This is a genomic window from Micromonospora arida, assembly GCF_003857035.1.
GTDB lineage: Bacteria > Actinomycetota > Actinomycetes > Mycobacteriales > Micromonosporaceae > Micromonospora > Micromonospora arida.
This window is the reverse complement of record NZ_QGSY01000223.1, coordinates 1-47,257: the sequence shown is the minus strand read 5'-3', so window position 1 is coordinate 47,257 and position 47,257 is coordinate 1. Positions and strand designations below refer to the sequence as shown.

The 47,257-nt window shown below is 72.4% G+C and carries 45 protein-coding genes, 3 pseudogenes and 1 riboswitch; of the genes and pseudogenes, 15 read left to right on the top strand and 33 right to left on the bottom strand.

Annotation, left to right across the window (positions count from 1 at the left end; translation table 11 throughout):
• The first annotated feature begins 301 nt into the window (after window positions 1–301).
• Window positions 302–391: riboswitch (ZMP/ZTP riboswitch) on the top strand.
• Window positions 392–410: 19 nt separating this feature from the next.
• Window positions 411–1,847, top strand: a complete 1,437-nt coding sequence (locus DLJ58_RS21970) for a glycine hydroxymethyltransferase (protein WP_124858885.1) — start codon at window positions 411–413, stop codon at window positions 1,845–1,847.
• Window positions 1,848–1,973: 126 nt separating this feature from the next.
• Here the strand turns inward: DLJ58_RS21970 and DLJ58_RS21965 are convergent, their stop codons facing one another.
• The 6 genes and pseudogenes from DLJ58_RS21965 to DLJ58_RS21940 form a co-directional block, all read right to left on the bottom strand.
• Window positions 1,974–2,234: a hypothetical protein gene (locus DLJ58_RS21965; RefSeq protein WP_091397680.1), complete on the bottom strand. Its 261-nt coding sequence runs from the start codon at window positions 2,232–2,234 to the stop codon at window positions 1,974–1,976.
• Window positions 2,235–2,301: 67 nt separating this feature from the next.
• A complete protein-coding gene (locus tag DLJ58_RS21960; RefSeq protein WP_124858884.1) occupies window positions 2,302–3,645 on the bottom strand; it encodes an aminotransferase-like domain-containing protein in 1,344 nt (447 codons plus the stop codon).
• A gap of 3 nt (window positions 3,646–3,648) precedes the next feature.
• Entirely contained in the window at window positions 3,649–4,752 is a 1,104-nt protein-coding gene (locus DLJ58_RS21955) for an alpha-hydroxy acid oxidase (protein WP_124858883.1), read from the bottom strand.
• Between the two features lie 118 nt (window positions 4,753–4,870).
• A pseudogene (locus DLJ58_RS21950) lies at window positions 4,871–5,785 on the bottom strand (alpha/beta hydrolase); the annotation flags it as partial.
• A gap of 7 nt (window positions 5,786–5,792) precedes the next feature.
• A complete protein-coding gene (locus DLJ58_RS21945) occupies window positions 5,793–7,004 on the bottom strand; it encodes a cytochrome P450 (protein WP_124858881.1) in 1,212 nt (403 codons plus the stop codon).
• A 67-nt stretch (window positions 7,005–7,071) separates the two neighbouring features.
• Entirely contained in the window at window positions 7,072–8,349 is a 1,278-nt protein-coding gene (locus tag DLJ58_RS21940) for an SGNH/GDSL hydrolase family protein (RefSeq protein WP_124858888.1), read from the bottom strand.
• Between the two features lie 313 nt (window positions 8,350–8,662).
• On the opposite strand from DLJ58_RS21940, the gene DLJ58_RS21935 reads away from it, so the two are divergent.
• Entirely contained in the window at window positions 8,663–10,222 is a 1,560-nt protein-coding gene (locus DLJ58_RS21935; protein ID WP_124858880.1) for an AMP-binding protein, read from the top strand.
• Window positions 10,219–11,436: an MFS transporter gene (locus tag DLJ58_RS21930; RefSeq protein ID WP_124858879.1), complete on the top strand. Its 1,218-nt coding sequence runs from the start codon at window positions 10,219–10,221 to the stop codon at window positions 11,434–11,436. Before DLJ58_RS21935 ends, DLJ58_RS21930 begins: the two co-directional genes overlap by 4 nt.
• 49 nt (window positions 11,437–11,485) lie before the next feature.
• On the opposite strand, the gene DLJ58_RS21925 is transcribed toward DLJ58_RS21930, so the two are convergent.
• Window positions 11,486–12,061 (bottom strand): hypothetical protein, encoded by a 576-nt coding sequence (locus DLJ58_RS21925; protein WP_124858878.1) that lies wholly within the window; start codon window positions 12,059–12,061, stop codon window positions 11,486–11,488.
• A 211-nt stretch (window positions 12,062–12,272) separates the two neighbouring features.
• Here DLJ58_RS21925 and DLJ58_RS21920 point away from each other — a divergent pair, with 211 nt between their 5' ends.
• Window positions 12,273–12,956 (top strand): SGNH/GDSL hydrolase family protein, encoded by a 684-nt coding sequence (locus tag DLJ58_RS21920; RefSeq protein WP_124858877.1) that lies wholly within the window; start codon window positions 12,273–12,275, stop codon window positions 12,954–12,956.
• 80 nt (window positions 12,957–13,036) lie between these two features.
• On the opposite strand, the gene DLJ58_RS21915 is transcribed toward DLJ58_RS21920, so the two are convergent.
• From DLJ58_RS21915 to DLJ58_RS21860, 12 genes are all read right to left on the bottom strand, one after another.
• Window positions 13,037–14,395, bottom strand: a complete 1,359-nt coding sequence (locus tag DLJ58_RS21915; RefSeq protein WP_167493727.1) for a hypothetical protein — start codon at window positions 14,393–14,395, stop codon at window positions 13,037–13,039.
• Entirely contained in the window at window positions 14,392–15,360 is a 969-nt protein-coding gene (locus DLJ58_RS21910; protein WP_124858876.1) for an alpha-ketoacid dehydrogenase subunit beta, read from the bottom strand. Before DLJ58_RS21910 ends, DLJ58_RS21915 begins: the two co-directional genes overlap by 4 nt.
• Before the next feature lies 1 nt (window position 15,361).
• Complete coding sequence (locus tag DLJ58_RS21905; protein ID WP_124858875.1) at window positions 15,362–16,336, bottom strand: thiamine pyrophosphate-dependent dehydrogenase E1 component subunit alpha; 975 nt, start codon at window positions 16,334–16,336, stop codon at window positions 15,362–15,364.
• Window positions 16,333–17,124 (bottom strand): DUF3050 domain-containing protein, encoded by a 792-nt coding sequence (locus tag DLJ58_RS21900; RefSeq protein ID WP_124858874.1) that lies wholly within the window; start codon window positions 17,122–17,124, stop codon window positions 16,333–16,335. The genes DLJ58_RS21905 and DLJ58_RS21900 overlap by 4 nt, the downstream gene beginning before the upstream one ends.
• A gap of 1 nt (window position 17,125) precedes the next feature.
• On the bottom strand, window positions 17,126–18,055 hold the full coding sequence (locus DLJ58_RS21895; protein WP_124858873.1) for a phytanoyl-CoA dioxygenase family protein: 930 nt from the start codon (window positions 18,053–18,055) through the stop codon (window positions 17,126–17,128).
• A complete protein-coding gene (gene hppD, locus DLJ58_RS21890) occupies window positions 18,052–19,143 on the bottom strand; it encodes a 4-hydroxyphenylpyruvate dioxygenase (protein ID WP_124858872.1) in 1,092 nt (363 codons plus the stop codon). The genes DLJ58_RS21895 and hppD overlap by 4 nt, the downstream gene beginning before the upstream one ends.
• Window positions 19,144–19,218: 75 nt before the next feature.
• Entirely contained in the window at window positions 19,219–20,457 is a 1,239-nt protein-coding gene (locus tag DLJ58_RS21885) for a beta-ketoacyl-[acyl-carrier-protein] synthase family protein (protein WP_124858871.1), read from the bottom strand.
• Window positions 20,454–22,070, bottom strand: a complete 1,617-nt coding sequence (locus tag DLJ58_RS21880; protein ID WP_124858870.1) for a class I adenylate-forming enzyme family protein — start codon at window positions 22,068–22,070, stop codon at window positions 20,454–20,456. The genes DLJ58_RS21885 and DLJ58_RS21880 overlap by 4 nt, the downstream gene beginning before the upstream one ends.
• Window positions 22,067–22,624 carry a beta-ketoacyl synthase chain length factor gene (locus tag DLJ58_RS21875; protein ID WP_386994831.1) on the bottom strand — a complete coding sequence of 186 codons (558 nt, stop codon included), beginning with the start codon at window positions 22,622–22,624 and terminating at the stop codon, window positions 22,067–22,069. Before DLJ58_RS21875 ends, DLJ58_RS21880 begins: the two co-directional genes overlap by 4 nt.
• Window positions 22,625–22,653: 29 nt before the next feature.
• Entirely contained in the window at window positions 22,654–23,760 is a 1,107-nt protein-coding gene (locus tag DLJ58_RS21870) for a beta-ketoacyl-[acyl-carrier-protein] synthase family protein (protein WP_124858868.1), read from the bottom strand.
• Window positions 23,753–23,998, bottom strand: a complete 246-nt coding sequence (locus DLJ58_RS21865) for an acyl carrier protein (RefSeq protein ID WP_112587240.1) — start codon at window positions 23,996–23,998, stop codon at window positions 23,753–23,755. The genes DLJ58_RS21870 and DLJ58_RS21865 overlap by 8 nt, the downstream gene beginning before the upstream one ends.
• The gene (locus tag DLJ58_RS21860) at window positions 23,998–24,264 is read right to left on the bottom strand and encodes an acyl carrier protein (protein WP_091397621.1); all 267 of its coding nucleotides are present in this window, start codon (window positions 24,262–24,264) and stop codon (window positions 23,998–24,000) included. Before DLJ58_RS21860 ends, DLJ58_RS21865 begins: the two co-directional genes overlap by 1 nt.
• A 15-nt stretch (window positions 24,265–24,279) precedes the next feature.
• Here DLJ58_RS21860 and DLJ58_RS21855 point away from each other — a divergent pair, with 15 nt between their 5' ends.
• Window positions 24,280–24,966 (top strand): 4'-phosphopantetheinyl transferase family protein, encoded by a 687-nt coding sequence (locus DLJ58_RS21855; RefSeq protein ID WP_244219076.1) that lies wholly within the window; start codon window positions 24,280–24,282, stop codon window positions 24,964–24,966.
• On the opposite strand, the gene DLJ58_RS21850 is transcribed toward DLJ58_RS21855, so the two are convergent.
• From DLJ58_RS21850 to DLJ58_RS21800, 11 genes are all read right to left on the bottom strand, one after another.
• On the bottom strand, window positions 24,894–26,282 hold the full coding sequence (locus tag DLJ58_RS21850) for a class I adenylate-forming enzyme family protein (protein ID WP_425271332.1): 1,389 nt from the start codon (window positions 26,280–26,282) through the stop codon (window positions 24,894–24,896). The genes DLJ58_RS21855 and DLJ58_RS21850 overlap by 73 nt on opposite strands.
• 374 nt (window positions 26,283–26,656) lie before the next feature.
• Window positions 26,657–27,484, bottom strand: coding sequence for a M55 family metallopeptidase (locus DLJ58_RS21845; RefSeq protein ID WP_124858866.1), 828 nt, complete (start codon window positions 27,482–27,484; stop codon window positions 26,657–26,659).
• A gap of 153 nt (window positions 27,485–27,637) precedes the next feature.
• A complete protein-coding gene (locus DLJ58_RS21840; protein ID WP_124858865.1) occupies window positions 27,638–27,955 on the bottom strand; it encodes an antibiotic biosynthesis monooxygenase family protein in 318 nt (105 codons plus the stop codon).
• Window positions 27,952–29,208, bottom strand: a complete 1,257-nt coding sequence (locus DLJ58_RS21835) for a beta-ketoacyl synthase N-terminal-like domain-containing protein (RefSeq protein ID WP_124858864.1) — start codon at window positions 29,206–29,208, stop codon at window positions 27,952–27,954. The genes DLJ58_RS21840 and DLJ58_RS21835 overlap by 4 nt, the downstream gene beginning before the upstream one ends.
• Before the next feature lie 76 nt (window positions 29,209–29,284).
• Window positions 29,285–30,559: a beta-ketoacyl-[acyl-carrier-protein] synthase family protein gene (locus tag DLJ58_RS21830; protein WP_124858863.1), complete on the bottom strand. Its 1,275-nt coding sequence runs from the start codon at window positions 30,557–30,559 to the stop codon at window positions 29,285–29,287.
• 55 nt (window positions 30,560–30,614) lie between these two features.
• A complete protein-coding gene (locus DLJ58_RS21825; RefSeq protein ID WP_112587250.1) occupies window positions 30,615–31,019 on the bottom strand; it encodes a cupin domain-containing protein in 405 nt (134 codons plus the stop codon).
• Window positions 31,012–31,767 carry an SRPBCC family protein gene (locus tag DLJ58_RS21820; protein WP_124858862.1) on the bottom strand — a complete coding sequence of 252 codons (756 nt, stop codon included), beginning with the start codon at window positions 31,765–31,767 and terminating at the stop codon, window positions 31,012–31,014. Before DLJ58_RS21820 ends, DLJ58_RS21825 begins: the two co-directional genes overlap by 8 nt.
• A complete protein-coding gene (locus tag DLJ58_RS21815; protein WP_124858861.1) occupies window positions 31,764–33,194 on the bottom strand; it encodes an acetyl-CoA carboxylase biotin carboxylase subunit in 1,431 nt (476 codons plus the stop codon). The genes DLJ58_RS21820 and DLJ58_RS21815 overlap by 4 nt, the downstream gene beginning before the upstream one ends.
• 19 nt (window positions 33,195–33,213) lie before the next feature.
• Complete coding sequence (locus DLJ58_RS21810; protein ID WP_124858860.1) at window positions 33,214–33,744, bottom strand: acetyl-CoA carboxylase biotin carboxyl carrier protein; 531 nt, start codon at window positions 33,742–33,744, stop codon at window positions 33,214–33,216.
• Window positions 33,741–35,489 (bottom strand): acetyl-CoA carboxylase carboxyltransferase subunit alpha, encoded by a 1,749-nt coding sequence (locus DLJ58_RS21805; RefSeq protein WP_124858859.1) that lies wholly within the window; start codon window positions 35,487–35,489, stop codon window positions 33,741–33,743. The genes DLJ58_RS21810 and DLJ58_RS21805 overlap by 4 nt, the downstream gene beginning before the upstream one ends.
• A complete protein-coding gene (locus DLJ58_RS21800) occupies window positions 35,486–35,824 on the bottom strand; it encodes a TcmI family type II polyketide cyclase (protein ID WP_091408771.1) in 339 nt (112 codons plus the stop codon). Before DLJ58_RS21800 ends, DLJ58_RS21805 begins: the two co-directional genes overlap by 4 nt.
• A gap of 424 nt (window positions 35,825–36,248) precedes the next feature.
• Here DLJ58_RS21800 and DLJ58_RS21795 point away from each other — a divergent pair, with 424 nt between their 5' ends.
• The 6 genes and pseudogenes from DLJ58_RS21795 (at window position 36,249) to DLJ58_RS34655 (ending at window position 41,241) form a co-directional block, all read left to right on the top strand.
• Entirely contained in the window at window positions 36,249–37,046 is a 798-nt protein-coding gene (locus DLJ58_RS21795) for an AfsR/SARP family transcriptional regulator (RefSeq protein WP_124858858.1), read from the top strand.
• Window positions 37,047–37,176: 130 nt separating this feature from the next.
• Window positions 37,177–37,509, top strand: a pseudogene (locus DLJ58_RS21790) (TcmI family type II polyketide cyclase); the annotation flags it as partial.
• 109 nt (window positions 37,510–37,618) lie between these two features.
• Complete coding sequence (locus DLJ58_RS21785; protein WP_124858857.1) at window positions 37,619–38,968, top strand: FAD-dependent oxidoreductase; 1,350 nt, start codon at window positions 37,619–37,621, stop codon at window positions 38,966–38,968.
• Between the two features lie 308 nt (window positions 38,969–39,276).
• Complete coding sequence (locus DLJ58_RS35175) at window positions 39,277–40,380, top strand: hypothetical protein (RefSeq protein ID WP_244219075.1); 1,104 nt, start codon at window positions 39,277–39,279, stop codon at window positions 40,378–40,380.
• A gap of 88 nt (window positions 40,381–40,468) precedes the next feature.
• Window positions 40,469–40,888, top strand: a pseudogene (locus DLJ58_RS35060) (SDR family NAD(P)-dependent oxidoreductase); the annotation flags it as partial.
• 35 nt (window positions 40,889–40,923) lie between these two features.
• The gene (locus DLJ58_RS34655) at window positions 40,924–41,241 is read left to right on the top strand and encodes an SDR family oxidoreductase (RefSeq protein ID WP_244219074.1); all 318 of its coding nucleotides are present in this window, start codon (window positions 40,924–40,926) and stop codon (window positions 41,239–41,241) included.
• 308 nt (window positions 41,242–41,549) lie between these two features.
• Here the strand turns inward: DLJ58_RS34655 and DLJ58_RS21770 are convergent, their stop codons facing one another.
• The gene (locus DLJ58_RS21770) at window positions 41,550–42,266 is read right to left on the bottom strand and encodes an isocitrate lyase/PEP mutase family protein (protein WP_124858855.1); all 717 of its coding nucleotides are present in this window, start codon (window positions 42,264–42,266) and stop codon (window positions 41,550–41,552) included.
• Window positions 42,267–42,303: 37 nt separating this feature from the next.
• Window positions 42,304–42,444 carry a hypothetical protein gene (locus DLJ58_RS34290; RefSeq protein WP_208741255.1) on the bottom strand — a complete coding sequence of 47 codons (141 nt, stop codon included), beginning with the start codon at window positions 42,442–42,444 and terminating at the stop codon, window positions 42,304–42,306.
• A 77-nt stretch (window positions 42,445–42,521) separates the two neighbouring features.
• Between DLJ58_RS34290 and DLJ58_RS21760 the strand changes: the two genes are divergently transcribed.
• Complete coding sequence (locus DLJ58_RS21760; RefSeq protein ID WP_124858854.1) at window positions 42,522–43,112, top strand: TetR/AcrR family transcriptional regulator; 591 nt, start codon at window positions 42,522–42,524, stop codon at window positions 43,110–43,112.
• A 22-nt stretch (window positions 43,113–43,134) separates the two neighbouring features.
• Here DLJ58_RS21760 and DLJ58_RS21755 read toward each other — a convergent pair whose 3' ends face one another.
• Entirely contained in the window at window positions 43,135–43,437 is a 303-nt protein-coding gene (locus DLJ58_RS21755) for a GNAT family N-acetyltransferase (protein WP_124858853.1), read from the bottom strand.
• 132 nt (window positions 43,438–43,569) lie between these two features.
• Here DLJ58_RS21755 and DLJ58_RS21750 point away from each other — a divergent pair, with 132 nt between their 5' ends.
• The 3 genes from DLJ58_RS21750 to DLJ58_RS21740 all read left to right on the top strand — a co-directional run.
• Complete coding sequence (locus tag DLJ58_RS21750) at window positions 43,570–44,265, top strand: DUF1223 domain-containing protein (RefSeq protein WP_124858852.1); 696 nt, start codon at window positions 43,570–43,572, stop codon at window positions 44,263–44,265.
• 40 nt (window positions 44,266–44,305) lie between these two features.
• Window positions 44,306–44,704, top strand: coding sequence for an MmcQ/YjbR family DNA-binding protein (locus DLJ58_RS21745; RefSeq protein ID WP_208741253.1), 399 nt, complete (start codon window positions 44,306–44,308; stop codon window positions 44,702–44,704).
• A 157-nt stretch (window positions 44,705–44,861) separates the two neighbouring features.
• On the top strand, window positions 44,862–47,257 hold a 2,396-nt coding region (locus tag DLJ58_RS21740; protein ID WP_124858850.1), incomplete at its 3' end, for a glycosyl hydrolase.

The following is a 47,257-nucleotide window of genomic DNA, read 5'->3' as shown; positions in this document are numbered from 1 at the left end:
GTTCGTCGGCAGCGTCAGATGTGTATAAGAGGCAGGGGCCAGGGGGTTAGCAGCCTGGTTCGGCTATCCGGCGGTGCTGCTCGGACTTGAGCCGGTCCGGAATGATCTTGCCGGCCGCGGTCTGCACCTTGTTGATCGGTGGGTGTGGTCATGTTCTCGACTCCTTCTGTGCGAACCCTGGCCGCACCCGTGACGGCGCGGTGGTCACCTACCGTGTGCCCCGCGACGCATCGCCCAATCACGTCGGCGGGGTCGCCTCCCGGAGGGCGGCCCGAACGGCCGGTTCCGGCCCGGTAGGATCCTCCCGGGCCGTTACTGGCGCGTGGGGATGGAGAACCATCGGGGAGCGGCCTCGTCACGTGGACGTTTGCCGAGCGCCTGGGCCTTCCCGCACGTCTGTTGGAGGTCGCATGTCCCGCAACGCCGAGTCCACCGCATTCCGGAGTGCCCTTGAGGTGATCCGGGCTGTCGAGCCGCGGGTCGCCGACGCCATCGGCGCCGAGCTGACCGACCAGCGGGAGTCGCTCAAGCTGATCGCCAGTGAGAACTACGCCTCCCCGGCGACCCTGCTGGCCATGGGTAACTGGTTCAGTGACAAGTACGCCGAGGGCACCGTCGGCCGCCGCTTCTACGCCGGCTGCCAGAACGTCGACACCGTCGAGGCGCTCGCCGCCGAGCACGCCCGGGAGCTGTTCGGCGCCGCGCACGCGTACGCGCAGCCGCACTCGGGCATCGACGCCAACCTGGTCGCCTTCTGGGCGGTGCTGGCCGACCGGGTGGAGTCCCCCGCCCTGAAGAAGGCCCAGGTCCGCCAGGTCAACGACCTCACCGAGGCCGACTGGTTCGCGCTGCGCCGCGAGCTGGGCAACCAGCGGATGCTCGGCATGTCGCTGGACGCAGGCGGCCACCTCACCCACGGTTTCCGGCCGAACATCTCCGGCAAGATGTTCGACCAGCGCAGCTACGGCACCGACCCGGCGACCGGCCTGATCGACTACGACCGGGTGGCCGAGGCCGCCCGCGAGTTCAAGCCGCTGATCCTGGTGGGCGGCTACTCCGCGTACCCACGGAAGGTGAACTTCCGGATCCTGCGCGAGATCGCCGACTCGGTCGGCGCGACCTTCATGGTCGACATGGCGCACTTCGCGGGCCTGGTGGCCGGCAAGGTGTTCACCGGCGACTTCGACCCGGTGCCGCACGCGCACATCGTCACGACCACCACGCACAAGTCGCTGCGCGGCCCGCGCGGCGGCATGGTGCTCTGCCAGCCGGAGCTCGCCGACCAGGTGGACCGGGGCTGCCCGATGGTGCTCGGCGGGCCGCTGCCGCACGTGATGGCCGCCAAGGCGGTCGCGCTCGCCGAGGCCCGCCGGCCCGACTTCGCCGACTACGCCCAGCGGATCGTGGACAACTCGCAGGCCCTCGCCGAAGGGCTGTTGCGTCGGGGCGCGAAGCTCGTCACCGGTGGCACCGACAACCACCTGGTGCTGATCGACGTGTCCGGCTACGGGCTCACCGGCCGGCAGGCCGAGCAGGCCCTCCTCGACTCGGGCATCGTGACCAACCGCAACTCGGTCCCGCAGGACCCGAACGGCGCCTGGTACACCTCCGGCATCCGGATCGGCACCCCGGCGCTCACCACGCGGGGCCTGGGCACCGCCGAGATGGACCAGACCGCCGAGCTGATCCACACCGTGCTGACCCAGACCACCGCCGGTGCCAACGCCGACGGCACCCCGTCGAAGGCGAAGTACACGCTGGACGCCGGCCTGGCCGACAAGATCGCCCGCCAGGCCACCGACCTGCTGGCCACGTACCCCCTCTACCCCGGCATCGACCTGAGCTGACCCGACCGACCCGCGTCGATCATGGTGTTGTGGTGCCCGAATGAGGGCGGGTAGCGAACTTCGCCCACCACCACAACTCCATGATCGACGCGGACGGAGGGCGGAGCCCGTGGCGGACGGGGGGGGTTAGGCCATCGGACGCTTGAGGTGGTATCGGTGGACTTCGGTGCTGCCCTGGACGTTGTTGACGTCCTCGGCGGCGGAGACCAACTCCCACCCCTCCCGGCCGGCGCGGTTGAGGTGCGCGATGGCGGTGTCGCCGTAGGCGGTGATGTCCTTGCGTGACCCGTCCGGCGCGTACCAGACGAACGAGACGTGAAAATTGCGGCCCTGTCCCTGATAGCGACGGACGAGCAGGGCGTACTCCCAGGCAACCATGCGGCTTATTATGACCGTCCAACCAGGACGGCGGTACGCGGGTCGTCGCGCATTGCCATCCGATGAACGCGGTGTGTCAACCCGCCAGGCGAGTCACCTCGTCGGTGATCAGCGCCGCGAGGCGATCCAGCCCGACGTCGATCTGCTCCGGTGTGACCGCGCTGACCGACAACCGCAACGCGCGCACCGGCTCGGTGTCGTCGTAGAAGTGCGCCATCGGCGTCCACAGCACCCCGTAGTCGCGCCCCGAGCGGTCCAGCAGCGCGTCATCGACCGGGAACGGCACGGTCACCACCACGAAGAACCCACCAGCCGGCACCGTCCAACGCACCGCGGGCCGGTCCGGCTGATCGGGCTGGTCCGGCAGAGCCGGGAAGCGCCGGGCGAGGCCGGCCACCAGGTGGCGCAGATTCCGGGTGTACGCGGACCGCTCCCGGGTGTTCGCGGCCACCAGGCTGCATCCGTGCTCCAGCAGCCGGCCCCCGATCACCGCCTGCGCGATGGGCGACGTGTTCACAGTGACCATGCTCTTGATCATGGCGAGTTGGTCGGCGAGCGGGCCGACCCGACCGCCCGGGCCGGCGACCCGCTGGTCGGCGATGACGTACCCGACCCGCGCGCCGGGGAGCACGGTCTTGGCGAACGAGCCGAGGTAGACGACCCGCCGGCCGGTGTCCAACGCCTTCAGGGTGGGCGGGCGCGGCCCGTCGTCGCTGTGGAACAGACCGTACGGGTTGTCCTCCAGCAGCAGCAGGTCCTCCTGCGCGGCCAGGTCCAGCAACCGTTGCCGGTGTGCGGTGTCGATGCTGAGCCCGGAGGGGTTGGCGAAGTCCGGCATCAGGTAGCAGGCGCGCGGCCGCAGCCCCGCCGCCCGGGCCCGGTGAACCTGGGCGGCCAGGTCGGCCAGGTCGACCCCGGCCGACCCACCGGCGACCGGCCACACCGGCAGGTCCACCAGCCGGGCCGCCCCGGTCAGCCCGACGTAGGTCGGGGCGACCGCGAGCAGCACGTCCGCCGGCCCGGCCCGCAACGCCCGCAGCACCAGGAACATGGCCTCCTGGCAGCCGACGGTCACCACCACGTCCTCCGGGTCGACGGTGATTCCCTCGTCGGCCGCGAGGTTTCGGGCGATCAGGTGGTGCACGATGCCCTTGGTCCGGCCGTACTGGAGCAGCAGCCGCCGGGCCTGCTCAGGTCGGTGCCCCAGGTCGTCGACGAGGTGCCGGTGGAAGGTGTCCAGGTGGCGGTGCACCGCCGCGAGGTCGAAGAACTCCTCGTACGGCCGGCCGGCCGCGAGGGACACCGCCGCCGGGTAGCGCTCGGACACCTCGTTGAGGAAGTTCATCGAGGTCAGCGTCGGATCGCCCAGCGCGGGGTGCAGATCGGCGACGGTCAGGTCGACCGGTTCGGCGGCGCTCACCCCTCAGCCCACCCCGAGGGTGCGCAGCTCGCCGGCCGCCACCACGTCGGCGCAGCCGGCCAGGGTGAGCGCGTCGGTCAACTCGGCGACGAGCAGCCCCAACGCGTCCTTGGCGGCCGGTTCGCCACCGGCGGCCAGCGCCCAGAGCAGCGGCCGGCCGACCAGCACCCCGGCCGCACCCAACGCCAGCGCCCGCAGCACGTCGGTGCCGCACCGGATGCCGCTGTCCAGCAGCACCTGGCAGTCGCCCCCGACCGCGTCGACGACCTCCGGCAGCATGGTGACGCTCGCCGGTGAGCCGTCCAGTTGCCGCCCGCCGTGGTTGGAGACGACCACCGCGTCCGCGCCGACCCGTACCGCCTCGGTCGCGTCGCGCGGGTCCAACAGCCCCTTGACCACCAGCGGTAGGTCGACCTGCTCGCGCAGCCACGCCAGGTCCGCCCAGCGCAGCGCCGGCGCGAACGACGCGGCGGTGTGCGCGGCGATCGCGGACACCCCGGGGGCACCGGAGTGCGCCAGCGCGTCACGACCGTCGGGAAGGTTCGCGGCGACCACCTCGGCCGGCAGCCGGAACGCGTTGCGCAGGTCCCGGGGACGTCGGCCGAGCACCGGGACGTCCACTGTGACCACCAGCGCCCGGCAGCCGGCCGCGACGACCCGGTCCAGCAGGTCGCGGACGAGCGCCCGGTCGCGCAGCCAGTAGAGCTGGAACCAGACGTCCGCGCCCGCCCCGGTGACCTGTTCGATGGGGGTGCTGCCCAGCGTGCTGGCCAGGTACGGGATCCCCGCCGCGCCGGCCGCCGCCGCCAGACCCAGCTCTCCGTCCGGGTGCACCAACCGCTGGTACGCCATCGGCGCCACCCCGACCGGCATGGCGTACCGACGGCCGAGCAGGTGGGTGCCGAGGTCGACGGTGTCCACTCCGCGCAGCACCCGGGGCAGCACCGCGACCCGGTCCAGCGCGCGACGGTTCGCGGCGAGGGTCACCTCGGAGGCACTGCCGCCGGCCAGGTAGTCCCACACGTCCGGCGGCAGCACGGCCCGGGCCCGCTCGGCGTAGTCGGCCAGCGACACGGCCGGCGGGTCGGCCAGCGCCCGCTCACCCATCGCCGGCTCCGGGGCCCGTCGCGGTCGCCGGCTGATCCACCTCGCCCGCTCGGGCGACGTCGGCGGCCTCGCCCAGCCGGGCGGCGTCGGCGGCCTCGCCCGGCCCGGTCGGCAGCCCGAAGCGGTCGCGGAGGAAGGCCGCAGCGCTTTCCTGCGCGCGCCGACCGTCGGTGAAGGTGCCAGGCATGGCGAAGAACCCGTGGATCATGCCCGGGTAGTGCTCCAACCGGGTGGACACACCAGCGTCGCGCAGCCGCTCGGCGTACCGCTGCCCCTCGGCGCGCAGCGGGTCCAATTCGGCCGTGATCACCAGCGCCGGTGGCAGCCCGGACAGGTCGTCGGCGAGCAGCGGCGACGCGAGGGGATCCCGGGCGTGCGCCGGGTCGGCCAGGTAGTGCGCCCGGTACCAGGCGACCGAACGGCTGTTGAACAGCGCCGGGTCGTCACCACCGGCCGGTTGGCCGCTCTGGTCGGTGTTCGGGTAGACCAGCAGTTGCGCGGCGAGCGCAGGCCCGTCAGTGCGGCTGAGCAGGGTGACCGCGGCGGCGAGGTTCCCGCCGGCGCTGTCCCCACCCACCGCCATCCGGGTCGGGTCCACGCCCAGGTCGTCGGCGTGCCGGGCGATCCACGAGGTGGCGCCGTGGCAGTCGTGCACCGCCGCTGGGAAGGGGTGCTCCGGGGCGAGGCGGTAGCCGACGGTGATCACCTGACAGGGCACGGCGTTGGCCAGCCGCCGGCAGATGCCGTCGGCGGTGTCGATGCTGCCGAGCGTCCAGCCGCCGCCGAAGAAGTACAGCAGGGTGGGCAACGGACCCGACCCGGTCGGCCGGTACACCCGCAGCGGCAGTTCCCCGGCGGGGCCGGGGAGCCGCTCGTCGCGTACCTCGGTCACCGGCTCGACCGCGCCGCTGCCGGCGCGGATCGCGGCCAGATCCGCGGCGCGCGCCTCGGAGAGGGTCTGTGCGTACAGCGGCGGGGTGCCGGCCGCGGCCCGAGCCGCCCGGTACGCGGCCACCTCCGGGTGCACTGCCATGTCGCTCCTATCCACCGGTGCTGACCAGCAGCTTGTCGATCCCGCGCAGGAACAGGCTGCCGCTGTACGTCGGTGCCTCGGTGACCGTCAGCGCGGGGAACCTGGCGAACAGCCGGGGCAGCGCGAGGCGACCCTCCAACCGCGACACCGCCGCACCGAGGCAGAAGTGCAGACCCACCCCGAAGGCCAGCGACGGCGGGCCGGGACGGGTCGGGTCGAAGGTGTCCGGGGCCGGGAAGCGGGCCGGATCGCGGTTGGCCGCCCCGATCATGATCAGCACGTTGTCGTCGGTGGCGACCGGCACGCCGTGCAGCACGGTGTCGGCCGGCGCGGCGCGGGCCAGGAAGTGCACCGGGCTCGCCAACCGCAGCACCTCGTCGACGCAGCCCTGCGCCAGCGTGGCGTCGGTGGGCAGCGCCACGACCGTCTGCGGGTGGGCCAGCAGCAACGGCAGCCCGTTGCTGAACATGTAGACGGTGGTGACGAAGCTGGCGTTGAACAGCACGATCAGGTTGCTGACCAACTCCTCCTCGGTCAGCTCCACCTCCCCGGAGTCGAGCGCCTCGACCAACGCGCTGAGCAGGTCGTCTCCGGGCACCCGGCGGCGGTGCCCGAGCAGTTCCCGGTAGAAGGCCCGCAACTCCCGCGCGGCGGTGTTGGCCGCGGCCAACCGCTGCGGGGTCTTCCCCGCCACGTCCAGGAACTCGTCGATCCACTCCACCCGCTCGCGGTACCACGGCAACTCGGCGGCCGGGATGCCGATGAACTCGGCCATCACCAGGGCCGGGATCGGGTACGCGAAGTCGGCCACGAAGTCGACAACGCCCTCCCCGGCGTCCGCCATCCGGTCCAGCAGCTCGTCGACCACCCGCAGGATCACCGGTTCCAGCGCGCCGAGGCGGCGCGGCGTGAAGGTGCGGGAGAAGACGTGCCGCATCCGGGTGTGATCGGGCGGGTTGACGAACATCATCGAGGTCTGGAAGGTCCGCAGGATGTCCTGCTCCTCCCAGCCCGGCGGCGGCTGTTTCGTCCACTCCGGATCGCGCAGCAACCCGTCGACGAGGTCGTAGCCGACCGCGACGGCGGCCACCGTCCGGTGCTCGGCGCGCGCCGGCACCGCGCTGATCGGGCCGAGCCGGTGCAGGTCCGCGTACCACGGGTACGGGTCCTGTCTGCCCTCCTCGCTGTACAGGCCGGTGAGTATCTCGTCCACGTCCACGGCCAACTCCTCCCCAGGATGTCGGTGACCGTGGGCGGCGGGGATCACCCGCCGCCCCCGGCCCATGTCACAGGTCGAGCAGCCGCAGCGGCACGGCGTCTGCCAGTGCCTGGTTGCCGGCGTCGTTGGGGTGGATGTGGTCCCCCGAGTCGTACGCGGGCAGCAGCTGGCTGGGACGTGCCGGGTCGCGCAGCACCCGGTCGAAGTCGAGCAGCCCGTCGAACTCCCGACTGCCGCGCAGGTACGCGTTCACGGCCTGGCGGGTGGCCTCCTTCTGCGGCGTCCACACGCCCGGCGCGCCGTGCCCCTCGTACGGGGTCAGCGTGGCCACCAGGCTGGTCAGCCCGCGCTGCTGGAGCTGCTGGTTGATCTGCCGCAGCGTGCCGATGATCGCCTCGGGTGAGTCGTTCGACATCCAGATGTCGTTGATGCCCAGGTGGGTGACGACGGTACGCACCCCGGTCTGCGGGAACACGTCCTCGTTGAGCCGGGCCGCCGCGTTCGGGCCGAGCTGGTAGTAGCCCGGGTAGTTGCCGTCGCCCGGCTCGGTGCCCTCGTGGTTGAGCCGGTTGCCGGCCAGGCTCAGGTTGAGCACACCCGGGGTGCGCTTGTCCGGCCGGTCGGCGAGCAGCCGGTCGGAGAGCAGGTCCGGCCAGCGCCGGTTGGCGTTGACGGTGCTGCCGTTGCCGTCACCGATGGAGTCGCTGAGCACGACCAGCGCGCCGGGGCTGCCCTTGCGCTGCACGTCGACGCCGGAGAGGAAGAACCAGCAGCAGGTCGGACGGGTGGTGAACCCGGTGCCCTCGGCTGCCCCGGTCAGATCCCCGGCGCCGATGAAGTTGGCCTGCTGGGACTGCCCGTGGAACGTGGTCGGGCCGGTCGGCGTCGGGAAGTGCAGGGTGACCACCAGGTCGCTGTCGTCAGCGACCGGGAAGGTCAACGGGTCGCTGAGCAGTTCGGCGCCCCGGTTCATGGTCGCCGTGGTGGCACCGGTGAAGGTCAGCGGACGTACCGAGACCGCGTCGATGTCGGAGAGGTCGTCGGGCGTCGCGGTGTTCGGTCGGGCGACGGTGGCGCGGCCGACAGTGACCGCCTGCTCGCCGTAGAGGTTGCTCAGGCGGACCCGCAGCGCCGGGCCGCCCACGGAGACGTGCACGATCATCCGGACGCTCTGGTTGTTGAGGCCGGTGTTGGTCAACCCGACCGAGTTGCCCCGGGTGACCGCGGTGGCCCAACTGCCCGCCCACTCGGCGCGGTCGGGTCGGCTGGCGGCGGTGCCGGACGGACCGGCGCTGGCGACGACGGCGGGTGCGCCGGCGATCAACAGCGCGGCCGCAGCGGCGATGACAGGCCATCTCTTCGGGGTTGCCGTTGCCATGGAACCTCCATCGTGTGGCAGCCCAGGGCCGTCCGCTGACGGCGCCCGCCTGGACGATGGTCCAGAAACCTAGCCGCCGCCGCTGACGGGCGTCAATCAACCTGATCGACGCGATCAAATGTCCGGCGGGACGCTCGGACCGCCCGTCGGCACGGTTCCGACCAGCCGTCTCCCGCCTAGGCTTCCAGGCGGCGGCGGTGTGGTCGCCCAAGCGCGCCACCGTCGCGTCGTCACCGGGAGCTGCCCGGGGACCGCCGCTTTCTCGGATGGGGGCTGCCGGATGACTGACGGACCCGGGCACACCACGACCTACGTGCACAGGGTGTTGGACCTCTTCGCCGAATTCGGCGACCGGGAGGCGCTTGTCGGCGCCGATCGGCGACTGACCTACACCGAGGCCGCCGCGCGGGTCCGGGCGATGGCCGCGACGTTGACCCGGCAGGGCGTACGGCCCGGATCGGCGGTGCTGGTGACAGTCGCGAACGCGGTGGAGGGTCCACTGCTACAGCTCGCCCTGCATCTGCTCGGCTGCCGGACGATGTGGGTCGCCCCGGTGACCGCGCGCCGAGAGGTCGACGAGTTCATCCGGTTGGCCCGCCCGGACGCCCTGGTCTACGACGCCCGGGACCGGGCCAGTCTGGGCCCGGAGCTGGCCGCCGCGCTGCCCGGCACACCGGTCTGCTGTCTGGGCGCGGGCGGTGCCGGCCCCGACCTCACCGCCGACACCGACGCGGCGCAGCTGCCGGCGTCCGTGCCGGCACCCGAGTCGTTCCTGCAGACCAGCGGCACCACCGGCAGCCCGAAGCTGGTACACCACCGGGAGAGCTTCTACGCCCAGATCCTCGCCCTGGCCGCCGACTTCCGCGCCGCCGGGTTCCCGTTGCTGCGGCACCTGTCGCACTCTCCGATGTGGCTGGCCAGCGGGCAGATCACCACACTGTTCAACCTGTTCACCGGCGGGGTGCTGTTCCTCCGCGACGACTGGGACCCGGTGGCCTTCGTGGACACCGTGCAACGGGAGCGGATCAACTCGACCTTCGTCACCCCGCCGATGCTCTACGAGGTGCTGGACCACCCGGCGCTGGTCGGCGCGGACTTCTCCGCCATGTTCATGTTCAACGTGGGCGCCGGACCCGCCGCGCCCGCCCGGCTGCGCCAGGCCATCGCGCGGTTCGGTCCGGTACTGCGCATCGTGTACGGCCTCAGCGAGGCGGTCGTGATCACCGCGCTGCCCGGGCTGACCGACGATCCGGAGCACCCGGAGCGGTTGCGCTCCTGCGGGCGGCCCTACGGTGACGTCCGCATCGAGATCCGCGACGACGACGGCGCGGTGCTGCCGACCGGCCGCGACGGCGAGGTGTGGGTACGGACCCGACTGAGCTTCGCCGGCTACCACGGTCAGCCCGAGCTGACCGCCCAGACACTCGTCGACGGGTGGGTGCGGACCCGCGACATCGGCCACCTCGACGACGACGGCTACCTCTACCTCGTCGACCGGGCACACGACATGATCGTCACGCATCGCCGGAACTGGGCGATCTTCTGCCGCCCCATCGAGGACGTGCTGGTCGGGCACCCCCAGGTACGGGCCGCCGCCGTGATCGGCGTGCCGGACCAGACGGTCGGCGAGGTGCCGTACGCGTACGTGGTGCTCGGGCCGGGCGCGACGGTCACCGGGGCAGAACTGATCGACCTCGTGACCGCCGAACTCAACGAGATGTGGGCGCCGGCCGCTGTGGAGTTTCTCGACCGGCTGCCGGTGAACCGGTCGATGAAGGTGGACAAGCGGGCGCTGCGCGCGCGGTACGCGGCCCGTCGGGCGGCGGCGGTCGGGGCGTGAGCCCCCGCCGGCAACTGGTCGTCCTGGTCAGCGCGGACCTGATCTCCAACCTCGGCACCCGCATCTCGGTGGTGACCATTCCGTGGCTGGTGCTGGTCACCACCGGCAGCCCCACCAAGATGGGTCTGGTCGCGTTCGCCGAGACCCTGCCGTACCTGCTGTCCAGCGCGTTGGGCACGCCGTGGGCGGACCGGGTCGGCCTGCGCCGTACCTCGATCCTCTGCGACGCGGGCAGCGCACTGGTGATGGTCGTCGTGGCGCTGACCCCGTGGTTGGGCTTCGTCCCGCTGGTGGCGCTCGTCGCGGTGGCCGGCGCGCTGCGCGGCATCGGGGACCGGGTGAAGCACGTGATGTTCCGCCCGGCCGCGGAGGCCGCCGGAGTGCCGCTGATCCGGCTGACCTCCGCGTACGACGGGCTCAGCCGGGTGGTGACATTGTTCGGCGCCGCAGTGGGCGGCCTGCTGATCGCCGTCTTCGGGGTGACCGAGGCGATCCTCATCGACGCGGCCAGCTTCGGGGTCTGCGCGCTGCTCATCGGCGTCCTGGTCCGCCCGCCGGCCGGCCCGACGCAACCCACCCAGCCGGAAAGTTACCTGCGCGCCCTGCGGGGTGGCTTCAGTTACCTGGGCCGGGACCGGCCGCTGCTCGGCATGCTCGCCGTCATCTCGGCGCTGAACATGGTGGCCAACGCCAGCGTGGCCGTCTACATCCCGGTCTGGGTCGCCCGGGAGCTGCCCGGCCCGAGCGGTCTCGGCCTGGTGCTGGCGGCGTTCTCGGCCGGCGCGCTGCTGGGCAACCTGGTGTTCACCACGCTGGGGCCCCGGCTGCCCCGGCGGCTGACATTCCTGGTCGGCGCTCTGGTCGCCGGGACGCCCCGGCTGGTGGCGCTGGCGATCAGCGACGAACTGCCGGTGGTGCTCGTGGTGACGTTCCTGTCCGGAATCGGCATCGCGGCGGTCAACCCGCTGCTCGGGGTGGCGCTCTACGAGCGGGTGCCGCCGGAGTTGCAGACCCGGGTGATCGGCATCGCCGGTTCGTTGGCGTTCGTCGGGTTGCCGGTCGGCGCGCTGCTCGGCGGCTGGTCGGTGGACGCTCTGGGATTCACCCCGGCCCTGCTGACCATGGCGGCGGCGTGCCTGGTGGTCACCGCGTACCCGCTGGTGGCCCGTTCGTCCGAGTCGCCGACGCAGTCCACCCCCGCCGGCACGCACTGACGCGGCTCGCCGCCACCCACAGCACCGAACAGGGCCGACCGACCGCTGGTCAGCACCCGGCCGGGGCCGGGCTGGCATGTTCGGTACGGCAGCGTGGGCAGCGCAGTCGCGCCCCCGCGGCCGTTCGGGGCACCCGTAGCCGCTGACCGCAGCCGCAGGTCACGACCGGGGCCGACGCCCGTAGGTATTCGTCCCGCTCCCGGCGTGGCCACCGGCCGTGGCAGCGGGCGCACCACTTCGGCGGGTAGCTGTGGTAGTGGGCCAGGCCGAACGCGCCCGCGACCATCAGCCCGGCGGGGACCAACAGGCCAAGCGGCGCGAACAGCGCGGTCGGCACTCCCCCGACGCCGTCGGAGACCAGCACGGCGACCACCGTGAGCACGACCACCGGCACACCGAGCACTGTGAACCCGAAACCCCAGGCGAAGGCCAGCAGGGACGGCAGGAACATCCACATGCCGCCCGGCGCCCAGCGGCGGACCCCGTACCCGCCGCAGCGCGGGCAGTTCGGCGAGGCGCGGTGCGGCACCGACCGCAGCGCCTTCGGCGCCAGCCACTGAACCAGAAGCTTGAGGATCTCCTCGACCAGTTTCGTCGCGAGGGCCTGCAGGAACGAACCGAGCATCGTCACTCCCCTCGCCGATGGATTCTGCCGTCGGCCCACCAACCATCGTGGGCGGCGGGTGCCAACAGCCCACCCCAGCGCGCCGACGCCGCGTCGCCCACGACGCCAATCCGACAGCGCCCGAGCGTTGGTCGTCTGTGTCTACCTGGCCGAGGTCAGCCTGACCGGCTGAGCCTGGCCCGGCAGCCCCGCGGTCGGCTAGCGTGCCGGCATGCCATCGACGCTCACCGAATCGACGGACCCGTACTGTCTGCGCCCCGGGGAGGCCACCGAACTGCTGCACGGGCACCCGTGGCGGCGGTTCGTGGCGCTCGGCGACAGCGTCGTGGAGGGCATGTGTGAGCCGACACCGGGCTACCCGGACGTGCAGTGGGTCGACCGGGTCGCCGCCGAGCTGACCGCCGTGCGCCCCGAGCTGGCGTACCGGAATCTGGGTCGACGCGGGCTGCGCGCGCACCAGGTGCGGGCCACCCAGCTCGCCCCGGCGCTGGCCTTCGCACCGGACCTGGCGCTGGTCGTCTGCGGCGGCAACGACGCCTTCCACCCGGCGTACGACGCGGAGGCGGTGGACGCCGAGCTGACCGCGATGATCACCGCGCTGCGCGACGGGGGCGCCGATGTGATCACAGTGGGCATGTTCGACGTCTCGCACAGCCCGGCGGTGCCCGAGCACCTCCGGCCCGGCCTGGGCGAACGAATGCGCCGCCTGTCGGCCCATACAGCAAACCTGGCCGAACGACTGAACACGATCCACGTGCACCTGACCGACCATCCCCTGACGGCCGACCCCACGCTCTACAGCACCGACGGCCGCCATGGCAGCGCCCGCAGCGACGCCGTAGCAACAGCCCAAACCCTCCGCACCCTCTCCCGCCGGCTCCCCCCACCCCGGTGATCATGAGGTTGGCGGGGCCAGGAGCGGCCCAGAGCCCGGCTAACCCCATGATCAACCGGAGGGAGGTCCGGAGGGCGGGGTCAGCCGTACAGGAGGATTCCGGTTAGGAGGACGCCGTGGGCCAGGTTGAGGATTCCGTCGCAGCCGGGGTAGCCGACCCTCGCCAGAGCGCCGGAGGCTTGGCGGCCGAACAGGTACGGGGCCAGGGAGTACGGCACGTCGGCGGTGACCGTCTCACCCGTCTCGATCTGGACGAAGTCCATCGACACTCGGTCGGTCGGCAGGAACTCCTGGAGGATGGCGCCACCCTGGTCGACGGCGGCGCGCACACCGTCGGCCCAGTCCGCCGCGCTCAACTCCGGGCCGAGCAGGACACCGTGCCCGGCCGAACCGTCGGCCGGCTTCGCCACCAGGGTGGCCTGCTCGGCGATGGCCCGGTCGAGCACCGCGGCGGTCAACGGCACCGTGTACGGCACGTGCTGGCGGATCAGCGCCTGGTCGTCGGCGGGCAGCCCGTCCACGTCCTCCCACAGCCAGCCGAACGTGGTCTTGTTGCCGAGCAGCCAGGCCGCCGCCGACACGAACATCGGTAGGGTGCCGGCGGCGAGGGCCACGGCCACCGCGTCCAGACCGGCGGTGGGGGTGACCCGGTTGGGCACGAACAACCGGAACAACGCGTCGACCGGTGCGCCGTCGACGACCAGGCGGTGGTCGGCGTCCACTGTGGCGGTGGCGACCGGGGCGATGACCAGGTCGATGCCGAAGTCCCGGGCCCGTACGGCGAGGGGGTCGAGGATCCGGATGAACGTCTGCGGGTCGTCGAGGCCGGGGTAGTCGGCGTCGAAGTCCATCAGCAGCGCCACCCGGGCGCCCTCGGGCAGCCGCAACTCCTCGCGGATCGCCACGAAGCGTTGGTCCAGCAGCGACGGCGCGGCCCGCACCGGCAGGTCGTCGAGGATGCCCTGCTCCCGGTAGAGGCCCGCGTACCGCTGGATGACGGTGTCGGCGTCGAACCCGCCGCCGAGGCTGCTGTCGATGTTGTACTCGACGAACTTCGGCACCCCGGCGGAGAAGATCACATCCGGGCGGTACGCGGCCAGCAGCGCCTCGGTCAACGGCTCGGCCTCGTTCAGCAGCCGGGTCTCCCCCGCCGGTACGCCGAGCAGCCGGCGCAGCTCACCGGCGGTCCCGGCCCGGCGACGGCAGGCGTCGAGGATGAGCTGAGCGAGTCGGTCGCAGACCTCGTTGAGTTCCCGCCAGGCGTCGGCGGTGAGCACCGGGGGGCGGGCCAACCGCCACTGCTTGTTGTAGGTGGCCCGGCCGTGGAAGACCTGCTCCCAGGCCGCCGCCCCACTGGCCACCATGGTCCGACGGGCCGGCTCCGGCAGGTCGGTCCAGGCCCGGTCGGCCGCCGGCCACGGATAGTTCGGGTCGATCATGATCCGTCCTTCATGGTCAGGTGAATGGCGGTGGCGAGCTGGTCCCGGCCGGGCTGGACGGCCCGGTCCAGTGCGGGGGCGAACGGCAGCACCGCCCCGTCCGGGCGGGTGACCCGACGCGGCGGGGCGAGCAGCCGGACCCGCTCCACCACGCTCGCGATGATCTCGGCGGCCATCCCGCAGGCACGGTTGCCGTCGTCGAGTACCACGAGGCGTCCGGTGCGGGTCACCGACTCGGTGAGACCGTCGATGTCGAACGGGTACAGGGTGCGCGGGTCGAACACCTCCACCGAGACCTGGTCGGCCAGCTCTTCGGCGACGGCGATCGCGTCGTGCACCAGGTGCCCGATCGCGACCACCGTCACGTCGTCGCCGAAGCGGTGGATCCGGCCCCGGCCCAGCGGCACCGGCACCAGGTCGTCGACGTCGTCGCGTACGTCCATCGCACCGGCCGGCGCGAACACCACCACCGGGTCGTCGTGGCGGATCGCGGTGACCAGCAGCCCGTACGCGTCGGCCGGGGTGGCCGGCACGACGGTGACCACGCCGACGTGGGCGAAGAGGCTGTACGGGTGGTCGGAGTGCTGCCCGGCCCACCCGGTACGCGAGCCGGACCCGGGGACCAGGTAGGTGACGGGGACACGGCACTGCCCGCCGGTCATCAGCGGGAACTTGTGCGCGTGGTTGACGATCTGCTCGAAGACCAGGAACAGCAGCGACGGGATCTGGAACTCGATCACCGGTCGCAGCCCGGCCAGCGCCGCCCCGGTGGCGAAGCTGGTGAACGCCTGCTCGGACAGGGGGGTGTCGCGCACCCGTTCGGTGCCGAACCGCTTGGCCAGCCCGGTGGTCACCAGCGACGCCCCGACCTGGACGTCCTCGCCGAGCAGGAACACCGCCTCGTCGCGGGCCAACTCGTCACCGAGGGCCCGGGTGAGCGCCCGGCGGTACGACAGTCGGGGCACCTCAGCCACCTCCGGTGCGAACGGTCAGGCCGCTGGCGTACAGATAGGTCAACGCGTCGGCCGGGTCGGGTTCCGGGCTGCTCAGGGCGAACCGCACCGCCGCGTCGAGGGTCGCCTCGACCTCGGCGTCCACGGCGGCGCGGTCGGTGTTTGTGAGGCGTTCGCCCTGGATACGCACCGGGTCCCGGGCCCGACCACGGGTCACCTCGTCGGGTGGCCGGTAGTCGTCGAGGCGTACCGCGTGTTCGAAGGTGTGGTGGACGTCGAAGCGGTAGGTCCGGGCCTCGATCAGCTCGGGGCCGCCGCCGGCGCGCATCCGGTCGACGGCGGCGCACGCGGCGACGCGTACCGTCTCGGGGTCCTGGCCGTCGACTCCGACGGCCGGGATGCCGAACGCGGCGGCCCGACCGGCGATGCTGCCGGCCACCGCGCCGGCGACCGGCATGGTGGTGGCGTAGCCGTTGTTCTCGCAGACGAACAGCACCGGCACCCGCCAGAGCGCGGCCAGGTTGAACGCCTCCAGCAGCATCCCCTCGTTGACCGCGCCGTCGCCGAAGAAGCTCACACCGACGGTGTCGCGGCCCCGGCGGCGGTGGGCCCAGACCGCGCCCGTGATGATCGCCCCGGAGGCGCCGACGATCGCGTTGGCGCCGAGTACGCCGATGCTCAGGTCGGCGGCGTGCATCGAACCGCCCCGGCCGGCGTTGAGGCCGGTGACCCGGCCGCACAGCTCGGCGAGCATCCGGGCCGGGTCGGCCCCGCGCGCCAGGACGTGCCCGTGGCCGCGGTGGGTGCCGGCGAGCACGTCGTCGGCGTCCAGCGCGGCGCAGACGCCGGCGGCGATCCCCTCCTGACCGAGGTACGGGTGGATGCCGCCGACGATCTGCCCGCCGTGGACCAGCTCCACCGCCCGTTCCTCGAACCGGCGGATCAGCCGGACCGTGCGGTAGAGCCGGACCGGGTCGGCGTCGGTCACGCGGGCCCCTTGATGGCGGCCAGGATGTCGTCCCAGAGCCGGGCCCGGGCGGCGAGGGCGGTGTTGACCGTGTCGGCGCACTCCTGCCACTTGCCGTCGTCGTCGCCGCACAGGTCGGCGAGCATCTGCATGGCCATCGGGGTGTGCTGTTCGCCGTCGACCTCGATGTGCCGGTGCAGGTAGTCGACGAAGGTGTGCAGCCGGTTGCTGTGCTCGTTGACCGAGACGACCTGGGTGAACATGTCCGGGATCAGGTCCTCCCGGCCGAAGGCGAAGGCCGCCGCCTGGCAGTGCACCGGGGTGGACTCGATGATCTGCCAGGTGGTCGCGGCGAACCTCGCCGACGCGGCCGGCACCCCGGCCTCGGCGAGCGCCTCGGTGACCGGTCGGCCGGCGCGCAGCAGGTCGACCAGCGCGTTCACCGCCGTGGTGTCCGCGCCGGCCTCGGCCATGCCCTGCACGTACAGCTCGAAGTGGCTGATGTAGCCGCCGCCCAGCTCGTCGCTCTCCTCGACCATGACGATGTCGTTGATGAGGCGGCGGCTGCCGGTCGGGCCGGTCGGGATCCACGGCACGGTGACGCAGGTCAGTTGCCGTTGCAGCGACTTCAGCAGGGACATGAAGTCCCAGACCGCGAAGACGTGGTACTGCATGAAGGTGACCAGCGCCTCGTGGGTGTCGAGGTTGGCGTAGAGCGGGTGCTTGACCACGGCGTCGCGCCGGTCGGTCACCGCCTGCTCCAACCGCTCGATGCCCGGGTGCGTCTTACCCCAGTCGTACCGTGACATGTCAGCCTCCCTGCTGGGCGCGGTGGCGCCAGATGACCGGGCAGTAGTCGGGGTCCGCGTAGTCCGGCCGCCCGTCGTGGGTGCGGCGGACCAGCACGTCGTGGTTGTACGCGGCGAGCGTGCCGTCGGAGAGCGGATACTCCCGCCAGGCGTTGTCGCCGTCCTGCAGGTGCAGCGAGATCGCCTGTCGGGGGCGACCGCTGACGTTGGGGCCGCTGCCGTGGTAGGTGCGGCAGTGGTGGAAGCTCACGTGTCCTTTGGGGATCACCATCGGGATCTTGCGGATCTCCGCGCCGTTGTACGCGGCGTTCTCGGCGAGCATCTCCTCCAGCTGGCCGCGGTCCCGGTCGGCGAAGTGCCGCACGACCGTGTCGTCGGCGCCGATCTCCTTCCACCGGTGCGAACCGTCGACCATCGTGATGGTGCCCATCTCCTCCCCGCAGTCGTGGAAGGGGATGAACGCGGTGAGCATCTTCTCCGACGACGAGGACGCCCAGTAGTGCTTGTCGAAGTGCCAGGGCACGATGTTGCTGGGCTCGCCGGAGATCGGCGGCTTGTAGATCAGCGTGGACTGGAAGACCCGGATCTCGTCGGCCTGGGCCAGCCGGGCGGCGACCGCGCCGAGCAGCGGCTTGCGCAGGATCGCGCCGAGCCCGTCGTGCTCGTGGTGGACGTAGTCGTTGTGCCGCTGCACCGGGCCCTTGGAGGGCTCCCAGTAGGCCAGCTTCGGTGGGCGTACCGGCAGCCGCCGGCTCCGCTCCCCGTCGTAGTAGCGCTGCGTGGCGGCGGCGAGGGCGTCCACCTCGTCGTCGGTGAACACCTTTCCCGACAGGTACCAGCCGTGCTCGGCGTAGTGCCGCACGTCGTCGTCGGACGGCAGCAGCGCCTGTTCCTCGGCGGTCAGCGCGGGTTCGAACTCGGTAGCGGTCATGCCCCCACCCCCTGTGGTGTGGCCGCCACGGCGGCCAGTTCCCGTTCCTTGGCCTCGTAGAGCGCCTTGATGTTGCCGCTGCCGAAGCCCCGCGCGCCGCGTCGCTCGATCAGCTCCAGGAAGAGCGTGCGACGCACGTGCATCGACTCGGCGAAGATCTGCAGGAGCTGGCCGTCGTGGTCGGAGTCGACGAGCACACCCAGCTCGCGCAGCCGGTGCAGCGGGGCGTCGATCCGACCGACCCGCGCCTCCAGGGCGTCGTAGTAGCTTGCGGGGGTGCCGGCGAAGCGCACCCCGCGCCGGCCCAGCGCCTCCACCGCGCCGACGATGTCGTCGGTGCGCAGCCCCAGGTGCTGCACTCCCCCGCCGGCGTGCTGGTCGAGGAACGCGTCGATCTGCCCGGGCCGTCGGGTGCGGTCCGGTTCGAGCAGCACCACTGTGACCCGCCCGGACCGACTCTGCACCACCTTGGAGTTCATTGCCTGCCCGTCGACCTCGATGTGCTCCTCGAAGATCTGCGCGAAGTCGAACAGCTCCTCGAAGTGCCGGACCGTCTCGTCGAGCTGGCCGGGCGGCACGCAGACCGCCAGGTGGTCGATCTCGGCGAGCACCGGCGGGTGGCCGTCCGTCGCGGACGTCGCCGCGGTGATGGCTCCGGGCAGGAAGTCGCCCCCCTCGCCCCGGCGCTGCACCAGCCGGTGCCGCACGTCGGCGAAGCCGTCCACCTCGGCGATCACCACCTCGGCGTCCGCGCCGGTGCGGGTGGTCGGCGGCGTCACCCCGGTCGCGCCCCGACCCACCAGCTCGGCGTACGCGGCCGACACGTCGTCGACCTCGACGGCGACGACCCCGATGCCGTCACCGTGGCGTTGCACGTACCGCGACGCCGGATGCTCGGCGCTCAACCCGGAGGTGAGCAGCAACCGGATGTCGCCGTGGCAGAGCAGCAGCGAGCGCTGCCCCGCCAGCCCGGTCTCCGGACCACCCTGGCCACAGATCTCGAAGCCGACGGCGGTGCTGAAGTAGAAGGCCGCCTGTCGGGCGTCCCCCACGTAGAGTTCGATGTGGTCGATACCACGGATGTCCATGTCCCCTGAAACCCTTCCCACCCGATTCCCCCTGTGTTGCCGTCCGGGCACACCCCGCCCGGGATGCCGCCTCGATCACCCCCTCGGCTCGGCGACGCGGGCCAGCAGCAGGCTCACGTTCTGGCCGCCGAACCCGAACGAGTTGGTGACCGCGTACTCCAGGTCGGCCTTGCGGGGCGTGCCACGGATGTGGTCCGCCGGGCAGGCCGGATCCGGATCGTCGAGGTGGTACGTCGGCGGCAGCAGGCCCCGACCGAGCGCCAACGCGGTGGCCGCCGCCTCCAGCACCCCGGAGGCACCGAGCAGGTGACCGGTGAGCGCCTTGGTGGAGCTGACCGGCACACCACCGACGCCGAAGACGTCGGCCAGGGCGGTGGTCTCCGCGATGTCCCCGAGCTTCGTGCCGGTGCCGTGCGCGTTGACGTAACCGACCGCCGCCGCCGGCACACCGGCGCTGCGCAGCGCCCGGCGGATGCACGCCGCCGCGCCGGCGCCGTCCGGGCGGGGGGCGGTCGGGTGGTACGCGTCCGTCGTCGCCCCGTGGCCGGCCACCTCGGCGTACCCGGCGACGCCGCGCGCCGCGGCGTGCTCGGCGCGTTCGAGCACCAGCAGCGCGGCACCCTCGGAGAGGACGAACCCGCTGCGGGAGGTGTCGAACGGCCGACTCGCCCGGCCCGGGTCGGTGCCGGCGCGCGCCAAGGCCCGCGCGTTGCCGAAGGTGTCGGCGAAGGTCGGGAAGAGCGGTGCCTCGCTGGCCCCGCAGAGCACCACGTCGACCTCTCCGGTCGCAATGAGCCGCACCCCGTCGGCGACCGCCTGGGCGCCGGAGGCGCAGGCGGTGCCGACCGACGAGCTGTAGCCGCGGATGCCGTGCACGATGGCGATCCGCGCCGCCGGCATGTTCGGCAGGATCCCGGTGAGCAGGTACGGGCTGACCGCCGCCCGGCCCCGGGCCGCCCGGGCCAGCACCTGCGACTCCAGGGTGGCCATCCCGCCGACCCCACCGACGATCACACCGATCCGTTCGGGGTCGACGTCGCGGCCCACCTCGATGCCGGCGTCGGTGAGAGCGTCGGCGGCGGCGAGCAGGGCGAGGACGACGATCCGGTCCAGCACCCGGGTCTCCGGCCCGGACGCCACTGTCCGCGGCTCGATGTCGGGCAGCAGGCCGGCGACGTCCAGTGACTCCCTGACCGGGTGCCCCTCGGGCGGGCGGGTCAGCCCGGACCGGCCGGTGGTCAGCGCGTCGAAGGTCTCCTCGACACCCCGCCCGACCGGGGTGAACAGACCCATCCCCGTGATCAACGCGGTCACGAGCTGGCCTCGGTGAGGTAGCGCTCGCGCAGGACCACCTTGCGGACCTTGCCGGTCACGGTGACCGGGATGTCGGCGGAGCGCACCGGCACGACCCGGCGCAGCGTGGCGCCGACGTCCGGGCCGAGGGCGTCGCGGACCCGCTCGGTGCGGTCCTCGGCCTCGTCGGCGCCGGCGGCCAACTCCAGCAGCACGTCGGTGACGACCGCGCCGGCCTCGGCGACGATCACCACCGTGCAGTCGGTGACGTCCGGACAGGCGGCGAGGATGCGCTCCTCGGACAGCGCGGTGTAGAAGCGCCGCCCGTCACCGGCGTCGACCGAGTCCACCGCCCGGTCCAGGTGGTAGTAGCGGCCGTTGGTGTCGGCGCGGACCAGGTCACCGGTGAGGTACCAGCCGCGCTGGCGGAAGCGGTAGGTGGTGACCGAGTCGTTCCAGTAGCCCCGGAACAGCGACGGCGAGTCGATGCCCAGGAATCCCACCTCGCCGACCGGCACCGGCTCGCCGTCGGCGTCGAGCACCGCGACCCTGGCGAACTGGTACGGGCGGCCGATGCAGCGGCCGTACCGGTCGGTGTCGGCACGGTGGGTGATGTGGAACATCGAGTGCCCCATCTCGCTGGAGCCCAACCCGTCGATGAAGACCGAACCGGGCACCTTTGCCACCCCGTCACGGGTGATGGTGTCGCGCCAACCGACCGCGACGAGGCGACGGATGTGCGGCTCGTGCGAGGCGTCGCCGGTGTTGAACCACAGCCGCACCGAGTCCAGGTCGTACCCGGACAGGTCGAAGCGGGCCAACTCGGCCCAGGTGACCGAGAAACCGAACACCCCGTCGGGGCGCCAGCGTTGGATGGCGTCCAGCACCCGCTCGCCGCCCTGCTCAGAGAGCAGGAACATCTGCGCGCGGTTGCCCAGCGCCTGGTTGACCATCAGCACCGTGGCGGTGTGCGGTGCGGGCAGCGCGTTGAGGATCCGGGTGGTGCCCTGCGCCTGCGGCATGGTGAGCAGGTGCCGGGTGGCCGCGAAGAGGCTGGCGTGCGAGTGCAGCACCGCCTTGGGCACCCCGGTCGTCCCGGAGGTGTGGGTGATCACGATCGGGTCGTCCGGGTGGTGCCGGTAGTGTGCCGGGGCCGTGGCCGGGTCACCCGTGCCGGCCTGTGCGGGGGTGCCGAGCAGGGGTACGCCCAGGTCGTGCCCGGCCAGCAGCGCGGTGTGCGCGTCGTCGGCCAGCACACCGACGCCCCGTAGGCGACGGATGTACTCGGCGGCGATCTCCGGGCGGAGTTTGCCGTTCATCAGCGCCGGGATCGCCCCGAGCCGGGCCAGCGCCAGGAAGCTGAGCACCATGTCGGCGGCGGTGGAGGCCCAGACGGCGACCGGGTCGCGGGGGCGTACCCCTTGTCCGTGCAGCCAGGCGGCGCGGGCGGCGACCCGCTCGTCGAGCCGCCCCAGCGTCAGCGGCGTCTCGGCGGGGTGCCCGTCGACGGCGGTGTCGAAGGTCAGGCCGGGCCCGTCCGGATCGGCGCCGTGCGCCAGCACCCGGGCCAGGACGTTGCCCGCACCCAGTTCGGTGTCGGCGGCCAGTGCGCCGCGCAGTCCCCGTTTCCTCATGGTCGTGCTCCTCCCCCCAGCAGCACCGCGACCGCCTCGGTCGGCTTGTCGGGTGCCTGTTCGATCAGGATCAGCAACACCTCGTCGGCGTCGCCGTCGTCGCGCAGCAGGTCGGCCTCGGCGACACCGTCGGTGTACGGGTCGCCGGTCGGGCTGAGGCAGACCACCGGGCCGCGCAGGTTCCAGCGGGCCGCGAGGTGCCCGGCGACGCTGTTGGGCACGGACTGGAAGAAGAACAGTGGGCCGATCCGCCCGCCGGCCTCGACGGTGGCCCGTACGTGCCGGGCGCTGGCGAGATCACCGCTGGCGCTGACCAGCACGATTCCCGTCCGCACCCCGGCGGGCACTCCCGCCGACCCGTACCCTCGTCGCAGACACCGTTCCGCGACGGCCACCACCACCGGCGCGAAGTCCGAGTGCACAAACCCCGGCACCCCCGCCGCCGCGCCGCCACCGTCTCCACCCTCGGGCCAGACAGCCCGAGCCCTGTGCCCCGGCGATCTTGCGGTTTCGGTCGTCGGTTCAGGTGGTTGGTCGGATTCGTCGGGGCAGATAGTGCAAGATCGCGGGGAGTTGGGGGCGGTCATCCGACGCCGACCAGGAGTGCGGTGTTGGCGCCGCCGAAGGCGGCGTTGAGTGTCAGGGCGTGGGTGGCTTCCGTCCTGTGCGGACGGTCTCTGACGACGTTCAGGAGGCAGGAGTCGTCGGGGCCCAGCCAGCCGGCGTTGACCGGCAGTTCGCCGTGGCGCAGCGCGAGCGCGGTGACCACCAGTTCGAGCAACCCGGACGCCTCCAACGCGTGCCCGTGCACCGACTTCGTGGAGCTGACCGGGACCCGGTCGGCATGCTCGCCGAGGGCCCGGCGCAGGGCGGCCGCCTCGGCGGCGTCGCTCTGCGCGGTACCGGTGGCGTTGGCGTTGACGTAGCCGACGGACTCCGGTGGCAGCCCGGCCCGGCGCAGCGCGCCGCCGACCGCGCGGGCCAGCCCGGTGCCGCCGGGCTCCGGCTGGCAGGGATGGAACGCGTCACCGGCCCGCCCCCAACCCAGCACTGTGGCCACCGGCTCGACACCCCGCCGTCGGCCGGTGCTCGATTCCAGCACCACCGCGGCCACGCCGTCACCCAGCAGCAACCCCCGGCGGCCGGCGCTGAACGGGCGGACCGCCCCGTCGACAGCGAGGGCACGACCGGCGTCGAAGAGCGCGAACTGGTCCGCCTCAACCAGGTAGCCGGCCGCGACCACCACCCGCTCGACATCGCCCCGGGTGATCCGGGCGGCGGCGTCGGCCACCGCCGTGCTCGCCGACACGCAGGCGCTGGTGTAGACCCGGGTGTGACCCGACAGTCCACAGCGGGCCGCGAGCTGACCGGCGAGCACGGCTGGCGCCGGGCCCGAGGCCGGGGGGCCGCCGTGCACGGCGAGCAGCAGTGCGCATCCGGTGCGCTGCGCGCGGTCCAGGCCGGCCGCCCGGCAGGCCGCGTCGATCGCGACGGCCAACTCGTCGGTGAGCGTGGCGATCTCGGGCAGGGTGGCCGCCACGGTGACCCGGCGGGCTGCGGTGTCGAATCGGCCCACCGGTCCGAATGCCGGCACCCCGGCCAGCACACGGGTGAGCTGCGCGTCGGCGCCCCGCCCCAGGGCGCTGACCGCGTACACACCGGTGAGCTGGGCGACGCGCGCCTCAACCATCTGCGGAGGCGGTCAGCGACGCCCGGAACACCACCAGGGCGTCGTCGACGGTGCGGATGCCGGCCAGTTCGTCGTCGGTGAGGTCGAGCCGGCGTTCGTAGCGCTGTTCGACGAGGTGCACCAGCCAGGCAAGCTCCATCGAGCCGATCCGGTCGGACACCTCGGCAGCCGGTTTCGCGGTGAGTTCGGCGAGCATGGTCATCAGGTCAGCTCGCCCCAGATCGGGCTGACCGCTCATCAGCCTTTGTCGCTCGTCGCCTCGGTGACGCGATTGGCGACCATGGTGGTGAACTCGCCGACCGTCATGAGGGCCAGCTGCTCGGACTCGTCGTCGGCGAACGTCACGCCGTACCGATCCTCGACCCGCACGGACAGGTCGGCCAGCGCGAGCGACTCCAGGTCGACGCCGGAGGGGCCGAGCGTGGTGTCGTCGTCGAGCCCCTCGACGTCGTAGTTCATGTCGGCGAGCTGCTCGACGACGAAGGCGCGGACCTCGGCTCTCATGGATACCCTCTCTGCGTGGCTCAGCTGACGGTGTCCGGTCGGGACACCGCCTACGTGTGGGTCGGCCGGGACACCGGCGGTCAGCCGGATCCGGCCGCTGTGCTGGTGCGGCGGGCGGGTGCTCTGCTGCTCGGTCGCCCGGAGACCGAGCTGGTGCTGACGCACGACCGCGAGGGACGGCCGGTCGTCCGGGTCGACGACGTGACCGGGTCGGTCGAGGTGGCGGTCAGCGTCAGCCGCACCGCCGGGCTGGTGGCGGTCGCCGCCCGTCGGGCCGGCGCGGTCGGGGTGGACGTGGAGCGGATCCGCCCGCTGCCGGCGCTCGCGCTGGCCCGCCGCTGGTTCCCGCCCGCCGAGCTGGCCTGGTTGGGCGATCGGCCCGAGGCCGGCCGGACGGTGGACTTTCTGCGGCTGTGGACCGCCAAGGAGGCGGTCGGCAAGGCGCTCGGGCGGGGGTTGCGCGACGGCGGGCTGCACCGGTCGATGCCGCCGCCGGGGCTGCCGTTGCGGCCGGTGCCCGGCGACGAACTCCTGCGGGTCGGTCACCCGCGACTGGGCGGGGGCCTCGTCCTGGCGGTCGCCGTGCGGGCGAGCGCGCCGGTCGACGTCGAGGTGGTGCAGCGGCCCGGTCACGGGGTGACCGCCGAGCGCAGCGCGTCGGTCGAGCGGACCAGCTTGCCGGTGGTGGTACGGGGCAACTGATCGAGCAGGTGCAGCGCCCGGGGCCGTTTGTAGCCGGCCAACCGCTCGGCGAGGAGCTTGTCCAGCGTCTCCTCCGACAGCGCGCCGTCGGGTTGGACGTACGCGGTGATGCCGTCGTCCCAGACCACCACGGCGGCGGCAACCCCGGTCAGCTCGGCGACAGTGGCCTCCACCTCGGTCAGGTCGACCTTCATCCCGCCGACGGAGACCTGTGAGTCGAGTCGACCGCGCACCGTGACCAGGCCGGTGTCCTCATCGACGGTGCCGGCGTCGCGGGTGTGCAACCAGCCGTCGGACCAGCGGGTCGGGTCGCTCAGGCCGACGTACGGCGACGCCGGGCAGGACACCCACAGCTCACCGCCGGACTCGCGGACCTCGATCCCGGGCGCGGGGGCGATCGACGGTCGGTGCGACCCGTACAGGTCGGTGCCGATCACCCCGACCTCGGTCATCCCGTACATGTTGCCCAGGGGCACCCCGTACCGGTCGGTGAACGCCCGGGCGACGGCGGGCGGCACCAACTCGCCCCCTGTGGTCATCCGCCGCAGCTGCGGCAGCGGACCGGTCGGGCGGGTGGAGGCGAGCAGTCCGATGTGGAACGGCACACCGAGCACCGTGGCCGGTGTGGTGCCGGCGCTGATCGCGGCCAGCACGGCGTCGCCGCTGAGCCGCTCCGGCGGCACCAGCTCGACCCCGGCGTGCAGCCCGTAGAGCAGGCCGCCGACCAGGCCGAGCACGTGCACCATCGAGGGCAGCAGGATGATCCGCTCGCCGGGCAGCGCCACCCCGTCGATCCGGGTGTAGCGGTGCACCTCGGCGACCAGGTCGGCAGCGGTGCGGCCGATTATCTTGGACGGGCCGGTGGAGCCGGAGCTGAGCTGGATCACGGCATGGCCGCTGACCGCCGGGCTGTCGGCGTACCGGGTGACGCCCTCGGTGACGTCGACGAAGATCTTCAGCGCGCCGCCACCGGTCCGCACCGGAGCAACCACCACCTGCGGGGTCAACCGGGCCAGCGCCCGGTCCACTTCGTGGTCGGTGAGCCGGTGGTCGAGCAGGATCGCCTGCCCTCCGGCGCGCCAGGTGGCGAGCAGGTTCACCACGTACGCCAGCGACGGTGGCAACCGCAGCGCGGCAGCGCCACCGGGGCGCAGTCCGGCGGCGGTCAACCGGTCCTGCGCGTCGGTCACCAGCCGGTGCAGGCTGGCCCGGTCGACGGGCTCGGGCAGACGGAGACAAACGTCGGTCGGGTGGCAGGCGAAAAGGACTTCGTCCACCCAGCCGGGGTCGGTCGCCGTAGGATCTTCTGCCGTCACTACCGTTCACCGCCCAGCATGAAAGAGGGCGAATCCGCCCATCACGTACGCTTGTCGGGGTGCTGCGGGGAACCATACGACGCCCACCAAGCCATTGCTAGATGCGAATGGATGGATCAAAAGCAGCGACGAGCCTGATTGCCGACAGCCCGTTCGGCGGGCAGGATTGGGCGGGCGACTTGGCAGATTGTCACCGAGGCATGACCCCTCGCACAACCGTCGCGCGGTGTCAGCCGGACGGCCGATGGCGGCGCGGTCGCCGGCCGCGCGAGACGGCTCTCGGGCGCCAGGGCCTGTTTCACAAGGGCGGTCGAGCCGAGGCGGTGTCCGGGCGGCGATCCGGCGCAGGCCGGCCAGTTCTTATGAAACAGGCCTCAGCTCGGTTTGATGCTGGCGAGCTGGACGAGCAGCTGAACCAGCCGATACGCCTCGGCGACATCGGCGGCGTGAAAGGCGACCGTCCGGCCGCCACCGACGCGGGTAACACCCGGGACAAGAACCGCGAGGTCGACCATGTACGGCCCGTACAGGTCTACCTCGACGTCAACCGGCCCGGCCACCTTCGCCGGTGGGATCGAGGCGCGCCGGGCAACCGCGTCGGCGGCGGCGTGGCGCAGCCGCTCCCGCGCCTCCTGCGGATGCAGGGCCACCGCCGCGGCCTGACCCAGGGTCTGCTTGACGGCGACGGTGACCGCCGAGGGCACCAGCGCGCTGAACTCGGCGCAGGCGGTGTCGTCTCCGCTGAGCAGGACGACGGGCGCATCGAGGTGCCCTGCCATGGCGACGTTGAGGCCGATCTCGCCCAGCGACCGCCCGGCCACCCGTACGTCGAGGATGGCGTCGCTCATCGTGTGGGCCAGCACGGCGGGCCCGGCACCCGCCCGAGCGTGACAGCCGACGAGCAGGACGGCATCCGTGTGCTCGTCCAGCCCGGCGAGCATGCCCAGCGGGCGGGGTTTGCCCCGCACCAGGTGAGCACGCCGGTCGAGGTCCTCCGGCGGGATGTTCCGGAACGTCCCATGCGCGTCGGCGACCCACACAACCGACTCGGGTTCGGCGTCGAGGACCCCGGCGATCACCGCGTTCGCCTCGGCCGTCATCAACGCCCGGCCGCGCTCGTAGTCGTACCGATCCGGATTCGTCTCGGCGGGATGAACGATCCCCGAGACGCCCTCCATGTCGACGGAGATCAGTACCTTCATGCCCCAGGACCCTACGCGGCACAGCCGCGCCCTCGGCCCGTCCCCACTACGCCGATCTTGCAGTTTCGGTCGTCGAGACGCGTGACATGCCCCCTATGTCGCGACACCAAGTGCAAGATCGCGGGAAGAGGGCCGACGGGAGCGCGGGGAGCCTCAGGCCAGGGCTGGGGTCTGGGCGTGGATGTGGAAGCGCAGCGAACGGGCGTCGGTGAAGCACTCCCGCATCGGGCGTACGAGATCCCGGTGCTCCGGGCTGCGTTCCCACTCTTCGAAGTCGGCCAGGCTCGCCCACTCACTGGTGATCAACCACTGCTCCGGGTCGGTCGACGACCGGCACACCTGGTCGACCAGGTGCCCCGGCACACCTCCGGCGACCAGGTGCCGCACCTGTTCGTACGCGGCGAGGAACTGCTCGGTGCGGGGCACCGGCACCCGTACCAGAAAGACCACCCGGGCCCGTTTGTCGCTCATGACGCCTCTCCCCTCATCGGCGCGGCCCCACGCAGGACCAGCGCGCTGTTGAACCCGTCGAAGCCCCGCGCGCAGATCAGGGCGAGTCGGCTTCGCGGTTGCCGGTGCTCCCGCAGGAAGTCCAGCTCACAGCCCTCGGCCACCTCGTCCGGTCCCGCCGACGCGGGCAACGTGTCGTGGGCGAAGGCGAGCAGCGCGGTGGCCACGTCCAACGCCGAGCCGCCCTGGTACGCCCGACCTGTCAGCGGTTTCTGGGTGGTCACCGGGGGCGGCCGGTCGGCGAACACGGCGCGCAGCGCCTCGGCCTCGCTGCGGTCGTAACGGGGCACACCGAGCGCGTCGGGCAGCACCACGTCGATTCCGGCCGCGGCGACACCCGCCCGGTCCAGGGCCAGGCGCATCGCCCGCGCGTACTGGGCCGGGTCGCCGGTGCTCTCCGCCGTGGTGTGCGCGGCGTCGTGGGTGGAGCCCCAGCCGCTCACCTCGCCGTAGACCCGGGCGCCCCGGGCCAGGGCGTGCCCCAACTCCTCCACCACGAACACGGCTCCGCCCTCGGCCGGCAGGTAGCCGCTGGCCGTGGCGTCGAACGGCCGGTACGCCCGCTCCGGGTCGGCGACATCACTGAGCAGCCCCGAGCGCAGCTGGCAGGCGAGCGCGTACGGGCTCAACGGGCACTCGGTGGCCCCGGCGATCACGACCGGGGTGCCGCGGCGCACCGCGCGGGCGGCGTGCGCCAGGCTGTCCAGCCCGCCGGCCGACTCCGCGACCAGCACCCCGCTCGGGCCCTTGAACTGGTGGTGGATGGAGAGCTGCCCGACGCTGGCCGCGTAGAACCAGGCGATCGACTGGTACGCCCCGACCGTCCGGGACGTGCCGCCCCACAGCCGTTGCAGTTCCCGCTGACCGAACAGGTTGCCCCCGGACGAACTGGCCAGGGTCACCGCGTAGCCGTACGGATCGGGGGCCCGGTCGGGCAGGCCGGCGTCGGCCAGCGCCAGCCGGGTGGCGGCGAAGCCGAGGTGCGTCCACCGGTCGGTCTGCACCAACTGTCGACTGTCGGCGTAGGAGTCGGCTGTGAAGCCGGGCACCTCCCCGCCGAAGCGGGTCGGATAGCCGGCCGGGTCGAACAACGTGATCGGGCCGGTCCGGCGGGTGCCGGCGAGGACCGTTCGCCAGTGCGCGTCCGCGCCGATGCCGCTCGGTGCGACCACCCCGATGCCGGTCACCACGGCGCGGGCGACCCCGGCGCTCACGCCAGCACTCCGCTTCGCTCCGCGCCGGCGCGAGACGCCACGCTGCTGTGCCTCATGGTTCGCTCGCTACGCTCGCTCACGCCGCCACCGCGCCGAGCATCCGACGGAACACCATCGCCGACTGGAAACCGCCGAACCCGCTGCCCACCGAGAGGGCGACGTCCACCGGAACCTCCCGCGCCTCGTTGGGTACGTAGTCCAGGTCGCACTCCGGGTCCCGGGTACTCCAGTTCGCCGTCGGCGGCACCACACCGAACTCGATGGCGAGGGCGCACGCGGCCATCTCGATCGACCCGATCGCGCCGAGCGAGTGCCCGACCATCGACTTGATCGAGCTGATCGGTATCCGGTACGCGGCCTGGCCCAGCGCCCGCTTGAACGCGGCCGTCTCGTGTCGGTCGTTCTGCCGGGTGCCCGACCCGTGCGCGCTGATGTAGGAGACCTGCTCGGGCAGGATCCGGCCCTGTCGGAGCGCGTCGGTGACGGCAAGGCCCATCTCCAGCCCGTCCGGCCGCAGCCCGGTCATGTGGAAGCCGTTGCTGCGGCTGGCGTAGCCGGCCACCTCGCAGTAGATGTGCGCTCCCCGCCGCCGGGCGTGCCCGGCCTCCTCCAGCACGAGCACCGCCCCGCCCTCGGCCAGCACGAACCCGTGCCGGTCGGCGTCGAACGGGCGGGAGGCGTGTGCCGGGTCGTCGTTGTCCGGGCTGGTCGCCTTGATCGCGTCGAACGAGGCGACAGTGACCGGCGAGATCGGCGAGTCGGACGCGCCGGCCAGCATCACGTCCGCCTCACCGTCCACGATCATCTGGTGGGCGTACCCGATGGCGTCGATGCCGGAGGTGCAGCCGGTGGACACCACCTGCGCCGGGCCGTGCAACCCGTGCCGGCAGGCCACGTCCGCCGCGAGGCTGCTGGGCACCAGCGCCTGATAGAGGTACGGGCCACCGCGCGCCCCGTCCACCAGCCAACGTCGGCCGTGCTCGCTCACGGTGACGTACTCCTGCTCCAACGCCATCGTGCCGCCCACCGCCGTGCCCAGCACCACCCCGGCCCGGTCCCGTTCCCCGTCGGTGAGCACCAACTGGGCGTCGGCCACCGCCTCGGCGGAGCAGGCCAGGGCGAACTGCACGTACCGGTCGGCCCGGCGTCGCTCGGCCTCGCTGAGCCCCGCCGCGACCGGGTCGAAGTCGCACTCCGCCGCGATCTGCGACCGGAACGCCGACGGGTCGAAGAAACTGATCCGCCGGGTGGCGGTGCGCCCCTCGGTGATGGTCTTCCAGAAGCGGTCCCGGCTGGCGCCGCCCGGGGCGACCACCCCGATCCCGGTCACCACCGTGCGGCGCCCGGTCATCGCGTCACCTCTGTTCGCGACTGCGGGGCTCGCAAACCCCGCTCACTCCTCGCGCTCATGACCCGCCCCGTTGTTCGACAAGCTCGGTGTCGACGTGGCCCAGTTCGGGCCGGGGGGCGAGTGGGCCCAGGTGGAAGACCACCTCGGCCGGTTCGACGCCGGTGTTGCGCAGCCGGTGCCGCACGTTCACCGGTACGAACAGCCCCTCACCGGCGGCCAGCAGCGTCGGCTGGTCGTCCAGGTCGACGGTGATCGCGCCCCGCACCAGGTACAGGAACTCCTCGCTGTACGGGTGGTAGTGCTCGGCGATCCGCTCCCCCGGCTCGAGCGTGGCAACCCCGAGAAAACCCGAGGTGCTGCCGACGGTGCGGGGGCCGAGCAGCACCCGAAGCTCACCGCCGCGCCGGCGATCGGCGGGTACGTCCCGGGCGGCGATCGGGCGGGTGCTCAGGTCACTCATCGTCGGCTCCCGTCGGTGCGCCGCTGGTGGTCGGGCTGCCCTGGTCGGCGCGCTGCCAGGCGATCCGCTCCAACCGGTCCTTGATCACCGCGAGTTGGATCACGCTGTTGGTGTTGATCCGCTCGGTCATCGCGGCGTTGTCGACCGGCGCGGTCGGCTTCATCGCGAAGTCCTGCGTCCAGGTCATCCGGGTGCCGCCGGCCTCGTCGGTGTAGCGCCAGTGGATGCGCATGTACTCGAACGGCCCGGTCTCCACCCGGTGTGCCCGGACCTGCCTGCTCACCGGGTCGGCTGTGCGCTCGCTGACCCAGCTCCAGGACACCCCGTTCTCGTCGGGGTACATGGTGAGGCGGAACCGCACCGTGTGCCCCTTGCGGTGCAGGATCTCCACCACGGCGTACTCGGTGAACAGCTCGGTCCAGTTCGCCACGTCGTTGGTGACCTCCCAGACCAGCCCCAGCGGCGCGTCGATGACCACGCTGTTCTCGGTGTGCCCGGGCGGGTCGGCGCGGCGGGCGACCAGGTCGGCCACCGCCGGGATGCTCAACTGTCCGGCCTGCTCGGGGATGGCCACCTGCCAGCGGTCGGCGACGACCGCCGACAGTTCCAGCAGGGCGAGCGAGTCCATGCCCAACTCCTCCAGCGACGCGGCGGGCGCCCGGGCCGCGGCGTCGGCGTCCAGCCCGCAGTGCGCCACCAGGATGTCGGTGATCTCGGCGGTCATCGGGCGACCATGGGTGACGGTCATCGGGTCCTCCTGTGGGTTGCGTCGGGATCTGCGGCGGGCGCGGTGCGCGGTGCGGGAGTGACCGTCGGCCCCGGCGCGGGCGCGGCGAGCAGACGGTCGACCAGGCCGGTGGTGTAGCGGCCCTTGCGGAATGCGGCGTCGTCGAGCACCCGCCGGACGAACGGGATGGTGGTGTGCACGCCCGGACCGGCGATGTCGAACTCGTCCAGGGCACGTTCCAGCCGGTTGAGGGCCAACTCCCGGTCGGGCGCCCAGACGATCACCTTGGCGAGCAGAGAGTCGTACCAGGGGCCGACCAGGTAGCCGGCGCTGGCGTGGGTGTCCACGCGGGTGAACGGGCCGCCGGGTGGGGTGAACCGCTCCAACCGGCCGGGGGTGGGGGCGAAGCCGCGCCCGGGGTCCTCGGTGTTGACCCGACACTCCACCGCGACGCCGTGCAGGCGGATCTCCTGCTGCCGCCACCGCAGCGGTACGCCGGCGGCGATGTGCAGTTGCTCGTGCACCAGGTCGATCCCGGTGACCATCTCGGTGACCGGATGCTCCACCTGGATCCGGCAGTTGATCTCCAGGAAGTGGAACTTCTCCTCGGCGTCGACCAGGAACTCCAACGTGCCGGCACCAACGAAGCCGACCTCGAGCGCGCCCCGCAGCGCGGTCTCGGCGATGGTGTCGAGAACGGCGGCGGGCAGCGCCGGCGCGGGTGCCTCCTCGACCAGTTTCTGGTGCCGGCGCTGCACCGAGCAGTCCCGGGTGCCCAGGTGCACCCCGTTGCCGTGGGCGTCGCAGAGCACCTGCACCTCGACGTGCCGTGCCTCGGTGAGGTAACGCTCGACGTACACCCGGTCGTCGCCGAAGGCGGCCTGCGCGGCGGCCCGGGTCCGGGTGTACGCCCGACGCAGCTCGCCCGGGCTGCGCACCACGGTCATCCCCCGGCCCCCGCCCCCGGCGGCGGCCTTCACGATCACCGGGTAGCCGACGGCGTCGGCCACCTCGGCCGCCGCGGCGGCGGTCGGCACCGGCGCGACACTGCCCGGTGACAGCGGCAGGCCGGCGCGGCTCATCAGCGCGCGGGCCGAGGACTTGTCGGCCAGCGCGGCCATCACCGCCGGTGGCGGGCCGATGAACGTCAGCCCGTTGTCGGCGCAGATCTCGGCGAAGTCGGCGTCCTCGGAGAGGAAGCCGTAACCGGGGTGCACGGCCTGCGCCCCCACCTGCCGGGCCGCCTCCACGACGGCGGCGGCGTTGAGGTAGCTGCGCCGACTCGACGCCGGTCCGATCCGGACGGCCTGGTCGGCGAGGCGGACCGCCGCCGAGTCGGCGTCGGCGGCGGAGTAGACCACCGCCGTTCGCACGCCGAGCTCCTTGCAGGCGCGCAGCACCCGCAGCGCGATCTCGCCCCGGTTGGCGATCAGCACGGTCTCGAACATGGTCAACCACCCCGCGCCGTCATGCCGGGTCCAGTTCGACGAGTGGCTGGTCGTACTCGACCGGCTGGCCGTCCTCGACGAGGATCGCGGCCACTCGGCCGGCCCGGTCGGCGATCACCTCGTTCATCAGCTTCATCGCCTCGACGATGGCCACCGGCTGACCGGGGCGGACCAGGTCTCCCACCGCGACGAACGGCCGCGCGCCGGGCTCCGGCGCCCGGTAGAACGTGCCGACGATCGGTGCCCGCACCGCGGCGCGCCCAGGCACCGGCGGCCGGAGCACCGCGGGTGCGGCGCCGGGCGCCGGCACGACCGCCGGTGCCGCCTCGGCCCGGGGCAGGGGTACGTCCGGTCGGGTCGCGTCTTCGGGGTGCCACTCGACCTCCAGCACCGCCGGCCCGCTGCGCAGCCGGATCCGGCGCACCGGCCCGGCCAGCTCGGCGATCAGGTGCTGCGCCTGCCGGCGCAGCCCGGCGAGGGCCTCCTCGCCGTCCACTTCGACGTCCTCGGACGCGTCAATGGTCGACAGCGCCCGGTCGCCTGCGGTCATCGCAGGCCCGCCCGGGCGCCGACGCGGTTCGCGCCGAACCGTCGGAAGCGTTGCCGGCGCAGGCGGACCAGGATGGCCGGCGGCACGTCCAGCAGTGGCAGAAGGTTGGCCAGCAGGGCGGCGCGCAACCGGTGGGCAGTCTCCGCCGGGTCGTCGTGCGCGGCACTCGACGGCTCCGACACGACCTCGTCGACCACCCCGAGCCGGCGCAGGTCGGGCGCGGTCAGTCGCAACGCGCGGGCGGCCTGCGGCGCCGCGGACCGGTCCGGCCAGAGGATCGCCGCACACCCCTCGGGGCTGATCACCGAGTAGACGGCGTTCTCCAGCATCAGCACCCGGTCGGCCACCGCCAGCGCCAGCGCGCCGCCGCTGCCGCCCTCACCGGTGATCACCGCGAGCACGGGGGTGGGCAGCACGGTGAGGGTGAGGATGTTCTCGGCGATGGCCGCCGCCTGGCCCTGCTCCTCGGCGCTCACCCCGGGGTCGGCTCCGGGCGTGTCCACCAGGGTGACCACGGGCAGGCCGAGGCGGGCTGCGAGGCGCATGAGCCGCAGCGCCTTGCGGTGCCCGGACGGGCTGGCCATGCCGAAGTTGCGGGCGACCAACTCGGCGGTGGTGTGCCCCTTCTGGTGGCCGATGACCATCACGTGCCGGCCGGCCAACCGCGCCACCCCACCCACGATGGCCGGGCAGTCCGCGCCGAGCCGGTCGCCGTGCAGCTCCACGAACCCGTCGAAGACGGAGTCCAGGTAGTCCAGTGTGGTGGGCCGCCCGGGGTGCCGCGCCATCCGGACGGTGTCCCACGCGTCGCGTACCGCCGGGGTGCCGGCGTCTCCCTCGGCCGCCGGGTCCGTCGGCCGCGCCAGGCCCGCGCCGTCGTCGGCGACGCGCTCGCGGTGCGACGCCGGCTCCTGACGGGGTACGGGCGAACGCGCCGGACGGCCGGCGCGGGTCGCGGCGAGCAGCGCCATCAGCCGTGCGCGCAGCGACCGGCGCTGCACCACCATGTCGACCTGCCCGTGTCGGAGCAGGAAGTCGGCGGTCTGGAAGCCCTCCGGCAGGGCCCTCCCGGTGATCTGGCGGATGACCCGAGGGCCGGCGAAGCCCATCCGCGCGCCGCTCTCGGCGAGCACCAGGTCGGTGTTGGTGGCGAACGAGGCGGCCACCCCGCCGTAGGTCGGGTCGGTGAGGACGCTCACGGTGAGCAGCCCCGCCTCGCGCAACGCGGCGATGGCCTGACTGACGGTCGCCATCTGCATCAACGACAGCGCGCCCTCCTGCATCCGCGCCCCGCCGGAGGCGGTGATCAGGACGAGCGGGGTGCGGTCGTCCAGCGCCCGTTCGGCCGCCCGGGTGATCAACTCGCCCACCGCGCAGCCCAGGCTGCCGCCGAGGAAGCGGAAGTCCATCACCGCCAGGGCCACCGGGTGCCCACCGATGGTGGCCGTGGCGCAGACGACCCCCTCGGCAAGGCCCGTGCTGGCCCGCGCGCCGGTGAGCCGGTGCGGGTACGGCAGCACGTCGACGAAGTCGAGCGGGTCCGCCTCCGGCGGTCGGTCGGGCAGCAGGCACAGCGAACCCGGGTCGACCAGTTGGCGCAGACGTTCCGGCGCGCCGAGTCGGGCATGTTCGCCGCACTCCGGGCAGACGTCGAGGTTGCGGCGCAGCCGTTTGCGGTAGAGCAGACTGGCGCAGCCGGCGCAGCGGGACCAGAGCTGCTCTTCGCGCGGCGCGGTGGCCGTCACGACCGCCGCCCGGTGTCCGGCGCGTCGAACCGGTAGAAGCACCGCGCCATGGCGTCGCGCGGCGAGCGCCAGGTCGACAGGTACGGCGACACGTAGGGGCGCAGGCGGTCACTGACCCGGATGAACTCGGGATGGTCACGAGCGGCCTCCACCGCGCCCTCCGCCGGCTGCGCGGTCTCGAGCAGGTGCACATAGAGGTCGTGCAGTCGGTACAGCGAGCGGTGCCGGACACCGACCAGGCGCGGCAGCTCCGTCGCGTCCGACTCGGCGAAGATCTCGGCGACCCGCTCCTCGGCGGTCGGATCCACCTTCGCGACGATCAGCGATCGGTCCATACTGGGCCTCCCCCCACAGCGTCCGGCCGGCGACGGGTGGCCCCCGGACGCGCTGGACGACTGCCGACACGATGCGCCGATCCTCGTCACGGCGGCGTCACCGCGCCGGATCGGTCAGCGACGGATGGTGGTGACGCTGCGTTGACGCAACCTGTGTATCAGCTATGCGCCGAGCGCGCTCCACGCCCTAATGTTTATGCAGTTCAGAACCGATCTCGGGTTGGCTGCCACCAATAGAAGGTCCACGCCGGCGTTGACGCAAAGTGACCGTGATTGATAATCTTCAGCGTGGCCAGTCCGGCGGCCTCGGCGGCGGGGCCACGCCCGGCCACGCCGCGATCGGCGGGGTCGACAGTGGCGTCGAGGGCAACCGATCCGGGACACAGCAGACAGTCGGGACGAGCGTTCCGCAGGGGGTGCCGCCGTGGCCGCTGATCCGTCCGTGCCGACCGCCGGAGACCCGCCCGAGGAGGGCGTCTCACTGCACCTGCTCGGAGGCTTCCGACTCCTCCGAGAGGCGGTGCCGGTCGTGGTGCCGCGCGGCCTGCAACGGGTGATCGCGCTGATCGGGCTCCGCCCCGGCGCCACCCGCAGCCAGCTCGCCGGGCTGCTCTGGCCCGACGCGTCGGAGGAACGGGCGCTGTCCTCCCTACGTACCGCCCTGTGGCGGCTGCGACAGGACCCGTGCTGCCCGATGACAGTGGCCAGCGACACCGTGCGCCTCGGCCCGGCGGTCCGGCTCGACGTGGACGACCTGGTCGGCACCGCGGCCCGGGTCCGGGACGGCGACGACCCGCGCACCGCGGCCGGGGCGCTGGCCGCCGGGCGGCACGACCTCCTGCCCGGCTGGTACGACGACTGGGTGCTGCTGGACCGGGAACGCCTGCGCCAACTCCGCCTGCACATGCTGGAACAGGTGGCCGGGCACCACCTGGCCGCGGGGCGGCACGGCCAGGCCCTCGAAGCCGCGTTGGAGGCGATGGCCGCCGAGCCGTTACGGGAGACACCACACCGACTGGTGGTCCGCATCCACCTGGCCGAGGGCAACGCCTTCGAAGCCGTGCACGCCTTCTACGTGTACCGGGACCTGTTGCGCCGGGAGCTGCGGCTGGAGCCCAGCCCTGCCATGAGCGCCCTGCTCGACGACACCCTCGCCCCGATCCGACAGGCCAGCCGCGAGGCCATCACCGACCGCCCGTCACCCGCCGTTCGGCGTACGTGACGGCGGTGCCCGTCACCGCCCGGTCGGCGTACGTGACGGTGATGTGACAGTCGCTGCGGCACGGTGGGCGCACAGAGCACGTGGCACCGATCCCCGAGGGGTTGGGCAGGCCACCGGCGGAAGGGGTCCCATGAGTCGTCTACTGATCGTCAGCCGGATCATCCCGGGAGCGGAGGGGCGGGTCGCGCAGATCTTCGCCGAATCCGACGCCACCGAACTGCCCAGCCTGACCGGTGTCACGCACCGTTCCCTGTACTGCCTGCACGACCTGTGCGTACACCTGCTGGAGACCTCGGACGACGTCGACCCGGACGCGCTCGCGGCGGCCCGCAACCACCCGCTCTTCCGACAGGTCAACGAGCGGCTCTCCGCGCACACGTCGCCGTACCTGCCGACCTGGCGTTCCCCCCGGGACGCGATCGCCGGCTGCTTCTACCGGTGGGACGCGGCCGATGCGCCGGCAGCGCGCCCAACCAGCACCGACGTGCCCACCGCGCGCCCGGCCGGCACCGAGGCGCCCGGTCCGCGCCCGGCCGTTACCGAGGCGCCCGCCGCGCACCCGGCCGGCTGACATGTCCGCCGCGCCGCCGCACGTCCTGATCATCGGCGCGGGCACGGGCGGGCTGTGCCTGGCGCACGGCCTGCGCCGCGCCGGGATCAGCGTCGCCGTCTACGAACGGCACCGCGACCGCGCCGAAGGGCTGCTCGGCTACCGGGTCGGCATCGGCCCCACCGGTAGCCGGGCGCTGCGGGAGTGTCTGCCCCCGGAGCTGTTCGCCACCTTCCTGGCCACCTGTGCCCGGCCGCCGCACTACTTCAACGTCGTCACCCAGGGGCTCCGCCAGACCGCGTCGTTCGCGCTGCGGCCGAGCGCCGACCCGGTCCGCACCGAACACTCGGTGGCCCGGATGGTGCTGCGCCAGGTGCTGCTGACCGGCCTGGAGGACGTGGTGCACTTCGACAGGACCTTCACCCGGTACGAGCAGCGCGACGACGGCACGGTCACCGCGCACTTCGCCGACGGCACCAGTGCCACCGGCGACCTGCTGGTGGCGGCCGACGGCACCCATTCCGCCGTACGCCGCCAGTACCTGCCGCACGCCGTCACCCGCGACGCCGGGACGATCAACATCGCCACCCGGATCCCGCTGACCCCGCACACCCGCGGTCTCATTCCGGAGCGGGTCCAGCAGGGCATCTCGCTGATCTTCGGCGTCGGCGGCATGATGGGCGTGCTGCACGTCATGGAGTTCAAGTGGGACGCCGAACGCGCGATCAAGCCCGGCGTCAGCGAGCCCGACGCCGCCCTGCTCCGAGACTGGCCCGGCCTGGCCCACGACACCACCACCGACAACATCAATCTGATCATCTGGAGTGCGGCCAACCGGTTCCCGGCCGACATCATGGAACGCCGCGGTGAGGACCTGGTGCAGGTCGCCCTGGACCTCACCTCGAACTGGCACCCGCACCTACGGGAACTGCTCGCCCACGCGGACCCGGCCAGCGCCCTACCGATCAAAGTGTCCACGTCCGAGCCGGTGCCGCCCTGGAAGAGCAGCACCGTCACCATGCTCGGCGACGCCATCCACACCATGACGCCAGGTCGGGGCGTGGGCGCGAACACCGCGCTGCGCGACGCCCGCCTGCTCTGCGCACAGCTCAGCCGCGCCACCGCCGGCGACAAGACGCTGCTCCAGGCGGTCGCCGACTACGAGGCCGTGATGGCGCCGTACGGCTTCGCCCGGGTCGCCGAATCGCTGAACCGCAGCGGCACCAGCGGCGACGACCGGATGTACCGACCGGTGGTGGGTCGGCTCGCGCTGCTCGGCGCGCGCGGCTACTTCGGAGTGACCAGCCGGGTACCACGGCTCCGTCGCCGATTCGTCGACGACTTCCACACCTACGAGGGCGACCGGGACTGAACCCCGCATCGCCCGACCCGGGCTCGGCGTCCCACGCCGGGCCCGGGTCTCAGCGTGTCCGGAGCGCTCAGCCCGACCGGTACATGCCGGGCCCGGTCTCGTCTCGTCGGTTTCGGTGTGATCGGGCGACGCTGTGTTACCCGGCAGGCACCGGCTGAGGTGGCTGGCCCACCGGCAACGCTGACGGCCGATCCTGCCTGTCGTCGGCAATACGCGTGTGCGAAGCTGCGGCGAGTTTTTCTCGTGACTTTTCCAACGAGCTGAGAGGGAGGTTCGCCGTGGCGTGGTCTTTCGGACACTCGCTGATAGTGGTACTGGCACTGTTGCTGGGCCTGGCCGCCGGGTGGCTGCTGCGCGGCCGACGGGGCGTACAGGGCAATTCGATTGTGGATGGTGACCCCGTCGCCGGTCTGGCCGTGATCACCACGCCCACGCCGGCTGCCACCACCGACGAGGCCCAGCCTGCGGCCGCTGTCGACCCGGCACCCACCGCGGTCGCCGACGAGCCGGTACCGGTCGACACGGTCAGCGCGCCAGCCGCGCTGACCGAACCGGACGGTCCCGCCCCGGTGCCCGTGCCGGCGGAGGCTCCGAGCACCGTCGACCCGGCGGACATGGCGCTGACCGAGGACCCGCCGCCCGTACCGGCCACCGAGCAGTCCGACGCCGCTGAGCTGCGGCAGGAGCCGGCGGTGGATGCGGCCCCCGAGCCGGTCACTGTCGACGACCAGGCCGCCCCGGCGGCCGTGATCGCCCCCCGCCAGCCGGCGGACGATCTCCCGTCCGCCGACACCGCACCGCTCGACACGACGCCGGCCGACGACGCTTCGACCGACGTCGCGCCGGTCGCGGCCAACCCGGTCGAGACCGCGCCCGTCAACAGCACGCCGATCGACTCGGCGCCGGCCGACGACGTGGCGGCCTCCGTTGACCCGGCCGACGACGTGGAGGCCAAGGCCACGGCGGTCGACGCCACGCCGGCAGAGGCGGTGGCGACCCCGGGCCCGTCCGATGACGAGCCGGTGCAGGCCGATTCCGTGAACGCCGAGCCTGCGGTTGCCGCCGCGGCGGTGGCCGCGCCTCCGGTCCGCCCGACCGTCGCCGCGACCCCTCCGGTCCGTTCGGCCGCCGACACAACTGTCAGCAGCGTCGACGCCGACCCGACGGGCCCTGCCGACGACTTCCGCCGGATCCAGGGGATCGGGCCGAAGATGGCGGCCGCGTTGCAGGACGCTGGCGTGCGCACGTACGGCCAGCTCGGCGAGTTGGACGAGCCGGCGCTGCGCGACCTGATCCGGGCCGCCGGCCTGCGCGCCGCACCTGGGCTGGCCAGTTGGGCGCAGCAGGCACGCGTGCTCGCCGGCGCTGGCGACGAGATGGCCGCGGTGCTGCCGAACGGCAACCGGGCCTGACCGACCGCATTCGAGCCCCCGGCAGCCGTCCACCACGACGGCGCGCCGGGGGCTCGGCCGTAGCACCGAACGCGCGCGTTGAGGTGCGATGTCGTCGATCGCGGCGTCGGCGACGCGGTTCAGTTTCTTCGCGTCGACACCCGCTTTGACCAGCACCTCGAGCCCGCGATGCGTGCTGACGATCAGCCCGCCGAGCACCTCGGCACTCGCTACTCTGAGCGCATGTTCAAAGCTCTTGCTCCACCGGATCCCACCGAGTTCGCCGGCAGGCGCGGTCGTCACGGGAGGTTCTCGCGGGATCGGCGCTGCCATCGTGCAGCGGCTGCTCGACGGCGGCGCGACGGTCGTCACCACGGCGCGTAACGCCTCCGACGAGACGCCGAGGGCCGCCACCTTCATTCAGGGCGACATCGGCACGCTCGCGGGCGTGCGGGCATTCACTGCGGCAGCGCTCGACGAACTCGGCGGCGTCGACATCGTGGTCAACAACGCGGCGGCGGCACGCGCCCACATCGGCGGTATCTCATCCATCCCCGATGAGGAGTGGATCGACGCGCTCGACCTCAACCACCTGCCGGAATCCGCGTCACCACGATCATCCGCGTCACCACGATCATCCCCGGCAACGTGCTCACCCCCGGCGCCGACGCGATCCGCCAGAACTTCGCCGACGCGATGGAGGTCGCCCTTGCCGCCACCACAGCGGGCATCCCTCTGGGTCGTCCCGGAGACCCGCGCGACATCGCCGAGGCAGTCGCCTACCTCGTATCGGACCGTGCCCGGTGGGTCACCGGAGTAAGCCTGACAGTCGACGGTGGTGAACTCCCCGTCGTCGAGCGCCACGTTCGGTCAGCCGTGTAAACGGTTACCGTCGCTCAGGCCCCGCGTCACAGCGATCACATGGACCCGGCGTCGTCCACATCAACGCGAGCAGGATCAACCTCTGTCGGACGCCGGACAGCGCCAACGCCCGTGCGCGGCGGTGATCACCCGCCTGCACACCTCCCCGCAAGATCGTGCTCGATCCTGGATGCAGTGGCGTCGGGTGCGACAGATGCCACTACATCCACGATGGTGCGCGATCTTGCGGCGGAAGCCGGAAGCCGCTGCGCCCGACCTCCGGGCCGCCGCGCCGAAGCTGCGGTTTGGCGTGGGTGTGACGGGCAGGCTCAGGCGCGCAGCTCGGCTGCGAGGCCGCCGATCGACGCCATCGCGTACCGCTGCATTCCTGGACCGAAGGTGATGCGTGTGGCGCCCTGCCGGCCCAGCTCGGCCACGGACTCCCGGTCCGGTCCGGCGGCCATGTTGATCGGCCCGGAGATGCCCTCCCGTAGCTGCGGGAGCACCTGCGGGGGCGCCAGGATCGGGTAGACGCAGTCGGCGCCGGCAGCCACGTACAGGCGGGCGCGTTCCACCGCGTCGGCCGGGTCACCCGTTCCGACCAGGAAGGTGTCGACGCGGGCGTTGATGAAGAGAGCGTCGCCCGCCTCCGCGCGCACCTCGGCCAGCCAGTCGGCGTGCCGCCGGGGGTCCTTGAGGGTGGCGTCCCCCTCCGAGTCCTCCAGGTTGCAGCCAACGGCGCCGGCCTCCAACAGCCGTCCGACCAGCTCGCGGGGGGCCAGGCCGTAACCGCCCTCGACGTCGGCGGACACCGGAACGGACACGGCGCGGACGATGCGCGCGACCGCCGCGAACATCTCGTCCGGCGGGGTCGCGCCGTCCTCGTAACCGAGCGAGGCGGCGACACCCGCGCTCGGGGTCGCGAGCGCCGGGTAACCGGCGTCGGCCAGCACCCGGGCGCTGGCCGCGTCCCAGGGGCCCGGCAGAACGAGCGGGTCACCGGCGGCGCGGTCGTGGTGCAGGGCACGGAAGGTGGAGGCTGTCATCGTTGTGGTCTCCCGACGGGGCTGCGGAGGGCGGGGCTCAGGCGGTGTATCCGCCGTTGCAGTCAAGCACGGCGCCGGTGACGTACGAGGCTGCGGGGCTGGCCAGGACCCCGATGGCCGTGGCCGCGCCGAGACCGCGGGAGACGAAGGCGAGCTTGCCGGCGAGAGGCGGTGTCACGGGTTGGTCCCCCGGCGACCCGATCGTCCACCCTACGCTTGGTGGACCGCACGGTCAATAATTGCTACGCTGGTCACATGGCCAGGCCACGGCAGTTCGACGAGGAGCAGGTGATCCGCGCCGTCCGGGACCAGTTCTGGGACGCCGGCTACGCGGCGACCTCACTGGAGGACCTGGTGCGCGTCAGCGGGCTGGGCAAGGGCAGCCTCTACGGCGCCTTCGGCGACAAACACCGGCTGTTCCTGAAGGCGCTGCGGGAATACACCGACACCAGCGGCGGATATTTGCGCGAGATGCTCGCCTCCGCCCCCCGCGCCGTGGACGCGCTGCGCGCGTTCGTCATGGCGCCGGTGAACGACCCGGGTGGTGCCGCCGCCCGGCGCGGCTGCCTCATGGCCAACAGCACGTACGAGCTCGCCACCAGCGACCCCGACGTCCTCGCCGAGGCGCGGCGCACCTACGAGGCGACGACCGCCCTGGTCGCCGAGAGCGTCGGACGGGCCCAGGACGAGGGCGACCTGCCGCGCGACGTCAACCCGGTCGAGATGGCGCGCGCGCTGCTCGCCGCACAGCAGGGCCTGGTGTTCATGGGGCGCACGGGGCTGGACATCGACACCCTGACCGCCACCGCCCGCACTCTCGCCGTCAAGCTCCTACCGGACGCCTGACACCACCCGACCGGAAGCGCGGCTATTTGATCTTGCGGGTGGACCGGACCACGATGCTCTCGTACTCCGGGTGCTTGACCACCCAGTCGGCGATGAACGGGCAGATCGGCACGACGGTCCGGCCCTTGCTCCGCGCGTCGTCCAGCACGGCCCGCGCCAGCGTCGACCCGACGCCCTTGCCCTCGTACGCCGGATCGACCTCGGTGTGGGTGTAGGCGATGATCGAGCCGGTCAGCTGGTAGGTGACGAACCCGACGACCCCGCCCGCCTCGTCGCGCGCCTCGAAACGCTCCCGCGCCGGCGCGTCTGTCACGGTGAACTGCACCCGACCATCCAACCACCCGGCCCGGCGGCACTCGCTGCGAGGCCGGCAGGGGACGCGACCCCACGCGCATTGTCTCGGCCGAAACGGGAAACGAACCGCCGCCGGGCACACTGTGGGAGGAGACACGCCACCATGACGAACCCATCGACGGACGGCGGCTTCGCCGTCGTCGAGATGTTCACGTCCCAGGGCTGCAACAGCTGCCCTCCCGCGGAGGAGTTGCTGAGCGAGATCGAGCGCGACGCCCGGGACCGGGGCCAGAACGTCTTCGCCCTCGGGTTCCACGTCGACTACTGGGACGACCTGGGCTGGCCCGACCAGTTCGCGGACGCGGCCTACACCGCGCGTCAGGAGGCGTACGCCCGTGCGTTCGGTACCCGAGGTCTGTACACCCCGCAGATGGTCGTCAACGGCACCGTCGAGTTCGTCGGTTCCGATCGCCGCCGGGCGGCCGCCGCGATCATGTCCGCCGTGGCCTCGACCGCCGCCACACCACTGGCGCTCTCCATCGCCAACCTGGGCAATGACCGGGTGATGGTGGACTACCGGACCGAACGGCCGCCGGAGCGGGCGGTGTTGCAGATGGCGGTCGTGGAACGGAGCCTGACCAGCGAGATCGCCCGGGGGGAGAACGCCGGGCGGACGCTGCGGCAGGACAACGTCGTACGCGCCTTCCGGTCGGTGGGCCTGGACGCCGAGCGGGGGCAGGTGGAGCTGGCGACGCCACCTGGTCTCGATCCGCGGAGCGCCAGCGTGGTCGGCTATGTCCAGGAGAACGGCGAACGGGCGATCGTCGGCGCCACGGCCATCGCGCTGTCCACCGCGTAATCTCAGCTCATGCGGATGGCGCGGGGTGCGAGGGGGTTCGGTGGCTGACGCGGACGACGTACGCCGGGTGGCGCTGGCCCTGCCGCACACCGTGGAGAACCCCAGTGACGGCTTCGACTTCCGGGTGGCCGACAAGGGCTTCGTCTGGTCCTATCCGGAGCGGACACCGGGCAAGCCTCGGGTGATCCGGCTGGACGTCGCGGTGCTGTTCGTCGGCGACGAGGCCGAGAAGCAGGCTCTCCTGCTCGGGGAGCCCGAGGTCTTCTTCACCGCACCCGGTTACGACGGCCTGCCCCTGGTGTTGCTGCGTCTGGCGGCGGTCGACCTGGACCGGTTGACCGAGCTGGTGACCGACGCGTGGCGGATGCGCGTGCCGGACGCGCTGGTGAACGACGGTGCGGGCGCACCGCTGGACGACCGTGCGGGCGCCGGCAAATAGCGACATCAGCACGCAACGCGTTTGACACATTGACGGGGATCTCGGTGCTCGATTACCGTGGCCGAGAGAGCGCTCTCTCACCTGACCTTCCCCACAATTCAGACGCAAAGCGCTGGACCCGGCAAGGGCCGCACCCGGCGCGCGCGATGGAGGCACGATGAAACCTCCCGTCCCCCACCGCCGATGGGCCCTGGCCGCCGCCACCGCGCTGGCCCTGGTCGTCGGCGGCCTCGCCATCCCCGTCACCCGCGCGGCCGAGGCCGCACCCGTCGGTGCCGGCAGCTACACCACGACCCCGGTCGGTCCGCTCCCCAGCGGCTGCGGCGCGATGTCCAGCAACCCCCGGCAGTTCGCCACCGCCAACGCGCCCGCAGGGCCGATCCCCACCAACGACTGGTGGTCCTCGCTGTTGTGGAAGCGCACCGACTGCTCGTTCAGTGAGCCGCTGCACGCCCACCCGATCTCGTACGACACCTTCGGCGACGGGCTCGGCTTCTCCGCCAACTCCACGCCCGCCATCAGCGGCACCGCCACCGGTGTCGGTGAGTTCCACTACCCGTACGTGCAGGACATCCGGGTCGGTGTGGCCGGGCTCGCCGCACCCCTGGTGAAGGTCGACGGCTGGACGGACTGGACGGTCAGCCCGCACTGGAGCGACGGCACGCGCACCATGCGCGCGACCATCGGCCACGGTCTGCCCTTCGCGTACTTCCAGACCACCGGCGGGAACGCGCAGATCAGCACCGCCGGCAACCCCGACGTCTGGTCCAACAGCGGCACCACCATCGGCTTCCGGGTCAACGGCCACGACTACGTCGGGTTCGCGCCCAGCGGCGCCAGCTGGACCGTGGCGTCCGGCCGGATCTCGTCCACCCTGGCCGGCCGCGGCTACTTCTCGGTCGCTCTCCTGCCGCCGACGTCGAGCACCGCCGAGCGCGCCAGCCTGGCCGCGACCTACGGCCAGTACGCGCACGCCCACGTGACCGGCACCCAGGTCTCGTACGTGTACAACCCGGCGACCAGCGGCCTGACCACCACGTACGCGTTCACCACGACCGCCCGGGAGGGCACCGCCACGCAGACCGTGGTCAGTCTCTACCCGCACCAGTGGAAGTCGCTGAGCGGTTCCACAGCGATCACGCCGACCTACCCGTCGGCGCGTGGCCGGATGAAGGTGCTCACCGGCGTCAACCAGTTCCGCACCGCCATGAAGTTCCAGGGCATCCTGCCGGAGCTGCCGGCCGTCGGCGACGGTAGCGGTGGTGACCTGTCGACGCTCACCGGGCACCTGGCCGCCACCCGCGCCAACCCGATGGACCAACGCGGCAACGACACCTACTGGACCGGCAAGGGGCTCGGCCGGGCCGCTCGCATCGCCGAGATCGCCGACCAGGTCAACGACACCACGACGCGTGACAGCGCGCTGAACGCGATCCGCAGCACGCTCACCGACTGGTTCACCGCGTCCAGCGGCAAGACCGACCGGGTCTTCTACTACGACAACAACTGGGGCACCCTGATCGGCTACCCGGCGTCGTACGGGTCCGACCAGGAGCTCAACGACCACCACTTCCACTACGGCTACTACATCGCCGCCGCCGCGACCCTGGCGAAGTTCGACCCGGCCTGGGCGGCCACCAGCCGCTACGGCGGCATGGTCGACCTGCTGATCCGCGACGCCAACAACTACCGCCGCGGCGACACCCAGTTCCCGTACCTGCGCGACTTCGACATCTACGCCGGGCACGACTGGGCGTCCGGGCACGGCTCCTTCGGCTCCGGCAACAACCAGGAGTCCTCGTCGGAGGGGATGAACTTCGCGAGCGCCCTCATCCAGTGGGGGCAGACGACGGGTAACACCGCCATCCGCGACGCCGGCGTCTTCCTCTACACCACCCAGGCCGCCGCCATCCAGGAGTACTGGTTCGACGTCAGCGACCAGAACTTCCCCACCGCCTTCGGGCACTCGACGGTCGGCATGGTCTGGGGTGACGGCGGCGCGTACGCCACCTGGTTCAGCGCCGAGCCGGAGATGATCCAGGGCATCAACCTGCTGCCGGTCACCGGCGGTCACCTCTACCTGGGCAACAACCCGGCGTACGTGCGGACCAACTACGCCGAGCTCGTCCGCAACAACGGCGGACAACCGACGGTGTGGCAGGACATCCTCTGGCAGTTCCAGGCCCTCGGCGACCCCGACGCGGCGTTGGCGAACCTCCGCGCGAACCCGGGCTACACCCCGGAGGAGGGCGAGAGCCGGGCGCACACGTTCCACTGGATCCGTAACCTCGCCGCCCTCGGCAATGTCGACACGACGGTGACCGGCAACCACCCGCTGTCCGCGGTCTTCTCCCGCAACGGGGCCCGCACCTATGTGGCGTCGAACCCGACGGCGACGCCGATCACTGTCACGTTCTCCAACGGCACCACGCTCGCCGTGGGAGCCGGCAAGACGGCCACCACCGGGGCGTACACCTGGAGCGGTGGCAACGCGGCCGGTGGTGTCCCGCCGACGACGCCGACCGATCCCCCGCCGACGACCACCCCGCCGAC

What these genes read in the sequence shown, in the direction of transcription:
- DLJ58_RS21840 (WP_124858865.1), bottom strand. Translation starts at nt 27,955, where the DNA reads ATGAGCGACAAACGGGCCCGGGTGGTCTTTCTGGTACGGGTGCCGGTG.
- DLJ58_RS21820 (WP_124858862.1), bottom strand. Translation starts at nt 31,767, where the DNA reads ATGACCGTCACCCATGGTCGCCCGATGACCGCCGAGATCACCGACATC.
- DLJ58_RS21845 (WP_124858866.1), bottom strand. Translation starts at nt 27,484, where the DNA reads ATGAAGGTACTGATCTCCGTCGACATGGAGGGCGTCTCGGGGATCGTT.
- hppD (WP_124858872.1), bottom strand. Translation starts at nt 19,143, where the DNA reads ATGGACATCCGTGGTATCGACCACATCGAACTCTACGTGGGGGACGCC.
- DLJ58_RS21860 (WP_091397621.1), bottom strand. Translation starts at nt 24,264, where the DNA reads ATGAGAGCCGAGGTCCGCGCCTTCGTCGTCGAGCAGCTCGCCGACATG.
- DLJ58_RS21955 (WP_124858883.1), bottom strand. Translation starts at nt 4,752, where the DNA reads ATGGGTGAGCGGGCGCTGGCCGACCCGCCGGCCGTGTCGCTGGCCGAC.
- DLJ58_RS21925 (WP_124858878.1), bottom strand. Translation starts at nt 12,061, where the DNA reads ATGCTCGGTTCGTTCCTGCAGGCCCTCGCGACGAAACTGGTCGAGGAG.
- DLJ58_RS21785 (WP_124858857.1), top strand. Translation starts at nt 37,619, where the DNA reads ATGTCCGCCGCGCCGCCGCACGTCCTGATCATCGGCGCGGGCACGGGC.
- DLJ58_RS21970 (WP_124858885.1), top strand. Translation starts at nt 411, where the DNA reads ATGTCCCGCAACGCCGAGTCCACCGCATTCCGGAGTGCCCTTGAGGTG.
- DLJ58_RS21750 (WP_124858852.1), top strand. Translation starts at nt 43,570, where the DNA reads ATGACGAACCCATCGACGGACGGCGGCTTCGCCGTCGTCGAGATGTTC.
- DLJ58_RS21920 (WP_124858877.1), top strand. Translation starts at nt 12,273, where the DNA reads ATGCCATCGACGCTCACCGAATCGACGGACCCGTACTGTCTGCGCCCC.
- DLJ58_RS21865 (WP_112587240.1), bottom strand. Translation starts at nt 23,998, where the DNA reads ATGAGCGGTCAGCCCGATCTGGGGCGAGCTGACCTGATGACCATGCTC.
- DLJ58_RS21880 (WP_124858870.1), bottom strand. Translation starts at nt 22,070, where the DNA reads ATGAGGAAACGGGGACTGCGCGGCGCACTGGCCGCCGACACCGAACTG.
- DLJ58_RS21935 (WP_124858880.1), top strand. Translation starts at nt 8,663, where the DNA reads ATGACTGACGGACCCGGGCACACCACGACCTACGTGCACAGGGTGTTG.
- DLJ58_RS21800 (WP_091408771.1), bottom strand. Translation starts at nt 35,824, where the DNA reads ATGGACCGATCGCTGATCGTCGCGAAGGTGGATCCGACCGCCGAGGAG.
- DLJ58_RS21815 (WP_124858861.1), bottom strand. Translation starts at nt 33,194, where the DNA reads ATGTTCGAGACCGTGCTGATCGCCAACCGGGGCGAGATCGCGCTGCGG.
- DLJ58_RS21900 (WP_124858874.1), bottom strand. Translation starts at nt 17,124, where the DNA reads ATGTCACGGTACGACTGGGGTAAGACGCACCCGGGCATCGAGCGGTTG.
- DLJ58_RS21770 (WP_124858855.1), bottom strand. Translation starts at nt 42,266, where the DNA reads ATGACAGCCTCCACCTTCCGTGCCCTGCACCACGACCGCGCCGCCGGT.
- DLJ58_RS21895 (WP_124858873.1), bottom strand. Translation starts at nt 18,055, where the DNA reads ATGACCGCTACCGAGTTCGAACCCGCGCTGACCGCCGAGGAACAGGCG.
- DLJ58_RS21870 (WP_124858868.1), bottom strand. Translation starts at nt 23,760, where the DNA reads ATGGTTGAGGCGCGCGTCGCCCAGCTCACCGGTGTGTACGCGGTCAGC.
- DLJ58_RS21830 (WP_124858863.1), bottom strand. Translation starts at nt 30,559, where the DNA reads ATGACCGGGCGCCGCACGGTGGTGACCGGGATCGGGGTGGTCGCCCCG.
- DLJ58_RS21825 (WP_112587250.1), bottom strand. Translation starts at nt 31,019, where the DNA reads ATGAGTGACCTGAGCACCCGCCCGATCGCCGCCCGGGACGTACCCGCC.
- DLJ58_RS21915 (WP_167493727.1), bottom strand. Translation starts at nt 14,395, where the DNA reads ATGATCGACCCGAACTATCCGTGGCCGGCGGCCGACCGGGCCTGGACC.
- DLJ58_RS21810 (WP_124858860.1), bottom strand. Translation starts at nt 33,744, where the DNA reads ATGACCGCAGGCGACCGGGCGCTGTCGACCATTGACGCGTCCGAGGAC.
- DLJ58_RS21760 (WP_124858854.1), top strand. Translation starts at nt 42,522, where the DNA reads ATGGCCAGGCCACGGCAGTTCGACGAGGAGCAGGTGATCCGCGCCGTC.